The 54,931-nt window shown below is 71.8% G+C and carries 53 protein-coding genes and 1 tRNA gene (1 of these 54 cut by a window edge); 28 read left to right on the top strand and 26 right to left on the bottom strand.

Going from position 1 to position 54,931, the window contains the following annotated elements; translation table 11 throughout:
- The 4 genes from EV684_RS22415 to fghA all read left to right on the top strand — a co-directional run.
- Positions 1 to 213, top strand: the end of a protein-coding gene (locus tag EV684_RS22415) for a methyl-accepting chemotaxis protein (RefSeq protein ID WP_132649573.1). The gene continues 1,083 nt to the left of window position 1, outside the view; the window shows 213 of its 1,296 coding nt (coding positions 1,084-1,296); the start codon falls outside the window, past its left edge; it ends in the stop codon at positions 211 to 213.
- Positions 214 to 310: 97 nt separating this feature from the next.
- Positions 311 to 595, top strand: coding sequence for a metal/formaldehyde-sensitive transcriptional repressor (locus EV684_RS22410; RefSeq protein WP_132649567.1), 285 nt, complete (start codon positions 311 to 313; stop codon positions 593 to 595).
- A gap of 26 nt (positions 596 to 621) precedes the next feature.
- Positions 622 to 1,731, top strand: coding sequence for an S-(hydroxymethyl)glutathione dehydrogenase/class III alcohol dehydrogenase (locus EV684_RS22405; protein WP_132649572.1), 1,110 nt, complete (start codon positions 622 to 624; stop codon positions 1,729 to 1,731).
- A 10-nt stretch (positions 1,732 to 1,741) separates the two neighbouring features.
- The gene (gene fghA / locus EV684_RS22400) at positions 1,742 to 2,587 is read left to right on the top strand and encodes an S-formylglutathione hydrolase (protein ID WP_132649566.1); all 846 of its coding nucleotides are present in this window, start codon (positions 1,742 to 1,744) and stop codon (positions 2,585 to 2,587) included.
- A 1-nt stretch (position 2,588) separates the two neighbouring features.
- On the opposite strand, the gene EV684_RS22395 is transcribed toward fghA, so the two are convergent.
- The 7 genes from EV684_RS22395 to fdnG all read right to left on the bottom strand — a co-directional run bounded on the left by EV684_RS22395 (position 2,589) and on the right by fdnG (position 11,722).
- Positions 2,589 to 2,684: transfer RNA gene (locus tag EV684_RS22395), tRNA-Sec, on the bottom strand.
- Between the two features lie 33 nt (positions 2,685 to 2,717).
- Entirely contained in the window at positions 2,718 to 4,655 is a 1,938-nt protein-coding gene (gene selB, locus EV684_RS22390) for a selenocysteine-specific translation elongation factor (protein WP_132649565.1), read from the bottom strand.
- Positions 4,652 to 6,073, bottom strand: coding sequence for an L-seryl-tRNA(Sec) selenium transferase (gene selA / locus EV684_RS22385; protein WP_132649564.1), 1,422 nt, complete (start codon positions 6,071 to 6,073; stop codon positions 4,652 to 4,654). Before selA ends, selB begins: the two co-directional genes overlap by 4 nt.
- Positions 6,070 to 7,005 carry a formate dehydrogenase accessory protein FdhE gene (gene fdhE / locus EV684_RS22380; protein WP_132649563.1) on the bottom strand — a complete coding sequence of 312 codons (936 nt, stop codon included), beginning with the start codon at positions 7,003 to 7,005 and terminating at the stop codon, positions 6,070 to 6,072. The genes selA and fdhE overlap by 4 nt, the downstream gene beginning before the upstream one ends.
- A gap of 80 nt (positions 7,006 to 7,085) precedes the next feature.
- A complete protein-coding gene (locus EV684_RS22375) occupies positions 7,086 to 7,712 on the bottom strand; it encodes a formate dehydrogenase subunit gamma (protein ID WP_132649562.1) in 627 nt (208 codons plus the stop codon).
- Positions 7,709 to 8,638, bottom strand: coding sequence for a formate dehydrogenase subunit beta (gene fdxH, locus EV684_RS22370; RefSeq protein WP_132649561.1), 930 nt, complete (start codon positions 8,636 to 8,638; stop codon positions 7,709 to 7,711). The genes EV684_RS22375 and fdxH overlap by 4 nt, the downstream gene beginning before the upstream one ends.
- A gap of 15 nt (positions 8,639 to 8,653) precedes the next feature.
- A complete protein-coding gene (gene fdnG, locus EV684_RS22365) occupies positions 8,654 to 11,722 on the bottom strand; it encodes a formate dehydrogenase-N subunit alpha (protein ID WP_165908569.1) in 3,069 nt (1,022 codons plus the stop codon).
- Between the two features lie 252 nt (positions 11,723 to 11,974).
- Here fdnG and fdhD point away from each other — a divergent pair, with 252 nt between their 5' ends.
- The 7 genes from fdhD (at position 11,975) to EV684_RS22325 (ending at position 19,863) form a co-directional block, all read left to right on the top strand.
- Complete coding sequence (gene fdhD / locus EV684_RS22355) at positions 11,975 to 12,787, top strand: formate dehydrogenase accessory sulfurtransferase FdhD (RefSeq protein WP_243651271.1); 813 nt, start codon at positions 11,975 to 11,977, stop codon at positions 12,785 to 12,787.
- 33 nt (positions 12,788 to 12,820) lie between these two features.
- Positions 12,821 to 13,261 carry a thermonuclease family protein gene (locus tag EV684_RS22350; RefSeq protein ID WP_132649557.1) on the top strand — a complete coding sequence of 147 codons (441 nt, stop codon included), beginning with the start codon at positions 12,821 to 12,823 and terminating at the stop codon, positions 13,259 to 13,261.
- Positions 13,262 to 13,363: 102 nt separating this feature from the next.
- Positions 13,364 to 13,735 carry a DUF2946 family protein gene (locus EV684_RS22345; RefSeq protein ID WP_132649556.1) on the top strand — a complete coding sequence of 124 codons (372 nt, stop codon included), beginning with the start codon at positions 13,364 to 13,366 and terminating at the stop codon, positions 13,733 to 13,735.
- A gap of 219 nt (positions 13,736 to 13,954) precedes the next feature.
- Positions 13,955 to 16,120 carry a TonB-dependent siderophore receptor gene (locus EV684_RS22340; RefSeq protein ID WP_132649555.1) on the top strand — a complete coding sequence of 722 codons (2,166 nt, stop codon included), beginning with the start codon at positions 13,955 to 13,957 and terminating at the stop codon, positions 16,118 to 16,120.
- 10 nt (positions 16,121 to 16,130) lie between these two features.
- Positions 16,131 to 16,985 (top strand): MbnP family copper-binding protein, encoded by an 855-nt coding sequence (locus tag EV684_RS22335; protein WP_132649554.1) that lies wholly within the window; start codon positions 16,131 to 16,133, stop codon positions 16,983 to 16,985.
- A complete protein-coding gene (locus EV684_RS22330) occupies positions 16,982 to 18,115 on the top strand; it encodes a methanobactin export MATE transporter MbnM (RefSeq protein ID WP_132649553.1) in 1,134 nt (377 codons plus the stop codon). The genes EV684_RS22335 and EV684_RS22330 overlap by 4 nt, the downstream gene beginning before the upstream one ends.
- Positions 18,116 to 18,318: 203 nt before the next feature.
- Positions 18,319 to 19,863 (top strand): methyl-accepting chemotaxis protein, encoded by a 1,545-nt coding sequence (locus EV684_RS22325; RefSeq protein WP_132649552.1) that lies wholly within the window; start codon positions 18,319 to 18,321, stop codon positions 19,861 to 19,863.
- A 7-nt stretch (positions 19,864 to 19,870) separates the two neighbouring features.
- Here EV684_RS22325 and EV684_RS22320 read toward each other — a convergent pair whose 3' ends face one another.
- On the bottom strand, positions 19,871 to 20,878 hold the full coding sequence (locus EV684_RS22320; protein WP_132649551.1) for a zinc-binding alcohol dehydrogenase family protein: 1,008 nt from the start codon (positions 20,876 to 20,878) through the stop codon (positions 19,871 to 19,873).
- Between the two features lie 69 nt (positions 20,879 to 20,947).
- On the opposite strand from EV684_RS22320, the gene EV684_RS22315 reads away from it, so the two are divergent.
- Both EV684_RS22315 and mmuM read left to right on the top strand, forming a co-directional pair.
- Positions 20,948 to 21,874 carry a LysR family transcriptional regulator gene (locus EV684_RS22315; protein ID WP_243651270.1) on the top strand — a complete coding sequence of 309 codons (927 nt, stop codon included), beginning with the start codon at positions 20,948 to 20,950 and terminating at the stop codon, positions 21,872 to 21,874.
- Positions 21,875 to 21,923: 49 nt separating this feature from the next.
- Complete coding sequence (gene mmuM, locus EV684_RS22310) at positions 21,924 to 22,856, top strand: homocysteine S-methyltransferase (RefSeq protein ID WP_132649550.1); 933 nt, start codon at positions 21,924 to 21,926, stop codon at positions 22,854 to 22,856.
- A gap of 2 nt (positions 22,857 to 22,858) precedes the next feature.
- On the opposite strand, the gene EV684_RS22305 is transcribed toward mmuM, so the two are convergent.
- The gene (locus tag EV684_RS22305) at positions 22,859 to 23,185 is read right to left on the bottom strand and encodes a DMT family transporter (protein WP_132649549.1); all 327 of its coding nucleotides are present in this window, start codon (positions 23,183 to 23,185) and stop codon (positions 22,859 to 22,861) included.
- Between the two features lie 106 nt (positions 23,186 to 23,291).
- On the opposite strand from EV684_RS22305, the gene EV684_RS22300 reads away from it, so the two are divergent.
- Complete coding sequence (locus tag EV684_RS22300) at positions 23,292 to 23,666, top strand: YbaN family protein (protein ID WP_132649548.1); 375 nt, start codon at positions 23,292 to 23,294, stop codon at positions 23,664 to 23,666.
- A gap of 47 nt (positions 23,667 to 23,713) precedes the next feature.
- On the opposite strand, the gene EV684_RS24110 is transcribed toward EV684_RS22300, so the two are convergent.
- The 7 genes from EV684_RS24110 to EV684_RS22270 all read right to left on the bottom strand — a co-directional run bounded on the left by EV684_RS24110 (position 23,714) and on the right by EV684_RS22270 (position 28,504).
- Positions 23,714 to 23,890, bottom strand: coding sequence for a hypothetical protein (locus EV684_RS24110; protein ID WP_165908567.1), 177 nt, complete (start codon positions 23,888 to 23,890; stop codon positions 23,714 to 23,716).
- A gap of 86 nt (positions 23,891 to 23,976) precedes the next feature.
- Positions 23,977 to 24,285, bottom strand: a complete 309-nt coding sequence (locus EV684_RS22295; protein WP_132649547.1) for a hypothetical protein — start codon at positions 24,283 to 24,285, stop codon at positions 23,977 to 23,979.
- Between the two features lie 89 nt (positions 24,286 to 24,374).
- Positions 24,375 to 24,737, bottom strand: coding sequence for an OadG family transporter subunit (locus tag EV684_RS22290; protein ID WP_132649546.1), 363 nt, complete (start codon positions 24,735 to 24,737; stop codon positions 24,375 to 24,377).
- Positions 24,738 to 24,746: 9 nt separating this feature from the next.
- The gene (locus EV684_RS22285; RefSeq protein WP_132649545.1) at positions 24,747 to 25,919 is read right to left on the bottom strand and encodes a sodium ion-translocating decarboxylase subunit beta; all 1,173 of its coding nucleotides are present in this window, start codon (positions 25,917 to 25,919) and stop codon (positions 24,747 to 24,749) included.
- 7 nt (positions 25,920 to 25,926) lie between these two features.
- Positions 25,927 to 26,307, bottom strand: coding sequence for a biotin/lipoyl-containing protein (locus tag EV684_RS22280; protein ID WP_132649544.1), 381 nt, complete (start codon positions 26,305 to 26,307; stop codon positions 25,927 to 25,929).
- A 20-nt stretch (positions 26,308 to 26,327) separates the two neighbouring features.
- Complete coding sequence (locus tag EV684_RS22275; RefSeq protein WP_132649543.1) at positions 26,328 to 27,881, bottom strand: acyl-CoA carboxylase subunit beta; 1,554 nt, start codon at positions 27,879 to 27,881, stop codon at positions 26,328 to 26,330.
- A gap of 212 nt (positions 27,882 to 28,093) precedes the next feature.
- Positions 28,094 to 28,504, bottom strand: coding sequence for a rhodanese-like domain-containing protein (locus tag EV684_RS22270; protein ID WP_132649542.1), 411 nt, complete (start codon positions 28,502 to 28,504; stop codon positions 28,094 to 28,096).
- Between the two features lie 228 nt (positions 28,505 to 28,732).
- Between EV684_RS22270 and EV684_RS24105 the strand changes: the two genes are divergently transcribed.
- On the top strand, positions 28,733 to 29,131 hold the full coding sequence (locus EV684_RS24105) for a NifB/NifX family molybdenum-iron cluster-binding protein (protein ID WP_165908566.1): 399 nt from the start codon (positions 28,733 to 28,735) through the stop codon (positions 29,129 to 29,131).
- A gap of 86 nt (positions 29,132 to 29,217) precedes the next feature.
- The gene (gene ccoG / locus EV684_RS22260) at positions 29,218 to 30,690 is read left to right on the top strand and encodes a cytochrome c oxidase accessory protein CcoG (RefSeq protein WP_132649540.1); all 1,473 of its coding nucleotides are present in this window, start codon (positions 29,218 to 29,220) and stop codon (positions 30,688 to 30,690) included.
- A 154-nt stretch (positions 30,691 to 30,844) separates the two neighbouring features.
- Here ccoG and EV684_RS22255 read toward each other — a convergent pair whose 3' ends face one another.
- The 3 genes from EV684_RS22255 to EV684_RS22245 form a co-directional block, all read right to left on the bottom strand.
- Entirely contained in the window at positions 30,845 to 32,863 is a 2,019-nt protein-coding gene (locus tag EV684_RS22255) for a TonB-dependent receptor (RefSeq protein ID WP_207184569.1), read from the bottom strand.
- Positions 32,864 to 32,978: 115 nt separating this feature from the next.
- Entirely contained in the window at positions 32,979 to 33,341 is a 363-nt protein-coding gene (locus tag EV684_RS22250) for a hypothetical protein (protein ID WP_132649539.1), read from the bottom strand.
- Between the two features lie 38 nt (positions 33,342 to 33,379).
- Positions 33,380 to 34,333 carry a LysR substrate-binding domain-containing protein gene (locus tag EV684_RS22245; RefSeq protein ID WP_132649538.1) on the bottom strand — a complete coding sequence of 318 codons (954 nt, stop codon included), beginning with the start codon at positions 34,331 to 34,333 and terminating at the stop codon, positions 33,380 to 33,382.
- 112 nt (positions 34,334 to 34,445) lie between these two features.
- Between EV684_RS22245 and EV684_RS22240 the strand changes: the two genes are divergently transcribed.
- On the top strand, positions 34,446 to 35,960 hold the full coding sequence (locus tag EV684_RS22240) for an acetyl-CoA hydrolase/transferase family protein (RefSeq protein WP_132649537.1): 1,515 nt from the start codon (positions 34,446 to 34,448) through the stop codon (positions 35,958 to 35,960).
- 21 nt (positions 35,961 to 35,981) lie between these two features.
- Here EV684_RS22240 and EV684_RS22235 read toward each other — a convergent pair whose 3' ends face one another.
- Positions 35,982 to 36,989 (bottom strand): PDR/VanB family oxidoreductase, encoded by a 1,008-nt coding sequence (locus EV684_RS22235; protein ID WP_132649536.1) that lies wholly within the window; start codon positions 36,987 to 36,989, stop codon positions 35,982 to 35,984.
- Between the two features lie 134 nt (positions 36,990 to 37,123).
- Here EV684_RS22235 and EV684_RS22230 point away from each other — a divergent pair, with 134 nt between their 5' ends.
- The 6 genes from EV684_RS22230 to EV684_RS22205 all read left to right on the top strand — a co-directional run bounded on the left by EV684_RS22230 (position 37,124) and on the right by EV684_RS22205 (position 42,355).
- On the top strand, positions 37,124 to 38,893 hold the full coding sequence (locus EV684_RS22230; protein ID WP_132649535.1) for a S8 family serine peptidase: 1,770 nt from the start codon (positions 37,124 to 37,126) through the stop codon (positions 38,891 to 38,893).
- 129 nt (positions 38,894 to 39,022) lie between these two features.
- On the top strand, positions 39,023 to 39,796 hold the full coding sequence (locus tag EV684_RS22225; protein ID WP_132649534.1) for an XDD4 family exosortase-dependent surface protein: 774 nt from the start codon (positions 39,023 to 39,025) through the stop codon (positions 39,794 to 39,796).
- 144 nt (positions 39,797 to 39,940) lie between these two features.
- Positions 39,941 to 40,249 (top strand): H-NS histone family protein, encoded by a 309-nt coding sequence (locus tag EV684_RS22220; RefSeq protein ID WP_132649533.1) that lies wholly within the window; start codon positions 39,941 to 39,943, stop codon positions 40,247 to 40,249.
- Positions 40,250 to 40,331: 82 nt separating this feature from the next.
- Complete coding sequence (locus EV684_RS22215) at positions 40,332 to 41,465, top strand: aminotransferase class V-fold PLP-dependent enzyme (RefSeq protein WP_132649532.1); 1,134 nt, start codon at positions 40,332 to 40,334, stop codon at positions 41,463 to 41,465.
- Positions 41,466 to 41,574: 109 nt separating this feature from the next.
- Positions 41,575 to 42,009: a hypothetical protein gene (locus tag EV684_RS22210; protein ID WP_242478649.1), complete on the top strand. Its 435-nt coding sequence runs from the start codon at positions 41,575 to 41,577 to the stop codon at positions 42,007 to 42,009.
- Positions 42,010 to 42,013: 4 nt separating this feature from the next.
- Positions 42,014 to 42,355, top strand: a complete 342-nt coding sequence (locus EV684_RS22205) for an ArsC family reductase (protein WP_132649531.1) — start codon at positions 42,014 to 42,016, stop codon at positions 42,353 to 42,355.
- On the opposite strand, the gene EV684_RS22200 is transcribed toward EV684_RS22205, so the two are convergent.
- Positions 42,352 to 43,443, bottom strand: a complete 1,092-nt coding sequence (locus tag EV684_RS22200) for a DNA alkylation repair protein (protein ID WP_132649530.1) — start codon at positions 43,441 to 43,443, stop codon at positions 42,352 to 42,354. The two genes, EV684_RS22205 and EV684_RS22200, sit on opposite strands and share 4 nt — an antisense overlap.
- An 80-nt stretch (positions 43,444 to 43,523) precedes the next feature.
- Here EV684_RS22200 and EV684_RS22195 point away from each other — a divergent pair, with 80 nt between their 5' ends.
- Both EV684_RS22195 and argG read left to right on the top strand, forming a co-directional pair.
- Positions 43,524 to 44,231 (top strand): riboflavin synthase subunit alpha, encoded by a 708-nt coding sequence (locus tag EV684_RS22195; RefSeq protein ID WP_132649529.1) that lies wholly within the window; start codon positions 43,524 to 43,526, stop codon positions 44,229 to 44,231.
- Between the two features lie 82 nt (positions 44,232 to 44,313).
- Entirely contained in the window at positions 44,314 to 45,657 is a 1,344-nt protein-coding gene (gene argG / locus EV684_RS22190; protein WP_132649528.1) for an argininosuccinate synthase, read from the top strand.
- Between the two features lie 117 nt (positions 45,658 to 45,774).
- Here argG and EV684_RS22185 read toward each other — a convergent pair whose 3' ends face one another.
- The 3 genes from EV684_RS22185 to EV684_RS22175 form a co-directional block, all read right to left on the bottom strand.
- Positions 45,775 to 46,224, bottom strand: coding sequence for an OmpA family protein (locus EV684_RS22185; RefSeq protein WP_132649527.1), 450 nt, complete (start codon positions 46,222 to 46,224; stop codon positions 45,775 to 45,777).
- A gap of 141 nt (positions 46,225 to 46,365) precedes the next feature.
- Positions 46,366 to 46,689: a c-type cytochrome gene (locus tag EV684_RS22180; RefSeq protein WP_132649526.1), complete on the bottom strand. Its 324-nt coding sequence runs from the start codon at positions 46,687 to 46,689 to the stop codon at positions 46,366 to 46,368.
- Between the two features lie 2 nt (positions 46,690 to 46,691).
- Positions 46,692 to 47,981 carry a PQQ-dependent sugar dehydrogenase gene (locus EV684_RS22175; protein ID WP_200222414.1) on the bottom strand — a complete coding sequence of 430 codons (1,290 nt, stop codon included), beginning with the start codon at positions 47,979 to 47,981 and terminating at the stop codon, positions 46,692 to 46,694.
- A gap of 215 nt (positions 47,982 to 48,196) precedes the next feature.
- Between EV684_RS22175 and EV684_RS22170 the strand changes: the two genes are divergently transcribed.
- Together EV684_RS22170 and EV684_RS22165 are read left to right on the top strand one after the other, a co-directional pair.
- Entirely contained in the window at positions 48,197 to 50,029 is a 1,833-nt protein-coding gene (locus tag EV684_RS22170; RefSeq protein WP_132649525.1) for a sigma-54-dependent Fis family transcriptional regulator, read from the top strand.
- 110 nt (positions 50,030 to 50,139) lie between these two features.
- Entirely contained in the window at positions 50,140 to 50,604 is a 465-nt protein-coding gene (locus tag EV684_RS22165) for a hypothetical protein (protein WP_132649524.1), read from the top strand.
- Between the two features lie 25 nt (positions 50,605 to 50,629).
- Here the strand turns inward: EV684_RS22165 and serC are convergent, their stop codons facing one another.
- A complete protein-coding gene (serC, locus tag EV684_RS22160) occupies positions 50,630 to 51,712 on the bottom strand; it encodes a 3-phosphoserine/phosphohydroxythreonine transaminase (RefSeq protein WP_132649523.1) in 1,083 nt (360 codons plus the stop codon).
- Between the two features lie 199 nt (positions 51,713 to 51,911).
- Between serC and EV684_RS22155 the strand changes: the two genes are divergently transcribed.
- Positions 51,912 to 52,355 carry a universal stress protein gene (locus EV684_RS22155; protein ID WP_132649522.1) on the top strand — a complete coding sequence of 148 codons (444 nt, stop codon included), beginning with the start codon at positions 51,912 to 51,914 and terminating at the stop codon, positions 52,353 to 52,355.
- Positions 52,356 to 52,387: 32 nt separating this feature from the next.
- Here EV684_RS22155 and EV684_RS22150 read toward each other — a convergent pair whose 3' ends face one another.
- Positions 52,388 to 53,449, bottom strand: a complete 1,062-nt coding sequence (locus EV684_RS22150) for an integron integrase (RefSeq protein ID WP_132649521.1) — start codon at positions 53,447 to 53,449, stop codon at positions 52,388 to 52,390.
- Between the last annotated feature and the right edge of the window lie 1,482 nt (positions 53,450 to 54,931).

The raw sequence follows: 54,931 nt of genomic DNA, 5'->3' as shown, positions 1-54,931 counted from the left end.
CAGGCCGTGGCGGTGTTCCGGCTGGCCGAGGACGCCTATGCAGCGCCTGGCGCCGATGTTCCGGCATCCGGGGCGCCGGTGCAGGAACGCGGCGCTGAGCGCACGCCGGCGGTGCTCGCCGCGGTCACGAAACCCCAGGACCCCGCCCCAACCCCGTCGCCCCGCCAGGCCGGCGCGACGGCGGCCAAGGCCGAGGACTGGACCACGTTCTGAAGGCGGCAAGCGGCGGCGAGGCGCCGCTTCACCTTGCCGGTGGTGACGTGCCGGCGTATCTCTTTATACTCCCCCCCAGTACGAAGGAGACCCGCCGATGCCGCACTCGCCGGCCGAACGCAAACGTGTCGTCACCCGGCTGCGCCGCATCAAGGGCCAGGCCGAGGCGCTGGAGCGTGCGGTCGAGGCCGGCACCGACTGCGGCGATCTGCTGCAGCAGATCGCGGCGCTGAGAGGTGCCGCACACGGGCTGATGGCCGACGTGCTCGAAGGCCATCTGCGCGAGACTTTCGGCGCCAGCGCCGAACGTGCCGTGACGGCCGCCGATCCGCAGGCCGAGGTCGACCGCCTCGTGCTGCTCGTGCGCTCCTTCACCCGCTGAACAAGGTCCAACCAGGAGACACCATGATCAAGTCCCGAGCCGCCGTCGCCTTCGCCGCCGGCCAGCCGCTGCAGATCGTCGAGATCGACGTCGCCCCGCCGAAGAAGGGCGAGGTGCTGGTCAGGATCACCCACACCGGCGTCTGCCACACCGACGCCTTCACGCTGAGCGGCGACGACCCCGAGGGCGTGTTCCCCGCGGTGCTGGGCCACGAGGGCGCGGGCATCGTCGTCGAGGTCGGCGAAGGCGTCACCAGCCTGAAGCCGGGCGACCACGTGATCCCGCTGTACACCGCCGAATGCGGCGAGTGCCTGTTCTGCAAGTCGGGCAAGACCAACCTCTGCGTCGCGGTGCGCGCCACGCAGGGCAAGGGCCTGATGCCCGACGGCACGACGCGCTTCTCCTACAACGGCCAGCCGATCTACCACTACATGGGCTGCTCGACCTTCAGCGAGTACACCGTCGTCGCCGAGGTGTCGCTGGCCAAGGTGAACCCCGAGGCCAACCCCGAGCAGGTCTGCCTGCTGGGCTGCGGCGTCACCACCGGCCTGGGCGCGGTGAAGAACACCGCCAAGGTGCAGCCGGGCGACAGCGTCGCGGTCTTCGGCCTCGGCGGCATCGGCCTGGCGGTGGTGCACGGCGCCCAGCTCGCCGGGGCCGGCCGCATCATCGCCGTCGACACCAACCCGTCGAAGTTCGACCTCGCACGCACCTTCGGCGCGACCGACTGCGTCAACCCGAAGGATCACGACAAGCCGATCCAGCAGGTCATCGTCGAGATGACGGGCTGGGGCGTCGACCATTCCTTCGAGTGCATCGGCAATGTCCACGTGATGCGCGCGGCGCTGGAGTGCGCGCACCGCGGCTGGGGCCAGTCGGTGGTCATCGGCGTGGCCGGTGCCGGGCAGGAGATCTCGACGCGGCCCTTCCAGCTCGTCACCGGCCGGCGCTGGCTGGGCACGGCCTTCGGCGGCGTCAAGGGCCGCAGCGAGCTGCCGGGCATGGTCGAAGACGCGATGTCCGGGCGCATCCGCCTGGAGCCCTTCGTCACGCACACGATGCCGCTGCAGGAGATCAACGAAGCCTTCGACCTGATGCACCGCGGCGAGTCGATCCGCAGCGTCGTGCACTACTGAGGCCGCGGCGATGCAACGCGTCGAACACCACGCCAGCTTCGGCGGCCGCCAGGAGGTCTGGCGCCACGATTCGGCCACGCTGGGCTGCGAGATGCGCTTCGGCCTGTACCTGCCGCCGCAGGCGCTGGCCGGCCAGGCCTGCCCGGTCGTCTACTGGCTGTCGGGCCTGACCTGCAGCGAGCAGAACTTCATCACCAAGGCCGGCGCCCAGGCGCACGCGGCGCGGCTGGGGCTGATCCTCGTCGCGCCCGACACCAGCCCGCGCGACCCCGGCGGCACGCTGGGTGTCGCCGACGACCCGGCCTACGACCTGGGCCAGGGCGCCGGCTTCTACCTCGACGCGACGCAGGAGCCCTGGGCGCGCCACTACCGCATGGAGAGCTACGTCGTGCACGAGCTGCCGGCGCTGGTGGAAGCGCAGGTCGCGACGACCGGCCGGCGCGCCATCTTCGGCCACTCGATGGGAGGCCACGGCGCGCTGACGCTGGCGCTGCGCCATCCGGGGCGCTACGCCAGCGTCTCGGCCTTTTCGCCGATCGTCGCGCCGGCGCGCGTGCCCTGGGGCCGCAAGGCCTTCGCCGCCTACCTGGGTGACGACGAGAGCGCCTGGGCGGCGCACGACGCGACGGCGCTGATCGCCGGCGCCAGCGAGCGCCTGCCGCTGCTCGTCGACCAGGGCGAGGCCGACGAGTTCCTGGCCGGGCAGCTGAAGCCTGAACTACTGGAAGAAGCCTGTGCGGCCGCCGGCCACCCGCTGACGCTGCGCCGCCAGCCGGGTTACGGCCACAGCTACTACTTCATCGCCAGCTTCGTGGGCGAGCACCTGGAGCACCACGCGCGCGCACTGGCCGCGTGAGTGGCGGAAGGCAGCAGGAGTCGAACCTACCCGGGAGCGGCTGACGCCCCCGACCGGGTTTGAAGCCCGGGCGCACCACCGGGTGCGTTTGCCTTCCATGTCGCCCCGGTATTCGGGGCGGCGCATCGTATCAAGGCCTCGCGCCGCTTGCCGGCGCAGGGCCGGCCGGGTGTTCACGCAGCACACGCCGGTCGCGCACGCGGCGCGTGTAGCCGACGCGGTCGAAGTGCTCCAGCACCTGGATCGCGCGTTTGCGCCCCAGGCCGCAGGCGTCGCGGAACTCGGCCGCGCCGACCTCGCCACGCGGCGCGGCGGCGCTCAGGTCGTCCAGCAGCGTCAGCAGCTTCGTCACCGTGGCCTCGGGGTAGAACAGGTCCTTGACGACCTGCTGCAGCTCGCCACGGCGTGCCAGCTTGCGCAGCACCGTGCGCACCTGGTCCTCCGGCGCGCCGGTGGCGGCGGCCAGGTCGCGCACCCAGGGCGGGTCGGCGCCGCCGTCGGCCAGGCGCGGCAGCAGGCGTTCGGCGAGCACCTGCTCGGCAGCACTGAGGTTCACCGCATGGCCCGGCAGGTGCAGCCAGGAGCCCTGGCGCGCCAGCGTGCCGTCGGCCAGCATCGATTCCAGCAGCGCCGGCCACAGCGCGTCGTGGCCGGCGTCGGCGGCACCTGGTTGCACGATGCGGCGAAGGCGCGCGGCGTTGAGGCCGGGCTCGTCGGGCGAACGCTGGTGGAAGTCGCCCAGCACCGCGACGACACGTTCACGCCAGCGCTGCCAGACCGGCGGCGCGACGAGCAGTGCGTCGCCAGCGGGCAGCGCGACGGCGACGGCGTCGGCCGGCGCGGTGTCGTGGCCCAGCAGCAGCGCCAGCCGCGAACTCGCCAGCCCGGCGGGCGCCAGTGCCAGCAGGCGGGCCGCGGCCTCGGGCGTGGCCTCGGCCTGCGCCGCTTCCAGCGCGTCCAGCCAGGTCAGGCGCTCGGCGCTGCGGCGCCGGCGTTCGGGCGCCCAGAGGTCGACGACGCGGCCGCCGCCGATGGTGCGGCTGGCCTGGGCGTTGCGCAGGATCAGCCGGTCGCCGGGCAGGGCCCAGACCGGCGTCTCGAAGACGAGCTGCACACGCGCCGAGGCGCCGGCGGCCGGCGGCTGGGCGTCCAGCGGCACGAGATGCGCGACGTGGTGGCTGGTGCCCAGGTGCACGTGCACCGGCGCCCAGTGCGCCAGTGCCGGCGCGTCGGGCAGCAGGCGGATACGCGCGTCCAGGCGCTCGCTGCGCACCAGCGTCGCCGGTGCGGCGATCCAGTCGCCGCGCTGGAGGGTCTCGCGTTCGATGCCGGCCAGCACCAGCGCGCAGCGCTGGCCGGCGCGGCCTTCGTCGGCCGGGCGGTTCTGGGCGTGGATCGAGCGCACACGCACCGCCTGGCCGCTGGCCGAATGCTGCAGCGTGTCGCCGACGCGCACACGCCCGGCGAACACGGTGCCGGTGACCGCCGTGCCCTGGCCGGCGAGCGTGAAGATACGGTCGACCGCGAGGCGGAAACCGCCGTCGGCGCGGCGTTCGGAGCGTTCGTGCGCGACGGCTTCCAGGTGCGCGCGCAGCGCGGCGACGCCGGGGTCGGCGTCGGCGGTGGCCACGGTCTCGAACACCGGCGCGCCGGCCAGCGGCGAGCCGGCCAGCAGCGCGGTGATCTCGGCGCGCACCTCGTCGCGGCGCGCCGGCGGCACGCGGTCGGCCTTGTTCAGCGCCACCGAACCGTGGTGCACGCCCAGCAGGTCCAGGATCGCCAGGTGCTCGCGAGTCTGCGGCATCACGCCGTCGTCGGCGGCGACGACCAGCAGCGCGTGGTCGATGCCGACGGCGCCAGCGACCATCGTGCGCACGAAACGTTCGTGGCCCGGCACGTCGACGATGCCCAGCACCGTGCCGTCGGCCAGCGGCGCGTAGGCGTAGCCGAGCTCGATCGAGATGCCGCGCTCGCGCTCTTCCTTCAGCCGGTCGGTGGCGACGCCGGTCAGCGCACGCACCAGCGCGGTCTTGCCGTGGTCGATGTGGCCGGCGGTGCCGACGATCATCGCGGCGTCCCCAGGGCCTGGGCCAGCGTATCGAACTGGGCCGCGAACGCGGCTTCGTCCGCCGCTTCGACGCAGCGCAGGTCCAGCCACAGCGCGCCGTCGGCGATGCGGCCGATCACCGGCCGCGGCAGGCCGCGCAAGGCTTCTTCCAGCCGCGCCAGCGCACGCCCGCTGCGTTTGCCCGCCGGTCGCAGCACCAGGCCGGCGCTGGGCAGCGTGTCGACCGGCAGCGCGCCGCTGCCGATCTGGCTGTACAGCGCCACGACCTCGACCGCGGCGCCTTCGCCCAGCGCCGCCTGCAGCGGCGCCCGCAGGCGCTCGGCCGCGGCGCGGATTTCGGCCTGCGGGCGTGTGAACAGCCGCAGCGTCGGCAGCCGTGCGGCCAGGTGTTCGGGCTCGCGGTACAGGCGCAGCACCGGCTCCAGCGCCGCCAGCGTCAGCTTGCCGACCCGCAGCGCACGCTTCAGCGGGTTCTTCTTGATCTTGGCGATCAGGTCCTGGCGGCCGACGATCAGCCCGGCTTGCGGGCCGCCCAGCAGCTTGTCGCCGCTGAAGCTGACGACGTCGGCGCCGGCAGCCACCGTCTCGCGCACCGTGGTCTCGCGCGGCAGGCCGTGCGCCGCCAGGTCGGCCAGTGTGCCGCTGCCCAGGTCCACGGCCAGCGGCAGCCCGTGCGCGTGGGCGATGCGCGCGACCTCGGCCTCGGCGACGCTGGCGGTGAAACCTTCGACGGCGTAGTTGCTGCAGTGCACCTTCATCAGCAGCGCGGTGCGTGGGCCGATCGCGCCTTCGTAGTCGCGCGCGTGGGTGCGGTTGGTCGTGCCGACCTCGACCAGCTTGGCGCCGGCACGCGCCATGATGTCCGGGATGCGGAAGGCGCCGCCGATCTCGACCAGCTCGCCGCGCGAGACGATCACTTCCTTGCGCGGCGCCAGCGACGACAGCATCAGCAGCACCGCGGCGGCGTTGTTGTTGACCACCGTCGCCGCCTCGGCGCCGGTCAGCTCGCGCAGCAAGTCGTCGACGACGTCGTCGCGGTCGCCGCGGCCGCCGGTGGCGAGGTCGTATTCCAGGTTGGCCGGCGCGGTGAGCGCCTGCACGACGGCCTGCACCGCGGTGTCGGGCAGCAGCGCGCGGCCGAGGTTGGTGTGCAGCACGGTGCCGGTGCAGTTGAAGACGGCGCGCAGGCGTGGCTGGTCTTCGGCTGCCAGCGCGGCGGCCACCGCCGCGGCGATGGCCGGCAGCGCGAGTTCGGCTGCCGGCAGTTCGCCGGCGAGCAGGCGCTCGCGCAGGCGCTGCAGCCGCGCACGCACCGCGGCCGTCGTGCGCGTCGCGCCGTGCGCGGCCAGCACCGGCGCCAGTTCGGCGCAGGCGAGCACGCGGTCCACCGCCGGCAGGCGGGCTGCCGGGGCGGTCATTCCGAGCCGGGCTCGCCCTCGGGCAGTGCGAGCAGCGGGTTGCCCGAGGCGCGTTCGAACTCGGTCTCGGCCATCAGCAGGTCCAGGCGCAGGCTGGCCAGGTCGTCGGCCAGCGGTTCGGCCAGCGGGTCTTCGTGCTGGTCGACCTGCTTGCGGTAGCTGTGGCAGGCCGTGCAGGTCTCGGCGAGCACGGTCTTGCCGCCGTCCTCGACACCGAGGAAGCGCACGCCGGCGGTCGATTCGCAGTGGCTGCACTTGACGCGCACCATGTGCCACTCGGTGGCGCAAAGGCCGCAATGCAGATAGCGGTGGCCGCCCGCGGCGCCGCCGATGCGCAGCACGCTGGCCACCGGCGGCGTGCCGCAGACCGGGCAGGTGGTCGGCTCGGCCGGCACGCCCAGCGCGTCGGCGTCGAGCCGGCTGGCGCGGTCGGCCCAGACCACCTGCAGCGCCGCCATCACGACCGGCTGCAGCGCCGCGGTGTCGGCGTCGACGTCTTCGTCGAGCAGGTCGACGGCCAGCGCATCGAGCGCCGCGGCGTCCATCGAACGCAGGCGCAGCAGCTGCTCGCGCAGCGGCGCCGGCAGCGTGTCGCCGGCCGCCAGCGCGCGCTCGACGATCTGCGCCAGCACCTCGCGCCAGGCGGGGTCGGGCTTGTCCTGCGTCGGCAGCGGCGGCATGCCGTGCTCGAGTGCACGCTGCAGCACGGCGGCGTCGGGCGGCGTCGTCTTGACCGTCGCCGCCGCGGCGGCCTGGCCGTCGGCGAGCAGGGCGACGAAACGCAGGTAGTCGGCGATCGGGTGGCCGTCGGCGAGCTGGCGCAGGCGCGCGGCGCGTTCGGCATAAAGCTCCGTCGGCCGGGGCAGGCGGATGCGGGGGAAGTCGATGGCGTCCAGGGCCTCGATCTCGCCCGGCTGGAGGATTCGCTGCACGCGGGTTCCTTGTTCGTTGGATGTGACTCCGCCCGCGGCCGCCGGGTGGCGACACGCGGGCGGCGCAGGTCAGGCGGGGTTCAGCTCTCGTCGCCGGTCATCTTGCGATACCAGTTGCGATGGTGCTGTTTGGCCCAGGCGCGCGTGACGGTGCCGTAGAACATCGCGCGTATCGTGCCACGGGTCCAGATCGCCGCGTAGGCGTGCATGACGATCAGCAGGATCATGCCGATGCCGGCGACGGCGTGCAGCAGCGAGGCCACGCGCACGACACCGACCGGGAACTCGAACCAGGCGCGCCACATCGGGATGCCGGAGATCACCATCACCACCATGCAGACGACGAGGGCCCAGAACAGCAGCTTCTGGCCGCCGTTGTACTTGCCCTGCGCCGGCATGTCGTGGTCGTCGCCGTCGACCATCTTGTGCACGTTGCGCAGCCAGTCGACATCCACCGGCTCGATCACGTTCAGGCGCCAGAAGCGCCAGGCCATGAGCGTGAACAGCAGCGCCATGCCGACGCCGATGTACGGGTGCAGGATGCGCGCCCAGGTCGGGCCGCCGAAGAACATCGTCAGCGGGAACAGCGCCGGGTGGAAGAAGGCCAGGCCCGAGAGCATGACGCCCAGGAACAGCCAGCCGACCGCCCAGTGGTTGGCGCGTTCGGAGGCGTTGTAGCGCTGAAGGTCGCGCGGGTTGCGTCTCATCGCGGCGTCTCCTCTTCGTTGGCCAGGGCCTCACGGTCCTTGCGTTCCATCTCGTCCTCCAGCGCCTTGGACACGTCGTTCGGGCCCTTGGTGATGTAGTGGAACAGCGAGGCGAAGCCGGCGATCGCCAGACCGGCCACCGCCATCGGCTTGAGCGCCCCCTTCCAGAAACCGACCACCGGGCTGACCGACGGGTCGGCCGGCAGGCCTTCGTAGCGCTTCGGGTCGTCGGCGTGGTGCAGCACGTACATGACGTGCGTGCCGCCGACGCCGGCCGGGTCGTACAGGCCGGCGTTGGCGTAGCCGCGTTCCTTCAGGTCCTCGATGCGCTCGGCGGCCTGGTCCTTCATCGCCTGCTTGGTGCCGAACATGATCGCCCCGGTGGGGCAGGTCTTCACGCAGGCCGGCTCCTGGCCGACCGCGACGCGGTCGGAGCACAGCGTGCACTTGTAGGCCTTGTGATCGGTCTTGGAAATGCGCGGGACGTTGAACGGACAGCCGGTGATGCAGTAGCCGCAGCCGATGCAGTTTTCCTGGTGGAAGTCGACGATGCCGTTGGTGTACTGGACGATCGCGCCGGGCGACGGGCAGGCTTTCAGGCAGCCCGGGTCGGCGCAGTGCATGCAGCCGTCCTTGCGGATCAGCCACTCCAGGTTGCCGGTCTTCTCGTCCTCGTGCTCGGTGAAACGCATCACCGTCCACGCGGCCGAGGTCAGGTCCGCCGGGTTGTCGTAGACGCCCACGTTGGAGCCGGGCTCCTGGCGCAGGTCGTTCCACTCCATGCAGGCGGTCTGGCAGGCCTTGCAGCCGATGCACTTGGAGACGTCGATCAGCTTGGCGACTTCACCCGAGGCCGGCACCCGCGCCTGCGGCGAGGGCGTCGTCGTGGCGGAGCGCGCCTTGATGTCGAGAGATTGCAGTGACATGGGGCTCGCTCCTGGTCAGACCTTCTCGACCTTCACGAGGAAGGTCTTGAATTCCGGCGTGTTGGTGTTGCCGTCGCCGACGAACGGCGTCAGCGTGTTGGCCAGGAAACCCGGCTTGGTCACGCCCTTGAAGCCCCAGTGGATCGGGATGCCGACGTGGTGCACCGGCTTGCCCTCGATGGTCATCGGCTTGATGCGCTTGGTGACCACCGCACGCGCCTTGATGTAGCCGCGTTTGGACGACACCTTCACCAGGTCCCCGGCGGCGATGCCCAGGCTCTGCGCCAGCACCTCGCCGATCTCGACGATCTGCTCGGGCTGGGTGATCGCGTTGAGCAGCGCGTGTTTGGTCCAGTAGTGGAAGTGCTCGGTCAGGCGGTAGGTGGTGCCGACGTGCGGGTAGTCCGCCGCCTTGCCGAAGGTCTCCCAGATCGGCTTGAACACCCGCGCCGCCGGCGAGTTGGTCGCCAGCGGGTTCTTCGGGTGCAGCGGGTTGTAGCCCAGCGGCGTGTCGAAAGGCTCGTAGTGCTCGGGGAACGGCCCTTCGGCCAGGCCCTTGCGCGAGAAGAAACGCGCCACGCCCTCGGGGTTCATGATGAACGGCCCGGCGCCGGTCTCCGGCGCCAGCGTCGGCGCCATGTCCGGCACGTCAGCGCCGCCCCAGGCGCTGCCGCTCCAGCCGATCAGCTTGCGCCGCGGGTTGAAGGGTTTGCCCTCGACGTCGCAGGAGGCGCGGTTGTAGAGCACGCGGCGGTTGGCCGGCCAGGCCCAGGCCCAGTTCAGCGTGTTGCCGATGCCGGTCGGGTCGGCGTTGTCGCGGCGCGCCATCTGGTTGCCGGCCTGGGTCCAGCAGCCGGCGAAGATCCAGCAGCCGCCCATCGTCGAGCCGTCGTCGCGCATCTCGCCGAAGCCGGCGAGCTGCTCACCGGCCTTGCGGACGAGCTTGGTCGGGTCCTTGGGGTCGAAGACGTCGGCCAGCGCGCGGCCGTTGTACTCCTTGGCCACTTCCTCGGGCGTCGGCTCCTCGGCGTGCGCGTAGGGCCACCAGAGCTTGAGGATCGGGTCGGGGAAGGCCCCGCCGTCCTTCCTGTACATCTCGCGCAGGCGCAGGAACAGCGCCGACATGATCTGGATGTCGGTGCGCGCCTCGCCCGGCGGCTCGGCGGCCTTCCAGTGCCACTGCAGCACGCGGCTGGAGCTGACGACCGCGCCGTCCTCCTCGGCGAAGCAGGTCGTCGGCAGGCGGAAGACGGTGGTCTGGATCTTGGCCGGGTCGACGTCGTTGTACTCGCCGTGGTTCTTCCAGAACTCGCTGGTCTCGGTGGCCAGCGGGTCCATCACGACGAGGAACTTCAGCTTGGCCAGGCCGTCACGCACGCGGTCCTTGTTGGACAGCGCCGCCAGCGGGTTGAAGCCCTGGGCGATGTAGCCGTTGACCTTGCCCTGGTTCATCAGCTCGAAGACCTGCAGCATGTCGTACTGCTTGTCGAGCTTGGGCAGGTAGTCGAAGGCCCAGTGGTTCTCGGCCGTCGCGTTCGGGCCGTACCAGGCCTTCATCAGGCTGACGTGGAACTTCGGGTAGTTCTGCCAGTAGCTCATCTGGCCCGGGCGCAGCGGTTTCTGCGTGCGGGTGTCGACGTACTTCTGGTAGTCCTGCTCGGCCTGGTTGGGCAGCGACAGGTAACCCGGCAGGCTGGCCGACAGCAGGCCCAGGTCGGTCAGGCCCTGGATGTTGGAGTGCCCGCGCAGCGCGTTCATGCCGCCGCCGGCGACGCCGATGTTGCCCAGCAGCAGCTGCACCATCGCGCCGGTGCGCAGGATCTGCGCGCCGATCGAGTGCTGCGTCCAGCCCAGCGCGTACAGGATCGTCGCCGCGCGGCCGGCCACCGCCGTCGACGCGAGCTTCTCGCAGACGTGCAGGAACTTCGCCTTGGGCGTGCCGCAGATGCTCTCGACCTTGTCGGCGGTGTAGCGGCTGTAGTGCTTCTTCAGCAGCTGGTAGACGCAGCGCGGGTGCTCGAGCGACGGGTCGGTCTTGACGAAACCGTCCTCGCCGAGCTCGTAGTCCCAGCTCGTCTTGTCATAACTGCGCTTGTCGGCGTTGTAGCCCGAGTAGATGCCGTCCTCGAACGCGAAGTCCTCGCGCACGATGAAGCTGAAGTCCGTGTAGTTGCGGACGTACTCGTGGTGGATCTTGTCGTTCTCGAGCAGGTAGTTGATGACCCCGCCGAGGAAGACGATGTCGCTGCCGGAACGGATCGGGGCGTAGAAGTCCGCCACCGCCGCAGAGCGGTTGAAACGCGGATCGACCACCATGAAGTGCGCCTTGTTGTGCGCCTTCGCCTCGGTGACCCACTTGAACCCGCAGGGGTGAGCTTCGGCGGCATTGCCGCCCATGATCAGGATGACGTCCGCATTCTTGATGTCGACCCAATGGTTCGTCATCGCTCCACGGCCAAACGTCGGGGCAAGACCTGCCACCGTCGGGCCGTGTCAGACACGGGCTTGGTTGTCGAATGCGAGCAGGCCCCAGGAGCGGGCGACCTTGTGGGTGATGTAGCCGGCTTCGTTGCTGGACGCCGAGGCGGCCAGCATGCCGGTGGTGAGCCAGCGGTTGACCGTCAGGCCGTCTTCGGTCTTCTCGACGAAGTTGGCGTCGCGGTCTTCCTTCAGCAGCCGGGCGATGCGGGTGTTGGCCTCGTCCCAGGAGATGCGCTTCCACTCGCTGGAGCCGGGCTCGCGGACCTCGGGGACCAGCAGCCGGTTCGGGCTGTTGATGATGTCCAGCAGGCTCGCGCCCTTGGGGCACAGCGTGCCGCGGTTGACCGGGTGGTCGGGGTCGCCCTCGACGTGGATCACCGAGCGCTTGGCGTTCTTGGCGCCGTCGCCGAGCGAGTACATCAGGATGCCGCAGCCGACCGAGCAGTAGGTGCAGGTCTGGCGTGTGACCGTGGTGGCGGCGAGCTTGTACTGGCGAACTTCGGCCAGCGCGGTGGCTGGCGAGAAGCCCATCAGCGCCAAGCTCGATCCCGCCAGCGTGGAGCCAGTCACTTTCATGAACTGGCGCCTGGAGAGCTGCTTCATGAGCGCGTTCCCGTGGCTGTGAAGGAAGATCGACGGCGCCTGGCGGGTGCGGCCATGAGTTCTGGGAGGCGGCGCGGCGGTCGGCCACTGACACGTCGCACGCTGCCCCCGCGAACGTGAGGGGCACGAACCAGGAGCTGTCGAGATGCTAACAGTGCGTTGCAAATCGCGTCATGGCGCTTGCCCTAGGCCCTGCGCCGTCGTCGGACGGCCGCGGCGGCGACAATCCGCGCGCCGATGAAGCCCGCCGAGATGTCCGTTCCCGAAGGCCTGCGCCGATGGCGTGTCGTCACGCGCCGCGGCGGCGTGGCGCGCGCCGCCGATGACTGGGTGGCCGAGGAAGTGCCGGTGGCGCTGGTCTTCAACGGCATCTCGCACGCGGTGATGATGGCCACGCCGGCCGACCTGGAGGACTTCGCGCGCGGCTTCTGCGCCACCGAAGGCCTGGCCGACGCGCAGGAGCTGCGTTCGGTCGAGGTGCTGCCCGGCTGCGACGGCATCGAACTCCACCTGGAGGTGTCGGCGGCCTGCGAATGGCGGCTGCGCGAGCGCCGGCGCACGCTGGCCGGGCGCACCGGCTGCGGCCTGTGCGGCACCGACAGCCTGGGCCAGGTGCGCCAGGCGCTGCCGGCGCTGGCGCCGCGCGCCTTCAGCCCGGCGGCGCTGGCGCGCGCCCAGCACGAGCTGCGCGAGGCCCAGGGCCTGCAGCGCCTGGCCGGCGCGACGCACGCCGCCGCCTGGTGCGACGCCGACGGCCATGCGCGCCTGGTGCGCGAGGACGTCGGCCGCCACAACGCGCTGGACAAGCTGGTCGGCGCGATGCAGCGCGCCGGGCTGGCGGCCGGCGACGGCTTCGTTGCGATCACCAGCCGCGCCAGCTTCGAGATGGTGCAGAAGACCGCGCGCCTGGGCGCCCCGGCGCTGGCCGCGGTCTCGGCGCCGACGGCGATGGCCGTCGAGCTGGCGCAGTCCTGCGGCCTGCTGCTCGCCGGCTTCGTGCGCGGCGAGGACCTCGTCGCCTACACCTTCCCCGAGCGCCTGGGGCTGCCGCCGGCCGACGCCTGATGCCGCGCCGGCCGCGGCCGGCGTGCCCCTGCGATGCTGAGTGCGCTCGTCTTCTCCTGTGTCGTCATCGCCGTCGCCGACGGCGACACGCTGACCGCACGCTGCCCGGCGCCGCAAGGCACGCTGCGTGTGCGCCTGGCCGACGTCGACGCGCCCGAGAAGGCGCAGGCCTTCGGCCCGGCGTCGCGCCGCCAGCTCGCTGCGCTGTGCCTGCGCCGACGCGCCGAGGTCCGCCCGCTGCCTGGCGCCGCCGGCCGCGACCGTTACGGCCGTGCCGTTGCCCACGTGTCATGCGCAGGCCAGGACGCCGGCACGGCGCAGCTGCGCGCCGGCCTGGCCTGGGTCATGGAGGGTTACGCCGCCGACCTGAACCTGCCGGCGCTGCAATGGCAGGCGCGGCACGACCGTGTCGGGCTGTGGGCCGACGCCCGGCCGGTGCCGCCCTGGGTCTGGCGGCGGCAGCACCGCCGCTGATTGGCCGCCCCGAGCGTTTCCCTCCGTCTTTGTGTCCGGCGGAAGGGGCGCTCGTTACGATCCGGTCACGCTTGACCGCACTCAAGCCCGGCCGCTTTCCCGATGAACTCCTGGCGTCTTCGCCCCCGCAGCCTGCGCTGGCTCAGCCTGGTGCTGATCTGCGCCTGGCTGCTGCCGATGGCGCGCAGCGTCTGGGCCGCGGACTCGGCGCAGCTCGTCTGCAGCGCCTCGGGCCATGTGCGCCTGCTGTGGGGCGACGAGGCCGGTGGCGACGAAGCCGCCGCCGCGCGGGGCGGCGACGCCTCCTGCGTGCTGTGCGTGCTGCCGTCGCTGCCGCCCGCCGAGAACCCGGTCATCGCCGCCCCCGAGGCCGCGCCCGAGCGTTTGTTCACGCCGCCGGTGCTGGCCGTGCGTGCCGAATGGCACGACGGCGCGGTGCCGGCGCGCGGGCCGCCGGCCCGGCGCCCGGGCTGACGACGCCGCCGCGGCTTCGGCCGCGCGCGCCCGCGACGCCCATCGTCGGGGCGCCGATCTCAAGCGTGGTGGTAGCTTCGGCCGCGCGCGCCCGCGACGCCCCCTTCCTGATCCGCGCCTCCCCGGGCCTTGTCGCTCCGGGAACCTCTGTCCGCACGCGGCGCCGGCCGATTGCCGTGCGCCGGCGTGCCCACGGGCTCGCCGTCGAGCCCTTCGCCCATGCACCGTTCCACCGTTTCTTCCCGCCCGGCGCGCCGCGCCGTGGCGCCCGTTCCGTTCGCCGTCGCGCTGCTGACGCTGGCCGCCCGCGCCGCGCTGGCGCAGAGCGCCCCGGTCGCCGTGCTGCCCGAGATCCTGGTCAGCGCCCCGGCCGAAGAGGGCTACAAGGCCGCCACCGTCGAACTCGGCAAGCAGGTCCTGACCCCGCGCGAGATCGCGCAGTCCGTCTCGGTGCTGACGCGCCGCCAGATGGACGACCAGGACATGGCGACGATGACCGAGGCCATGCAGCAGCTGACCGGCGTCACCGTGATCGCCAACGACACGATGAACAACCAGTACTACGTGCGCGGCTACACGCCGGGCGTGATGTACGACGGCGTGTCCTCGTACAACGGCTTCACGCCCTCACACCAGTTCGACCTCGCGGTCTACGAGCGCATCGAGCTGCTGCGCGGCCCGGCCGGGCTGCTGCGCGGCTCGGGCGAACCCGGCGGCGTCGTCAACCTGGTGAAGAAACGCGCGCTGGCCGAACCGGCTTTCGGCGCCGACTTCAGCGTCGGCTCGTGGAACACGCTGCGTGCGACGGCCGACGCCACCGGCGCGCTGAACGCCGCGAAGACGCTGCGCGGCCGCGCCGTCGTCTCGCGCGAGAACCGCGACTACTTCTACGACCACACCCACGGCGACAAATGGCTGGCGATGGGCGTGCTGGAGTGGGACCTGGCGCCCGGCACGACGCTGTCGATCTCGCAGACCGGCCAGGACCACGACGTGCGTGCACCCTGGTCCGGGCTGCCGGCTTCGTCCGAGGCCGACGCCCAGGGCCACTACCCGCTGCTGGACGTGCCGCGCAGCAGCTTCAACGCGCCCGACTGGGGGCGCATGAGCTACCACACCGACGAGACCGCGGGCTGGATCGAGCAGCGCCTGGCCGGCGGCTGGAAGCTCAAGCTCGCGCTCAACCAGCGCAAGCAGCGCCAGTACTACAAGTACGCCTACACCGCTTCGGGCGTCGACCCGTTGGCCGGCACGCTGGACTACGCCAGCTTCCGCGGCGACTACCACTACACGCGTGAAGGCCTGGACTTCAGCGCCAGCGGCCCGTTCGAGCTCTTCGGCCGCCGCCACGAGGCGCTGTTCGGCGCCAGCGCCGAGCGCTACCTGAGCTCCGGCGTCTCGGGCCGCGGCCCGAGCTGGACCGGCGTCGTCTTCGGCGAACTCGACGCCCTGGCCGAGCCCGACATCGCCTACACCTCCGGCAGCGAGAGCCTGACGCACCAGCGCGGACTGCTGGCGCAGGCGCGCTGGAGCCTCGCCGAGCCGCTGACGCTGGTCACCGGCCTGCGCGTCACCGACTTCGCCCAGCGCAGCCGCAAGATCGCGCCGTCGCCCGCGACGGACTGGGTCGACGGCGCCGAGGCCGACGGCGAACCGTCCAGCAACCTGGGCCTGGTCTGGGCGCTCGACGAGCGCTGGACGCTGTACGCCAGCCGCGGCGACATCTTCGTGCCGCAGACGCAGCAGAAGCTGGACGGCGGCACGCTCGACCCGCGTGTCGGCCGTCAGGCCGAGGCCGGCGCCAAGGCCGAGCTGTACGGCGGCCGGCTGGGCCTGTCCTTCGCGTACTTCGACATCCGCGATACCGGCCGCGCCTACGCCGACCCGGACTCGCCGGCCGACACCCCCTACTACCTCAACGCCGGCAAGGTGCAGAGCAAGGGCTGGGAGGCCGAAGCCAGCGGCAGCCCACTGGCCGGGCTGGAACTGAGCGCCGGCTACACGCGGGTGACGACGCGCTATCTGAAGGACAGTGCCAACACCGGCCTGGTCTACGCGATCGCGACGCCCAAACACCAGCTCAAGCTCTGGGGCCACTACCGCTTCGCCGCCGACACCTCGCTGCGCGGCTGGCAGGCGGGCCTGGGCCTGCAGGCGCAGAGCGCGGTGCAGAGTTCACGCGGCTGGCGCGACGAAGTCGTCACCGGCGGCTGGGCGGTGCTCAACGCGCGCCTGGGCTACGAGATTTCGCCGCACTGGCAGGCTAGCCTGCTGGTCGGCAACGTCTTCGACCGGAAGTACTACGCCTCGGTCGGCACGCCCAACATCTACAACTTCTACGGCGAGCCGCGCAGCCTGCAGCTCAGCCTGAAGGCCCGCTACTGAGGAGACAGCGATGCACAAGCTCATCCTCCTCGCGGCGCTCGCCGCTGCGGCCACCGCCGCCAGCGCCGATCCGGTGGCCATCGACTTTCGCCTCGCGGCCGGCGGCCGGCCTTTCGACTGCGCCTCGCCAGCGCGCCCGCTGGGCCGCGCGGCGACGCCGGTGCGGCTGCGCGACGCGCGGCTGTACCTGCACGGCTTCGCCTTGCTGCGGCGCGACGGCAGCACCGTGCCGCTGCAGCTGCAGCCCAGCGACTGGCAGGTGCACGGCGTGGCGCTGATCGACTTCGAGGACGGCAGCGGCGGCTGCAGCGGCGGTTCGGCCGGCGTGCACACGCGCGTGCTCGGCGACGTGCCGGCCGGCGACTACACCGGCCTGGCCTTCGTCGTCGGCGTGCCGGTCCAGGCGCTGGACGATGACGGCCGGCGCGTGCTGCTGAACCACTCCAATCCCGAGCTGGCGCCGCCGCCGCTGGACAGCCAGGCCATGGCCTGGAACTGGCAGGCCGGGCGCAAGTTCGTGAAGATCGAAGTGCTGCCCGAAGGCGGCGTGCGCCGCGCCGGCGACACGGTGCGCGTCTGGACGCTGCACCTGGGCTCCACCGGCTGCCAGGGCGACGTGCTCGCCGGCAGCGTCGCCTGCCGCCAGCCCAACCGCGTCGAGGTGCGGCTCGACGGCTTCGACCCGTCGCGGCAGCAGGTCGAGCTGGACCTGGACGCGCTGTTCGCCGCCTCCGACCTGGGCCGCGACGCCGGCGGCTCGGCCGGCTGCATGAGCGCGCCCGACGACCCCGAGTGCCCGCCGCTGTTCGCCGCCTTCGGGCTGACGCCGGCGCCGCAGCGCGTGTTCCGCGGGGTGGCGAAATGAAGGCCCGCCGTCTGCTGCCGGCGCTGCTGCTGGCCGGCGCGGTGCACGCGCAGACCGAGGCGCCCTGGGTCTGGCGGCTGCCGCCGGACGTGCCGCCGCCGCGTGTGCCGGCCGACAACCCGATGTCGGCGGCCAAGGTCGAACTCGGCCGCCACCTGTTCTACGACCGGCGGCTGTCGGTCAACGGCAGGCTGGCCTGCGCCGGCTGCCACGAGCAGCGCCGCGCCTTCACCGACGGCCGCGCGCTGGCGGTCGGCGCCACCGGCGAGAAGACCGGGCGCAACGCGCAGCAGCTTTCCAACGTCGGATGGCACAGCACCTACACCTGGGCGAACCCGGCGCTGACGACGCTGGAACGCCAGGTGCTGGTGCCGATCTTCGGCACCGACCCGGTGGAGATGGGCGTCGACGACGGCAACCGCGAGGCCATCCTCGGCCGGCTGCGCGCCGACCCGGCGGCGGTGGCGCGTTTTGCCGCCGCCTTCCCCGGCGATGCGGCACCGCTGAACTTCGCCAACGTCGGCCGTGCGCTGGCGGCCTTCCAGCGCACGCTGATCAGCTTCGACTCGCGCTACGACCGCGCCCAGCGCGGCGAGCTGCGGCTGACGGCGGCCGAGCGCCGCGGCCGCGACCTGTTCTTCGGCGAGAAGGCCGAGTGTTTCCACTGCCACTCGGGCTTCAACTTCAACGACCAGGCGGTGCACCAGCGCAGCCGCGAAGCGCCGACGCCGTTCCACAACACCGGCCAGTACGACCTGGACGGCCGCGGCGCCTACCCGCTGGGCAACCGCGGCGTCTACGAGATCAGCGGCCGGCCCGAGGACATGGGCGCCTTCCGCGCGCCCAGCCTGCGCAACGTCGCCGTCACCGCCCCGTACCTGCACGACGGCAGCCTGAAGACGCTGGCCGAGGTGGTGCGCACCTACGCCGCCGGCGGGCGGCTGACACGCCACGGGCCGCTGGCCGGCGACGGCCGGCGCAATCCGTACAAGAGCGAGCTGATCGGCAGCATCCGGCTGTCGCCGCGCGAGCAGGCCGATCTGGTCGCCTTCCTGAAGACGCTGACCGACGAGCGTTTCCTGCACGACCCGCGTTTCGCCGACCCGGCGGCCGAAGCGCCGCGCCGGTGACGAAGGCACGGGGCGGCCGGTGTTCGCGCTGGCGGCGCCGGCGCTGCAGAGCCTGCGTTTCAGGCCGAGGCGGCACGCTCGAAGCGTGCGTATCTCGCATAAATGACACAAACGCTCATTCTGCGAATTCCTAGAATCCGTTTGCACCACCTTCGTGGCGCCGGGGCGCGCTCGTGTCCTGTTCGGCCTGGAGCGCACATCCGATGCCTTCTCTGCACGACTTGTCGATCCGCGGACGCCTGACGCTGCTGGCCGGTGTCGCTCTCGGTGCCGTCGTGATGCTCGGGGCGCTGCTGCTGTGGGGCAACCGCCACCTGGCCGACGACAGCCATGCGGTGTTCGAGTCCAAGGACATCGTCGCCGACATCCTGCCGCCGCCGCTGTACCTGGTCGACGCCCGGCTGACGATGTCGCGTGCGCTGGAAGGCAGCCTGCCGGTGGCGCAGGCGCGCACGCAGTTCGAGGCCCAGCGCCGCGACTACGAGGCGCGTGCCAAGGTCTGGCAGGCGCTGTCGCCTTCGCCGCTGAAGGACAGCCTGCTCGGCGCCCAGCACGCCGAGGGCCAGAAGCTGATCGCGCTCGTCGACGAGGCGCTGCGGGTGATGGAGAGCGACGGCCTGGCCGCCGCGCGCATGCGGCTGGAGGCCATCGACGCGCAGTTCCTGCGCCACCAGGCCGGCGTGCTGGCCACCGTGAAGGTGGGCACCGAACGCGCCGAGACCGACATCGCGCGTTTCGACCGCACCGCGCGGCAGGTCGGCTGGGCTGCCTGGGCGATCGGGCTGTCGGCGCTGGTGCTGGTCTCGGCGCTGGCGCTGGCGATCGGTCGCTCCATCGTCGGCCCGCTGGACCGTGCGGTGCGCCTGGCGCAGCGTGTCGCCGACGGCGACCTCGCCGCGCGTGAACGTTTCCCGGGCCGCAACGAGCTGAGCCAGCTCGGCCAGCACCTGCACGAAATGGTGGAGAGCCTGGCGCACCGCGTGCTGGCGGTGCGCGCCGGCGCCGAACACGTGGCCGCAGCCAGCGCCCAGATCGCCGGCGGCAACGGCGACCTCGCTCGCCGCACCGAGGCCCAGGCCGGCGCGATCGTGCAGACCAGCACGACGATGGGCCGGCTGGACGAGCGTGTGCGCGACAACCAGACGCAGGCGCAGTCGGCGCGCGAACTGGCCGCCGAGGCCTCGGCGCTGGTCGGCCGCGGCGGCGACGCGATGCAGGGCGTGGTGTCGACGATGGACCAGATCGGCGACGCCTCGCGGCGCGTCAACGACATCATCGGCGTCATCGACGGCATCGCCTTCCAGACCAACATCCTGGCGCTGAACGCCGCCGTCGAGGCGGCGCGTGCCGGCGAGTCGGGGCGTGGTTTCGCCGTCGTCGCCGCCGAGGTGCGCGCGCTGGCCGGGCGCAGCGGTGCCGCGGCGCAGGAGATCAAGCGCCTGATCGTCACCAGCCACGAGCGCATCGACCGCGGCCAGGCGCAGGTCGGCGAGGCCGGCGCGACTATCGCCCAGGTCGTCGAGGCCATGTCACGCCTGAGCGAGCTGGTCTGCGGCATCAGCGACGCCAGCGTCGAGCAGAGCCGCGGCGTCACCGAGGTCGCGACCGCGGTCTCGGCGATGGACCGCGACGTGCAGCAGAACGCCGCGCTGGTGGAGCAGGCGTCGCGCGCCGCCGCCAGCCTGCGCGACCAGTCGCAGCGCCTGCTGGAGCTGATGCAGGACCTGCGCGTGCCGGCGCAGGCCTGAACCGGCATCAGAACCCGGCCAGCACCGCCTTGCCGCGCGCGCGGCCGCTCTCGACGAGCGCGTGCGCCCGGCGCAGGTTGTCGGCGCCGATCGCGCCGTAGTGCTCGCCCTGGGTCGACACCAGCGTGCCGGCGTCGACCAGCGCCGCGGCGCGTTCGAGGATCTCGTGCTGGCGCACGAGGTCGGGCGTGCCGAACAGCGGCCGCGTGAACATCAGCTCCCAGTGCAGCGACACCGCCTTGCGCTTCAGGCGGCGCACGTCGATCGGTTCCGGGTCGTCGATCAGCGCGATGCGGCCCTGCGGTGCGACGGCCTCGACGTAGGCGTCGTAGTGCAGATGCGTCTGGGTCAGGCTGGCGATGGATTCGACGGCCGGATGGCCGGCGGCGGCCAGCTCGGCAGCCAGCGGCTTCGAATGGTCGACGACGACGTGCGCGCCCAGCGTGCGCACCCAGTCGGCGGTCTCGGGCCGCGACGCGGTGGCGATGACCGTCAGCTTCGTCAGCTTGCGCGCCAGCTGCACCAGGATCGAGCCGACGCCGCCGGCCGCGCCGACGACCAGCAGGCGTTGGCCTTCGCCGCCGCCTTCGGCCACACCCAGGCGGTCGAACAGCAGCTCCCAGGCGGTGATCGTCGTCAGCGGCAGCGCCGCCGCGGCGGCGTCGTCCAGCGTCGCCGGGGCGTGGCCGGCGATGCGCTCGTCGACGCACTGCAGCTCGGCGTAGGAGCCGGGGCGGTCGATGCTGCCGGCGTACCAGACGCGCTCGCCCGTCTTGAAGCGTGTCACCGCGGCGCCGACGGCCTCGACGGTGCCGACGGCGTCCCAGCCCAGGATGCGCGGCGTCTCGGTCGGCTGGTTGCGGCGCACCTTGGTGTCCACCGGGTTGACGGCGACGGCGGCCACACGCACCAGCAGGTCGTGCTCGCGCGGCACCGGCGCCGGCAGTTCGGTCTCGAACAGCGAGGCCGGATCCTCGATCGGCAGACCGGCTTCGGTATAGACGACGGCTTTCATGCTTTCTCCTGGCAAAGCGGAAAATGACGGGATGGTGGACGAGGCCGGACGCCGGATCGAGAGGGTGGCGTGAGCAGCAGCTACAAACAGCCGTTGAAAGCGGTGTCGCCCGGCGACCTGCAGTTCTTCGTTCGCGCGGCGCGTTCGGCCAGCCTGTCGGCGGCGGCGCGTGAGCTGGCCGTCAGCCCGCAGGCGGCCAGCGCGGCGCTCAAGCGGCTGGAATCGGCGCTGGGCTTCCGCCTCTTCGTGCGCTCCACGCGCAGCCTTCGGCCGACGCCGGAAGGCCTGGCCTTTCTCGACGCCTGCGAACGCGGCCTGGCGCTGATCGACCAGGCGCGCGAACGCCTGGCCGCCGGGCGCGAGGCGCTGGCCGGGCGCATCCGGATGTCGATGCCCTCGGACCTGGGGCGCAACCTCGTGCTGCCCTGGCTGCAGGCGTTTCGTGAGCAGCACCCGGGCATCGAGTTCGAGCTGCAGCTGACCGACCGCGTCGCCGAGCTGGCGCGCGAAGCGGTCGACGTCGCGCTGCGTTACGGCGAGCCGGCCGACACCCAGCTCGTCGCGCTGGCGCTGGCGCCGCACAACCGGCGTGTGCTCTGCGCATCGCCCGCGTACCTGGCGCGCCACGGCCGGCCGGCGCAGCCGCAGGACCTGGTGCAGCACCGCTGCCTGAGCTACCGGCTGTCGGACCGGCCGCACGAACGCTGGCGCTTCGAGCGCGACGGCCACGAGCTGGCGGTCGAGGTGCATGCCGCGCTGCGCTGCGACGACGGCGACGCGGTGCGCCGCGTGGCGCTGTTCGGCGAAGGCGTGGCCTACAAGTCGCGCCTGGACGTCGCCGACGACCTGCGCCGTGGAGCGCTGGTCGCGCTGTGCGAGGACTGGCGGGGCGAACCGGCGCCGCTGTTCCTGGCCTGCGCCGACCGCAGCGCGCTGCGCCCGGCGGTGCAGCGGCTGCGCGACTTCCTCGTCGAGCGCCTGGCGGCGCTGGGCTAAGCTCGCCGCTCCCGCTTCGACCGCCGCCCCGCCGATGATTCCCGACCCCGTGATCGCCACCACCCTCGCCGCGCAGGACATCGTCGTGCTCGACGGCGCGCTCGCCACCGAGCTGGAGCGCCGCGGCGCCGACCTGAAGGATCCGCTGTGGTCGGCCAAGCTGCTGATCGAGCGCCCGGAGCTGATCCGGGAGGTGCACCTGGACTACTTCCGCGCCGGCGCCGACGTCGCGACGACGGCCAGCTACCAGGCGACTTTCGAAGGCTTCGCGCGCCGCGGCTTCTCGCACGACGAGGCGGCGGCGCTGATGCGGCGCTCGGTGGCGCTGGCGATCGAGGCCCGCGACGCCTTCTGGGCCGAGCCGGCCAACCGCGCCGGCCGCCGCCGGCCGCTGGTCGCGGCCTCGGTCGGGCCTTACGGCGCGATGCTGGCCGACGGCAGCGAGTACCGCGGCTACCCCGGCGTCACGCGCGAGCAGCTCGCCGCCTTCCACCGCCCGCGGCTGGAGGTGCTGGCCGCCGCCGGCGCCGACCTGCTGGCCTGCGAGACGATTCCCTGCCTGGACGAGGCGCTGGCCATCGCCTCGCTGCTGCCCGCGCTGCAGCCGGCGCTGCCGGCCTGGATCAGCTTCTCCTGCCGCGACGGCGAGCACGTCAGCCAGGGCGAACGTTTTGCCGACTGCGCCGCGGCGCTCGACGGCCTGCCGGGTGTCGCCGCGGTCGGCCTGAACTGCACCGCGCCGGAGCACGTGCCGGCGCTGGTCGCCGCGGCGCAGGCGCGCACGCGGCTGCCGATCGTCGTCTACCCGAACTCGGGCGAGCAGTGGGACGCGGTGGCCAAATGCTGGCACGGCGAACGCGACGCCGCCGATTTCGCCGCCCAGGCCGAGCGCTGGCGCCGCGGCGGCGCGCGCCTGATCGGCGGCTGCTGCCGCACCGGCCCGGACGAGATCCGTGCGCTGCGCGCGGCGCTGCTGGGCTGAACTCAGGCGCTGCGGTCGGCCAGGTTCAGCAGGACCACGCCGACCAGCACCGCCACCAGCCCGGCGAGCTTGACGGCGCTGACCGACTCACCGAGGAAGGCGATGCCGATCAGCGCGATGATCGCCAGCCCGGCGCCGCTCCAGATCGCGTAGACGATGCCGACTTCCATCGTCTTCAGCACCTGGCCGAGCAGCCAGAACGACAGCCCGTAGCCGACGACGACGACCGCCGACGGCACCAGCCTGGTGAAGCCGGCGGAGAGTTTCAGCGCGGTGGTGGCCACGAGTTCGGCGCCGATCGCGCCGGCGAGCATCAGCCAGGCGTTCATCGGGCGGGGCTCCAGGCGTGACGGCGGGGCAGGGCGGTGAGGCGCATCGCGGGTGTCGGCGGTGGGGGCGGCCGATTGTCGCGGCGGCGCACGCGAGAATCACCCCATGCTGCCGCGTCCCGTCATCCTGCTGCTGTGGCGCCTGCTGGCGCTGGCCAGCCTGCTGCTGGCCGCCATCGGCGTCGTGCTGCCCGGCCTGCCGACGGTGCCCTTCCTGCTGGTGGCGGCCTGGGCCGGCGGCCACGGCTGGCCGGCGCTGGAACGCTGGCTGCTGGCGCACCCGCGCTACGGCCCGGGCATCCGGCGCTGGCGCGAGGGCGGGATCATCCCGCGCAACGCCAAATGGGCGGCGACCCTGATGATGGGCGCCAGCGCGCTGGTCATCGTCTTCCTGACGCCGATGCCGCCGTGGTCCAAGATCCTCGTGCCCGGCACGATGGTGCTGGTGGCGCTGTGGATGTGGAACCGGCCCGAGCGCTGAGCGTCCCGGGCCGGTGAAACGGGGGGGCGGCGCCGCCCCCCGCGCGATCAGCGCTGCTGGTTGCCGGCGGGCTTCTGGCCGCCGCTCTGGCCGGGGGTCTTCTGGCCCTGGTCCTGCTGCGAGCCGCCCTTCTGTTCCTGGTCCTGCTGACGGTCGCGTTGCGGGGCCTGGTTGCCCTGTCCGCCTTGTTGACCGCCTTGCTGGCCACCTTGTTGCTGGTTCATCGTCTGCTCCTACAGCTGTCGCCGGCGGGATGCCGGCGTGCCGGAGTACCGGCAAATGCCGTTCCCCCGCGAACCGGGGGCCGGGCTCAGGCGCCCCGCGCGAAGTCGGGCAGGCCCGGACGCGGCGTGTCGCCGTCCTCGGCGCCGGTCTCGGGGAAGGGCTGCGGCGTCGCCGGGCCGCCGGCGACACCGGCGAAGGCGCCGCCGGCCTGGCTCTGCTGCAGGCGTTCGGCGGCGTTGGGCGAGCTGGCACCGGCCTCGGGCGCGCCGATGTCGGATCTGGGCGAGTGGTTCGTGCCGTCGGCGAGCGCGGTGGCGTTGCGGCGCCGCTGGCTGGACTTGTAGAGATGGTTGGCGGCGAATGCGCCGAGCATCAGGGCGATCAGGGTCTTCATCGTGCGGTCCTCGGGTGGTGGCCGGACGTGCCGGCGGTGCCCGGACGCGGCAAGCCCCGTGCCCCGTCGATGAAGCCGCTGGCGCTGCTTCAGCCCCGGCCGCGGCCCGGCTGGTGCGAGCCGTGGTGCGCCAGCCGGCCCTCGGCGGCCCAGGCGTCGCCGACGTTCGTGGGCTCGATGCGCACGATGCGCACCGGGCGGCCCAGCGTCGCGTGTGCCGCCGCGGCGAGCACCGCGACGAGTTCGCCGTCGTCCTGCGGCGCGTCCTCCGTTGCCGCCGGCGCGGCGGGGGCGGCCGGCGCACGCTTCTCGAAACGCGCGGCGATGCGCCCGATCAGCGGAAAGCCGGCGAGCACGACGCCGATCGCGGCGATGATGAAGAAGCTGCCGACGAAATCGATCAGGCTGAGGATCAGCGCGCCTTCGAGGGTGTCGGGAATGATCGGCTGCATGTCCGTTCCTCAGCCCGCGCCCAGCAGCGCCAGCAGGATGCCGCCCGAGATCGCGGTGCCGAAGACGCCGGCGAGGTTGGGCCCCATCGCGTGGTAGATCAGGAAGTTCTTCGGGTTCTCCTGGTTCGCGACGATGTGCGAGACGCGCGCGGCGATCGGCACCGAGGCGATGCCGGCCGAGCCGATCAGCGGGTTGATCTTGTCCTTCAGGAACAGGTTCATCACCTTCGCGGTGATGACGCCCGAGGCGGTGCCGAAGACGAAGGCCACCAGGCCCAGCAGCACGATCAGCAGGGTGTTCCAGTTGAGGAACTTGTCGGCCGCCATCGTCGAGCCGATGGCCACCGTCAGCACCAGCACGATGACGTTCATCAGCCCGCCGGCGGCGGTCTTGGCCAGGCGTTCGGTGACGCCGCATTCCTTGAGCAGGTTGCCCAGCATCAGCATCGTGATCAGCGGCGCGACCGGCGGGAAGAACAGGTTGACGATGACCGCGATGACGATCGGGAAGGCGATCTTCTCGGCCTTGCTGACGGTGCGCAGCTGCTTCATCGTGATCTGGCGCTCGGCCTTGGTGGTCAGCAAGCGCATCACCGGCGGCTGGATCAGCGGCATCAGCGCCATGTACGAGTACGCCGCCACCGAGATCGGCCCCAGCAGGTGCGGCGCCAGCTTCATCGTCACGAAGATCGCCATCGGCCCGTCGGCGCCGCCGATGATGCCGATCGCGCCGGCTTCGGCGAGCGTGAAGCCGCAGAGCTTGGCCAGGATCAGCGCGACGAAGATGCCCAGGTGCGCGCCGGCGCCCAGGATCACGAGGCGCGGGTTGGCGATCATCGGCCCGAAGTCGGTCATCGCGCCGACGCCCAGGAAGATCAGCGGCGGGATGATCAGCTTGGCCACGCCTTCGTAGGCGTAGTGGAACAGCCCGCCTTCCTTGACGACGTAGAGCAGGGCGCTGATCGCCTGGCCGCCAGGCACGTCGTCGGGCGGGCCGGGCACGTTGGCGACGATGCACGAGAAGCCGATGCCCACCAGCAGCAGCGGCTCGTAGTGTTTGGCGATCGCCAGCCAGACCATCGTCGCGCCGACGAGGATCATCACCACGTTGCCCCAGCTCAGGTGCACGGCGCCGGTCTGCGCCAGCAGCGCCTGGAAGAACAGGCCGAACTGCTCGATCACGGCCGTCTCAGGCGATGGCCAGCAGCAGCTGGCCGGTTTCGACCACCTGGCCGGCGCGCACCTCGACGCGCGCGATCTGGCCGGCGCGCGGCGCGCTGATCTGGGTGTTCATCTTCATCGCCTCGATGACCGCGAGCTTCTCGCCTTCGGCGACCCGCTGGCCGACCGTGACCAGCACCGACTGCACCGTGCCGCCCAGCGGCGCGACGACGTCGCCGGCCCCGTGTGCGGCGGCGGGCGCGGCGGCCACCGGCGCGGCGGCGACGGCCTGCGGCACCGTCGCGCCCAGCACCACGGCCGGCGGCGGCGCCAGCGGGCCGGCGTCGAGTTCCTCGACCGTCACGACGTAGGCCTTGCCGTCGACGGTGATGCGCAGTCTTCGTTCCATGGGTGTTCTCCGGCTGCGTCTTACAGCGGCACGTTGCCGTGTTTCTTCGCGGGCCGCAGCTCGCGTTTGTTGAGGATCTTGCGCAGCGACAGCGCCAGCTGCGCCCGCGTCTCCGACGGCGCGATGACGTCGGTGATGTAGCCGCGCCCGGCCGACAGGTAGGGCGAGGCGAACTCGGCGCGGTAGCCGGCGATCAGCTCGGCGGCCAGCGCGGCGCGGTCGGGGGCCTCGGAGAGCTCCTTGCGGTACAGCAGGTTCACCGCGCCTTGCGCGCCCATCACCGCGATCTCGGCGTTGGGCCAGGCGTAGACCACGTCGGCGCCCATTTCCTGGCTGCACATCGCCAGGTACGAGCCGCCGTAGGCCTTGCGCAGGATGACCGTCAGCTTGGGCGTGGTGCAGGAGGCGTAGGCGAACAGCAGCTTGGCGCCGTGGCGGATGATGCCGCCGCGCTCCTGCTCGACGCCGGGCAGGAAGCCGGGCACGTCCACGAGCGTCACGACGGGCACGTTGAAGGCGTTGCAGAAGCGGATGAAACGCGCCGCCTTGTCCGAGGCGTTGATGTCCAGCGCGCCGGCCATCTCGGCGGGCTGGTTGGCCACCAGTCCGATGACCATGCCCTGCAGCCGCGCGAAGCCGACGATGATGTTGCGCGCGAAGGAGGCGTGCACCTCCAGCAGCTCGCCGCCGTCGACGAGGCGGGCGATGACCTGGCGCACGTCCATCGGCTCGGCCGGGTCCTCGGGCACCAGCGCGTTCATGCTCTCGTCGCTGGCCAGCACGAGGTCGGCCGACAGCCGGTGCGGCGGGTCCATCGTGTTGTTCGGCGGCAGGTAGGACAGCAGCCTGGCGGCCAGCGCCACGGCCTGGCTGTCGTCCTCGGCGATGAAGTGCACGTTGCCGCTGACCGAGGCGTGCATCTCGGCACCGCCGACCTCGTCCATCGTCGTCGCCCGGCCGGTGACGGCCTTGATGACCTCCGGCCCGGTGATGAACATGTGCGCGTTGCGGCGCGTCATGATGATGAAGTCGTTCAACGCCGGCGAATACGCCGCGCCGCCGGCGCAGGGCCCGAGCACCAGCGCGATCTGCGGCACCAGGCCCGAGGCGAGAACGTTGTGATAGAAAACTTCGCCGTAGCCCGACAGCGCGTCCACCGCCTCCTGGATGCGCGCGCCGCCCGAGTCCTGCATCGAGACGATGGGCACGCCGTTCTTCAGCGCGAACTGCATCAGCGCGACGATCTTGCCGGCGTGGGCCTTGCCCAGCGTGCCGGCGTTGACCGTGAAGTCCTGGCTGTAGGCGGCGACGAGGTTGCCGCCGACGTAGCCGGTGCCGGTGACGACGCCGTCGGCCGGGAACTCCTTGTCCTGCAGGCCGAAGTGGTGCGCGCCGTGGCGCACGTGCATCCCGGTCTCCTGGAAGGTGCCGGGCTGGAACAGCCGATCCAGGCGCTCGCGTGCACCGAGCAGGCCTTTGGCGTGGCGTGCCTCGAGCTTGTCCGCGCCGCCGCCGGCGGTCACGGTGCGCCGGCGACGCTCGAGCTCCTCGAGCATCCGGGGTGGCAGGGTCATGGGGCTGTCCTCCGATCGTCGCCGCAACCGGCCGCGGTCGGGCCGGGGTTGCTACATCCCGCATGCCGGCATCGTGGCCCGGTTAGTGGAAGCGCGGGCCAATGCTAGCGCCTGCCGAGGCGGGTGAGGACCACCTTCGGCGGGGTTTGAGTACGATCAAGTTACGGGCGAGACCGTCGTCCGAGGGATGGCGCCCCGCCGGGCGGCCGCCCTCAGCGCGGCGCCACCATCGGCCAGCCGCGCCGGGCCCATTCGCTCATGCCGCCGGCAACGTAGCGCACGTTGGTCCAGCCGCGTTCGCGCAGCGCGCGTGCGGTGGCGCGGGAGCGGTTTTGCGTATTGCAGACCAGCAACACCGGCCGGTCCTTCGGAATCTCGGCCAGGCGCTGGCCGATGCGGCTCATCGGCAGCAGCCGCATGCCCGCGGCCACACCCCCGGCGTGTTCCTCCGGCTCGCGGATGTCGTAGACGATCGTGCGGCTGCCCAGCGCGTCGCGAGCCGCTTCCAGGGGCAGCGGCTCGTCGTCGGCGGAGGCGAGCACCGGGGCCGCGAGCCCGGCGAGGAGCGCCGAGGCGGCCATGGCCAGCAGGTGGCGGCGGGCGGGGGCGTGCGGCTGATGCATGGCGGCGGCGGCTGGACGTTGAACGGCCAGTGTACCGCCGGGGGTACCCGTCGGGCTGGCAGTCGCTCTGCCAGCGGGGTGACGGCGGTGGCAGGCCCGGCCTCGGCGAGCTGGCCCACCAGCGCGCCAAGTGCTTGTCAGATGGGGATATTTGCCCCGCGCGGCAAGCTGGCACGGGGCTTGAGATCCGTCGGGTGTCGCGGCCCGTCCGCTCACGCCCTGAACACCATGCCCACCGCCCAAGCCCTTGTGGCCGTCGCCGCCCAGAACCGGCGCGAAGTTTCCGACCACGCCGGCCGCTGCCGCCGCTTCCTGCTCTACCGCGTCGACGGCGCCGAGATCGGCGCGCCCGAACTCGTCGAGCTCGAGGCCGGCCAGGCCTTTCACGACGCCCCGGCCGACCGCCCGCATCCTCTGGACGGTGTCGACGTGCTGATCGGCGCCAGCATGGGGGACGGCCTGGTCGCCAAGCTTGCGGCACGGGGTATCCGGGCCACGACGACGACCGACCGCGACCCGCAGATCGCCGTCGCGCGTTACGTGGCCGGCGAACTGCCGCATCGTTCGCTCCCGCCGCCGATGCCGCGCGCCGGCCACGGCTGCGCCTGCGGGTGCCAGCACGACTGAGACGCTTCGTGAAGAGCGACCGACTGGTTCGCTCACGAATTCGTGAAAACCCCCATCGGAACCGGTCCGTGGGGCAGAATCAGTCCATGGCTGATACCCCTGCCCCTATCCAAGCGGGCGGCGACGCCCCCGCGGCGTCACCCAGGCCGGCTGCCGGTGCGGCCACCGTCTCGCTGTACCAGAAGTCGCGCAAGATCTACGCGCGGGCCGTCAGCGGGCGTTTCGCCACCTGGCGATGGGCGCTGGTCTGGCTGACGCAGGTCGTCTTCTACGGCCTGCCCTGGCTGCAGTGGAACGAGCGCCAGGCGGTGCTCTTCGACCTGGCAGCACGGCGCTTCTACGTCTTCGGGCTGGTGCTGTATCCGCAGGACCTGATCTACCTGTCGGCGCTGCTGATGATCTCGGCCTACGCGCTGTTCCTGTTCACCGCGGTGGCCGGCCGGCTGTGGTGCGGCTACGCCTGCCCGCAGACGGTCTACACCGAGATCTTCATGTGGTTCGAGAAGATCACCGAAGGTGACCGCACGCAGCGCATGAAGCTCGACGCCGGGCCCTGGAGCGCGGCCAGGCTCGGGCGCAAGGCCGCCAAGCAGGTGCTGTGGGTGGGCTTCGCGCTGTGGACCGGCGTCACCTTCGCCGGCTACTTCACGCCGATGGGCGAGCTGCTGGGCGCCATCGCCAGCACCTCGCTGGGCCCGTGGCAGACCTTCTGGGTGCTGTTCTACGGCTTCGCGACCTGGGGCAACGCGGGCTACATGCGCGAGCAGGTCTGCAAGTACATGTGCCCCTACGCACGTTTCCAGAGCGCGATGTTCGACAAGGACACGCTGATCATCAGCTACGACCCCGAACGCGGCGAGCCGCGTGGCCGGCGCTCCAAGAAGGCCGACCCGAAGCAGGCCGGCCTGGGCTCCTGCGTGGACTGCGGCGTCTGCGTGCAGGTCTGCCCGACCGGCATCGACATCCGCAACGGCCTGCAGTACGAGTGCATCGGCTGCGCCGCCTGCATCGACGCCTGCGACGACATCATGGACAAGATGCGCTACCCGCGCGGGCTGATCCGCTACGCCACGCAGAACGGCATGGCGCAGCACCACGACAGCGCGCAGATGTGGCGCCGCGTCTTGCGCCCGCGCGTGCTGGTCTACACGGCGATCCTGTTCATCATCCTCGGCGCCTTCGCGACCAGCATCGCGCTGCGCCATCCGTTCCGCGTCGACGTCGTGCGCGACCGCGCCTCGCTGGCGCGCATCGTCGACGAAGGCGCGATCGAGAACGTCTACCGCCTGCAGATCATGAACAACGCCGAGCAGACCGAACGCTACCGCGTCGCGGTCGAGGGCCTGCCCGGCATCACGATCGAACGTGCCGAGACGGTGGATCTGGGCCCCGCCGAGGCGCGCTGGGTGACCCTGAACGTTCAGCTGCCGTTCGAGGCCGCCCAGCAGGCCGGCGCGGGCGTGCACCCGATCCGTTTCCGCATCGAGCGCCTGCCGGCGGCGGCTGCCGAGTCGGCGATCGAGATCGACGAGAAGTCGACCTTCGTCGTGCCGCGCTGAGCGGTCTCAGCCGTCACGCGTGAAATCGCGCTCCGGCCTTCGACAGGCGTGCAAGGCCTTCCGGCCTTGCGCGTCCGGTCTCAGCCCTCGCGCGTGAAATCGCGCTCTGGCCTTCGACAGGCGTGCAAGGCCTTCCGGCCTTGCACGTCCGGTCTCAGAAGTCCAGCCGCAGCCCGGTTGCCAGCGCGCGGCCGGGCAGCGGCGACAGCCCCCGGATCGTCTCGATCGCGGCGGCGTTGTAGGCCAGCCGGTCGGTCGCGTTTTCCAGCTTCAGGTACCACAGCGCGTCCTGGCTGCCGATCGTGAAGCGGTACGAGGCCGCCAGGTTCAGCAGCGTGTAGGCGCCGGTGGCGCTGTCGCCCGCGGGCACACGGTTCTGGCGCCCGGCGTGGCGCACTTCGGCGCGCAGCGTCCAGTCGGCACGCGTGGCGGCCAGCGCCAGCGTCGTGCGCCAGGGCGCGACACGCGGCAGCGCCTGGTCGGTCGTGGTGTTGGTCGCGCGCGTGAAGTCGGCGCTGGCGCTCGGGGCCCAGCGCCAGCCGGCGGCGTCGAAGGCGGTCTGGGCCTCGAACTCGGCGCCGTACAGGCGTGCGCGCACCGCGTCGAAGCGGTACAGCGGCACGCCGTCATCGTCGTCGCCGACGGCGTTGCCGTCCTCGTCGACCGAGACATTGGCGCTGTCCAGCGAGATGAAGCGTGAGAAGCGCGTGGCGAAGACACCGGCGCGCAGCCTGGACTCGCCCGACTTCCATTGCAGCGCCAGGTCGGCGCTGACGCCGCGTTCGGCGTCCAGCGTCGGGTCGCCCTGCTCGTAGGCGCCGGTGGCGGCGTGCACGCCGTCGGCGTAGAGCTCGAAGTAGGTCGGCGCGCGTTCGGTCGAGGCCAGGTTGGCGTTGACGCTCCAGCCCGGGGCCAGCGGCATCGTCGTGCCCAGCGAGGCGCTCAGCAGCGTGAAGCCGCGCGAGCGTGCGCCGCCGAAACGGTCGCCGCCGTCGGAGTCGACGTCGGCGCGTTCGACACGCGCGCCGGCCGAGACCACGCCCGGGCCGAGGTCCATCTCCTCCAGCGCGAACAGGCCCAGGCGGCGTGTCGTCGTGTCGGGCACGAAGGCTTCCTCGCCCAGTGCCGAGAAGTCGAAGTCCTCGGCCTGCACGCCGATCACGCCGCGCAGCGGGCCCAGCGCACGGTGGCGGGCCTCGGCGCGCACTTCGCCGCCGCGGCTGGAGAACACGGTGCCGACTTCCGCGCCTTCCATCTCGCGGTGTTCGTAGTCGGCACCGCGCGCCTGCAGCTTCAGGTTGGAGAACGGGCCGCCGTCCAGGCGCCATTCGCCTTCGGCACGGACCTGGTTGCGGCGCATCAGGATGGTGACGTCGGGTTCGGCGACGACGCCGTACTCGCTGTCGTAGTGGTCCACCGCCAGGCCCACGCGGCCGCCGGCGAAGAACCACGAGCCGCCGAGCGCGGCGCTGCGGGTCTTGGCGGCCGAGTTGCGCACCTCGTCGGTCCGCGGCAGGGCTTCGCCGTCGGCCACCGGCGTGTGCTCGGGCACGTCCAGGTCGTCGGTGTTGCGCGCCGCGGCGTCCAGGTGCAGGGCCCAGCCGCTGCCGCCGGTCTCCAGCACCGCGGCGCCGCCGCGTTCGGCCGCCGCGCCGCCCAGGCGCAGTTCGGCCGACCCGCCGGTGCGCGGCACCGGGGCGCCGGGGATGCGGTTGTCGAGCACGTTGACGACGCCGCCGACGGCGTTGCCGCCGTACAGCAGCGCCGCCGGGCCGCGCAGCACCTCGATGCCAGTGGCCACCAGCGGGTCCAGCGGCACCGCGTGGTCGTAGCTCAGCGCCGAGGCGTCCAGCGTCGAGCCCGAGTTGTCGAGCACCCGCAGGCGGTCGCCGTCCAGGCCGCGGATCACCGGCCGGCTGGCGTTGGGGCCGAAGCCGGTCTGCGAGACGCCGGGCAGCGCATCCAGCGTGTCGCCCAGCGTGCTGCCGCGGCGCAGCACCAGCTCGTCGCCGGCGAGCACCGACACCGGCTGCGTCGTGCGCTCGCTGCCCAGCGGGTTGCCGGTGATGACGATGCGTTCGACCGGGGTCGGCGCGGACTGCGCCGCGGCCGGTTGCGAAAGGGCGGCGCAGGCCAGCGCCACCGGGCTCAGGGTGAGGACGAGGGATTTCATCGGATGAAGGCAAGAGGGCGCGCGGCAGGGCCGTGCGCCGGAATGGACGTGAGTGGCCGCTTCGGCGCCGTGCGCCGTGCGGCAATGCAGGAGACCAGCGCCTGACGGCGCGCGCTCAGGCCCGCGGCGGGGCGCGTGCGGCGTAGGGCGTGCCGCTGGCGGCGCCGTCGTGCGAGTTGCCGGCGGCCACGCGCGGCGGTGCCGCCGGCAGCGTGTCCAGCACCGGCAGCGCCGGAGGCAGCGGCTCGGCGTGCGCGAGCTGGTCGTAGAGCCGGCAGTCGCTGCCGCCCTCGTCGTGGCCGGCGAACAGCGCAGCCAGGCCGTGGTCGTGCGGCTCGGCGTGCTGCTGTGCCGGGGCCGGTGCGTGCAGCACCGTGTGCGCCAGGCCCAGCCATTGCGCCGCCAGCAGCGCGAGCACGAACACGAACGCCAGCCCCAGCGGGGCGGGGCGTCGGGCGGCGTGGCGGGTGCGGCGCATCCGCCGAGCATAACCAGCCGGCGATGCAGGTCCCGGCTTCAGGTCTCCCGGCGCGAGGCCTCGACCAGCCACTGGCGGAACGCCGCCATCGCCGGCCGCTCGGCGGCGTGGCGCCGGCCCACGAGACAGTAGGTGTAGGGCGAGGGGATGGCCAGCGGGAAGGGCGCGACGAGCGCGCCGCAGGCCAGGTGGCCGGCGACGATGGGCCGCGCGGCCAGCGCGACACCCTGGCCGGCGAGCGCCGCCTCGATCGCCAGCACCGCATTGGAGAAATGGCGTCCGCCGGCAGCCGCCCGGCGGTCCAGGCCCGCGGCCTGCAGCCAGCGGTGCCAGCCCCAGGACCCGTCGCCGGCGTGGTTCAGCGTGTCGTCGTGGATCAGCACGTGGCGGGCGACGTCGGCCGGCACCGCCAGCGGGGCCCCGGCGCGCGCCAGCGTCGGCGCGCAGACCGGCAGGTACTCGGGCGTGAGCAGCGCGTCGACGCGCCAGCCGGCGTAACGCCCGCTGCCGAAGACGACGGCGAGTTCGCCGCGGCCGTCACCCGGCGCGCGCGCCAGCGCCGCGAGCACCTGGGCTGCCCCGGTGTGGTCGACCGCCTCGGAACTGCTGGCCAGCCGGACCTCGACCTCCGGATGGCGGGCGTAGAAGTCGGGCAGGCGCGGCAGCAGCCAGTGGCTGGCCCAGGAGGGCGGTGCGATGACGCTCAACACCTCGGCCGCGGCCGGCGTGCAGGCCAGCTCCACCGCATCGGCCAGCAGCGCCAGGCCCTCGCGCACCTTGGGCAGCAGGGCCTCGCCGCGCGGGCTCAGGCGCACCGCGCGTGTCAGGCGCTCGAAGAGCACGACACCGAGCTCGGCTTCCAGGCTGCGGATCTGCTGGCTGACGGCGGCCGGCGTGACGTGCAGCTCGGCGGCCGCCTGCTTGAAGCTGAGGTGCCGCGCCGCGACCTCGAAGGTGCGCAACAGCGCCAGCGCGGGCATGCGGCGGGTCATCGACAGTTAAGCGCAGCTTGTGCGTCGAATCATAAATGCTTGTTTGCCGGCGTTCTGAGCGGGCTCTACATTGCCGCGCTCGCGTAACCGCCTTGTAACCCGTTCCCGACGTATGACCCAAGCCGAAAGCCGCGTCCTCTGTCCCGCCTTGCGCAAGCGCATCATGTCCGCCGACGAAGCGGCCGCCCTGATCCGAAAAGGCGACAACATCGGCATGAGCGGTTTCACCGGGGCGGGCTACCCGAAGGCGATCCCGGGCGCGCTGGCGCGGCGCATCCACCAGGCCAACTCCGAGGGCGACCGCTTCAAGGTCGGCATCTGGACCGGCGCCTCGACCGCGCCCGAACTCGACGGCGCGCTGGCCAGCGTGGCCGGCGTCGAGATGCGCCTGCCCTACCAGAGCGACCCGGTGTGCCGCCAGCGCATCAACGCCGGCGAGATGGAGTACATCGACATCCACCTCTCGCATGTCGCGCAGTTCGTCTGGTTCGGCTTCCTCGGCCATCTGGACGTGGCCGTCGTCGAGGTCACCGGCATCACCGAGGACGGCCGGCTGATCCCGTCGACCTCGATCGGCAACAACAAGACCTGGCTGGACACCGCCGACAAGATCATCCTCGAGGTGAACTCGGCGCAGGACCTGAACCTGCTGGGCATGCACGACATCTATTACGGCACCCAGCGCCCGCCGCACCGCAAGCCGATCCCGCTGGTGGCGCCGGGCGACCGCATCGGCGAGCCGACCTTCCGCGTCAACCCGGACAAGATCGTCGCCATCGTCGAGACCCACGCCGGCGACCGCAACACGCAGTTCAGCGCCCCCGACGAGAACTCGCGCCGCATCGCCGGCCACATCCTCGAGTTCCTGCAGCACGAGGTGAAGAAGGGCCGGCTGCCGCCGGAGCTGCTGCCGCTGCAGTCGGGTGTCGGCAACATCGCCAACGCGGTGCTCGCCGGGCTGGAGGACGGCCCGTTCGAGAACCTCAGCGCTTACACCGAGGTGCTGCAGGACGGCATGCTGCAGCTGCTCAGGAGCGGCAAGCTGGCCTTCGCCTCGGCCACCGCGGTGTCGCTGTCGACCGACGCGTTGAAGGAGTTCCGCGAGAACCTGGCCTTCTACCGCGAGCGCATCCTGCTGCGCCCGCAGGAGATCAGCAACCACCCCGAGGTCATCCGCCGCCTGGGCATCATCGCGATGAACGGCATGATCGAGGCCGACATCTACGGCAACGTCAACTCGACGCACGTGATGGGCTCGCAGATCATGAACGGCATCGGCGGCTCGGGCGACTTCGCGCGCAACGCCTATCTGTCGATGTTCATGACGCCGTCCACCGCCAAGGGCGGCACGATCTCGTGCATCGTGCCGATGGTGCCGCACGTCGACCACACCGAGCACGACGTGCAGGTGCTGGTCACCGAGCAGGGCCTGGCCGACCTGCGCGGCCTGTCGCCCAAGCAGCGTGCCGAGACGATCATCGAACGCTGCGCCCACCCCGACTTCAAGCCCGCGCTGCGCGACTACTACCGCCGCGCGCTGAAGGGCTCGCCGGGCCAGCACACGCCGCACCTGCTGGACGAAGCCTTCTCCTGGCATCTGCGCGCCCTGGCCGGGCGCGGCATGTGAGCCCCGGCGTAAGCCCCGGCGCTAGAGGTCCAGCACCAGCCGCGCGCCGCGGGCGCGCGACACGCAGGGCGTGAAGTCGCCGGCCGCACGTTCGGCCGGCGTCAGGAAGGCGTCGCGGTGCTCGGGCTCGCCCGAGAGCACGCGTGTCACGCAGCGGCCGCAGACGCCCTGGCCGCAGGAGGTCGGCACGACGACGCCGGCTTCGGCCAGCGCCTGCACCACGCTGCGCCCGCGGGCCACCCGCAGCCTGCGGCCGCTGCCGGCCAGCATCAGCTCGAAGTCGGCATCGTGCGGCGCGACCCCCACCGTGGCGCTGAAGTACTGGCGATGCAGCCGCGCCTCGTCCCAACCGGCGGCGCGCGCTGCGCCCAGCACCCAGGCCATGAAGCCTTCCGGGCCGCAGACGTAGAGATGGGTGCCGGCCGGGTGCGCGTCGAGCACCGGGTCCAGCGCCGTCGGCGCGGCGTGCGGGCCGTCGAGAAAGTGCCAGAAGGCGCGCGGCGCCCAGGTCGCGCCGAGGATGCGGCGGCGGAACGCGGCGCGCTCGGGCGATCGGGCGCAGTAGTGCAGCTCGAACGAGGCGTCGGCCACCGCCAGCCGGTCGGCCATCGCGACGATCGGCGCGATGCCGATGCCGCCGGCCACCAGCACGTGGTGCGTGGCCTCGTGCGCCAGCGCGAAGCGGTTGCGCGGTGGCACCAGGCGCAGGCGCTGGCCGACCTGCGCCTCGTCGTGCAGCCATGACGAGCCGCCTCGCGAGGCCGGCGCGCGCAGCACCGCGATGACGTAGCGGCCGCTGTCGTGGGGGCCGTTGCACAGCGCGTACTGGCGTGTCAGGCTGTTGGGAAGGTGCAGCTCGACGTGGGCGCCGGCGGCAAAGGCCGGCAAGGCCGCGCCGTCGGCGGCAACGAGGTGGAAGACGGCGACGTCGGCGGTCTCGGCTTCGCGGTGCGCGATGCGCACGTCGATCTCGGCCCCGCGGGCTGCGGCGCCGGCCGCAGGCGACGCCAGTTCGGGTGTGGACAGCATCGTCTTCAGCGGGCAAACGCCGGGCCCGGCTTACGGCTTGAAACCAGCCCGGGCTCAACCCGGTGCGATCGCCGGTCGAAGCAGGGCTGAGCGGCCGCCCGGCCTCACCGCCAAGAAACGAGAACACGATCACCATGAGACGACTCCCGCCCTGCCTGCCCCGTGCCGTCGCTGCTGCGGTGGCGCTTGCCGCCTTCGGCCTCGCCGTCGCTCCGGCGGCCGCAGCCGACGACACCTGGGCGGCGCGCCGCGTGCTGTTGTCGCCCCGCGCCGGCCTGCCGGCCGCCGACTTCCGCGCGCTGCTGGCGGTGCACGGCGGCCAGGCACGCAAGATGGGGCAGAGCGAGCTCTACGTCGTCGACCTGCCGGCCGGCGTGTCCGAGCGTGCGGTGCAGCAGCGTCTGGCGCGCCACCGGCTGCTGAAGTTCGCCGAACTCGACCGCCGCATCGCGCCGGCCTATGCCGTCAACGACCCGTACCTCGGCAGCCAATGGCATCTGGGCACGATCGGCGCAGCCTCCGCCTGGGACCTGTCGCAAGGTGCCGGCGTGACGATCGCGATCCTGGACAGCGGCATCGACGGCAAGCACCCCGACCTGGCGGCGCGCATGGTCGCGGGCTGGAACTTCTACGACGGCAACGCCGACACCAGCGATGCCAACGGACACGGCACCGCGGTGGCCGGTGCCGCCGCGGCCACCAGCGACAACGCCACCGGCGTCGCCGCCGTCGCCGGCAAGGCCAACCTGATGCCGGTGCGCATCGCCGACGCCAACGCCTACGCCTACTGGAGCACCGTCGCCCAGGGCCTGACCTGGGCCGCCGACCACGGCGCGCGAGTCGCCAACATCAGCTACAACGGCGTGGCGGGCAGCTCCACCGTCGCCAGCGCGGCCAACTACCTGCGTGGCAAGGGCGGCCTGGTCGTCGTCGCCGCCGGCAACGACGGCAAGGACCCCGGCTTCGCGGCGACGACGGCGATGATCCCGGTCTCGGCGACCGACAGCGCCGACAAGCGCACCAGCTGGTCCAACTATGGCGCGTTCGTCGCACTGGCCGCGCCCGGATCCGGCATCTGGACGACCAACCGGGGCGGCGGCTACTCCGCCTGGAGCGGCACCTCGTTCGCCAGCCCGATCACCGCCGGCGTCGTCGCGCTGATGATGGCCAGCCGGCCGGACCTGCCGAACACGACGATCGAGAGCCTGCTGTACGCCAGCGCCCAGGATCTGGGCACGGCCGGGCGCGACACGAACTTCGGCCATGGCCGGGTCGATGCCGCGGCCGCCGTCGCGGCGGCCGTCGCCGCGGCGCCTGCGGCCGACACGAGCGCTCCGGCGGTCGCCATCGGCTCGCCGGGCGCCGGCAGCACGGTCTCCGGCACGGTCACCGTCGACGTCGCCGCCAGCGACAACGTCGGTGTCGCGCGGGTGGAACTCAGTGCCGGCGGCAGCACCGTCGGCATCGACGGCTCGGCGCCGTTCGCTTTCGCCTGGGACACGACCGGCGTCGCCAACGGCAGCCGCTCGCTCGTCGCCACCGCCTACGACGCGGCCGGCAACCGCGCCACGTCGGCGACGGTGACGGTCAATGTCGCGAACGCCGTGTCCACCCCGGCGGCCGACACCACCGCGCCCAAGGTCGCGCTGGTCAACCCGGTGGCCGGCAGCGTCAGCGGCACGGTGGGCGTCAGCGTCAGCGCCAGCGACGACAGCGGGGCGGCGGGCATCCGCCACCAGCTCTATGTCGACGGCAAGCTCGCCGCCAGCGGCAGCGGCTCGACGCTGTCCTATGCCTGGAACACGAAACGCCTGCGCGCCGGCAGCCACACCCTGAAAGCCGTGGCCACCGATGCCGCCGGCAACAGCGCCTCGGCGTCCGTCACCGTGAACGTCGTGCGCTGACTGTCGATCTGTTTTACATAGGGGCGCCGCCGCTGTTCCGGTGGCGTCACTCCCCTATTCAGCGACAAGGACTTAGGACTGTTGGCATCGTCCTTGCGGTTGCGTGACCAGTTGTCACAACTGCCTGGAATGCCGGTGAAAAAGAAACTGATCTCTCTCGCCCTGGCCGCATGTGCCTGCACCGGCGCATGGGCTGCCCCGGTGAGTTTCAGTGGCTCGCAGAACAATCTGTCGGCCTCGGTCTCGTTCGATCTCGTGGGCAGCCAGCTGAAGGTGGTGCTCGCCAACACCGGAACTTCCGACGTGCGGGTGGCTGACCAGGTGCTGACGGCGGTCTTCTTCGACCTCGGCGGCGGTGTCACGCTGAGCCCCGTGTCGGCGATCAGCGGCGGCACGACCTACAAGGGCACGCAGTGGGTCAGCGACGCCGGCACCAACGTCGGCGGCGAATGGGCCTTCGACGACGCGATCTCGGCCTACGGCGCCCACATGGGCATCTCGAGTTCCGGCCTGGGCAACATCTTCGGCCCCAAGGACCGCTTCGACGTCGACTCCAATCTGTACGGTCCGGAGTCGCCTGACGGCCTGCAATACGGCATCACCTCGCCGGGCGACGATCGCAGCACCGGCACCGGCCAGAACAACAACGGCGGCGGTGTCTTCAACAGCCCGCTGACGACCGGCTCGGTGATCTTCCTGTTCGACGTGGCGGGCCCGCTGGACCTGGATGCGATCTCCAAGGTGACCTTCCAGTACGGCACCGCGCTGGACGAGCCCAACTTCGCCGGCACGCTGGACGACAACGGTGGCGGCGGCACGGACGTGCCCGAGCCGGCGACGCTGGCGCTGGCCGGCAGCGCGCTGCTGGGCCTGGCGGCGGCGCGCCGCCGTCGCCGCGGCTGATCTGCGGGCCTTCGCGGAGCCCGCGCCGCGGGCTTCGTGTTGCGGCCGGGCCGCGTCCGGCATCGGAGGGACGCACCGCCCGGCCCTGCCGGGAGCGGTCCCTAGAATCTTTCTCGTTCGCGTGTACGCGACGAGAGGAGATCGATGCCGACCTATGCGCAGTTGCAGGAGCGCATCGCGCAGCTGCAGTCCCAGGCCGAAGCCTTGAAAAGCGCCGAGCGCGCCGAGGTCGTTGCCCAGACGCGCCGGGCCATCGCCGAGTGGGCGCTGACGCCGCAGGAACTGTTCGGCCGCGCGGCCCCCAGCGGCGAGCCCAAGTACCGCGACGGCGCCGGCCGTGTCTGGGGCGGCCGCGGCCCGCGTCCGCACTGGCTGCGTGACGCCATCGCCGCGGGCGCGCGGCTGGAGGACTTCCGCATCGACGCCGCCGTGCCGCGCCGCAAGCGCGGCTGACGTCCCTCATCCGGGTGCGGCAGGGGCCGGTGCTAAGCTGCCCGGCTCGTTCACGCGCCCCGCGGGCGCCCAAGGAAGTTCCATGCCCGGATTGCTGCCCGACCTCGATCCCGACGGCCTGCTCGAGTACTCGGTGGTGTTCACCGACCGCGCCGTCAACCACATGTCGCAGAAGTTCCAGCGCGTGATGCGCGACCTGTCGGCGACGCTGAAAGAGGTCTACGGCGCGCACGCCGTCGCCATCGTGCCCGGCAGCGGCACTTTCGGCATGGAAGCGGTGGCGCGCCAGTTCGCCACCGGGCGCAAGGCGCTGGTCATCCGCAACGGCTGGTTCAGCTACCGCTGGACGCAGATCTTCGAGATGGGCGCGATCCCGGCCGAACACACGGTGCTGAAGGCGCGCCCGGTCGCCGAAGGCGCGAAGCAGCCGTTCGAGCCGGCGCCGATCGCCGACGTCGTGGCCACGATCCGCGCGCAGCGCCCGGACGTGGTCTTCGCGCCGCACGTCGAGACCGCTGCCGGCATCCTGCTGCCCGACGACTACCTGAAGGCCGTGGCCGACGCGGTGCACGAGGTCGGTGGCCTGTTCGTGCTCGACTGCATCGCCTCGGGTGCGGCCTGGGTGGACATGCGCGCCACCGGCGTCGACATCCTGATCAGCGCGCCGCAGAAGGGCTGGAGCGGCTCGCCCTGCTGCGCCTTCGTGATGTTCAGCGAACGTGCACGCGAGGCGATCGGCGCCACCACCAGCACCAGCTTCGCCGCCGACCTGAAGAAGTGGCTGCAGATCGTCGACGCCTACGAGGCCGGCGGCCACGCCTACCACGCGACGATGCCGACCGACGCGCTGACGCGCACGCGCGACGTGATGCTCGAGACGCGCGAGATCGGCTTCACGAAGCTGCGCGACGCCCAGTTCGAACTGGGCCGCCGCGTGCGTGCGCTGCTCGCCGAACGCGGCCTGCCCAGCGTCGCCGCGCCGGGTTTCGAGGCCCCGGGTGTCGTCGTCGCCTACACCGACGACGACGCCATCCAGACCGGCAAGGCCTTCGTCGCCCAGGGCCTGCAGACCGCCTCGGGCGTGCCGCTGATGTGCGACGAGCCGGCCGGCTTCAAGACCTTCCGCATCGGCCTGTTCGGCCTGGACAAGCTGGCCGACGTCGACGCCGCGGTGGCGCGGCTGGTGAAGGCGCTGGACACGGTCAAGCCGGCCTGAGCCTGGGCACGGCGGGCCGAGTCCCGGCCCGCCGGTTGCCGGCATGCCCGCCATGCGCTGCCTGCTCGTTCCCCTGCTCGTTGCCGCCGCCCTTGCGGGCTGCGCGGCGATGAAGCCGCCCCAGCCCGGCTGGACCGAGCCGCAGACGCTGGCCCACTGGGGCCCGCCGACCTCGCGCTACACGCTGGCCGACGGCCTGACCCGGCTGGAGTACGCCACCGGCCCCTTCGGCCGCACGACCTGGATGATCGACGTCGCGGCCGACGGCCGTGTCGTCGCCACCCAGCAGGTGCTGACCGAAGAGAACCTGATGGCGGTGCAGGGCCGTCTGCCCGGCATGTCGCGCGCCGAGTTGCTGCGCACGCTGGGCCGCCCGGGTGAACGCCGCGGTGGCGGCTGGCAGGGCGGCGAGGTCTGGTCCTGGCGCTACCTGACCAACGACTGCTGGTGGTTCCAGATCTCGATCGGCGACGACGGTATCGTGCGCGACGGCGCTTTCGGCCCCGACCCGCGCTGCGACCACCCGTTCGACCCACGAGACTGAGCCCATGATCGTCTACGGCATTCCCAACTGCGACACCGTCAAACGCGCCCGCGCCTGGCTCGCCGAGCAGGGCCGCGACTACGGCTTCCACGACTTCAAGAAGGCCGGCGTGCCCGAGGCGCGGCTCGATGCCTGGATTGCCGCGCTCGGCTGGGAGCCGCTGGTCAACCGCCAGGGCACGACCTGGCGCAAGCTCGACGAGACCGTGCGCGCCGGCGTCGTGGACGCCGCCTCGGCGCGCGCGCTGATGCTGGCCCAGGCCAGCGTCATCAAGCGTCCGGTCGTCGAATGGGACGACGGCCGCATCAGCGTCGGCTTCGACGCCGCGCGCTGGGCCGGCTTCTAGAGCGCCAGATCGAACTCCGCGCCGGCGACGACGCGGCCATTGACCTGGATGTCGACGCGGTGCGCGCCGGCGAAGTAGCGCCGCGTCGTCACGAGCTTCATCGAGTGGCGCTTGGCCAGCGCGAGCGTCGCGCCCGGCGCCAGATCGATCTGCCAGCCCTTGAAGACCTTGGGCGTGCGCCGGCCGTCGGCCTTGACGTGGTGCACGAGGTAGTCGACGACCAGGCGCTGCGCCACCGCCGCGCGGCTGGCGAGCGTCAGCGACAGCCCCAGCGTCTCGCCGACGGCCAGCCGCGGCGGCGCCAGTTCCAGCACCGCGTCGCCGACGAAGTCTTCGCCGTGGCCCCACAGCGCCAGCATCGCGGCGTCGCCCTTCTTCACCAGCGTGCGGCTGGCGTGGCGCAGCAGCGCGCGGCGTTCGCGCGTGGCACCGGGCAGGTGTTCGCGCACCCAGTCGACGACGATCTCCGGGTGGTCCTTGGCGATGTCGTTGAGGTGGTTGGCGACGCTGCGGCGCACGAACTCGCTGGGGTCGTCCTGCAGCCGGCGCAGCAGCGGCAGGCTGGGCGACGGGTCGGCCACCAGCGCCGCCAGCCGCAGCCCCCAGGGCAGGCGCGGGCGTGTGCCTTCGCTGACCAGGCGGCGCACGTGTTCGTCGGGGTCCTCGGCCCAGCGCGCGAGCGTCGTGCAGACCAGCGCCGGGTGCTCGACGATGAAGGGCCGGATCGCGAACTCGGCGGTGAAACGCCGCGTCAGCCGGTGCAGCGTCGCCAGCGCACGTTCGGGCTGGCCCAGGCCGCGGCGTGCGACGTACTCGCCGACCGGCCACAGCGCCCAGCCCTCCAGGCCGTCGTCGCCGCTCATCGCCGCGTCCAGCCGGTCGGCGGCGGCGCCGAAGTCCGCGGGTAGCGTCGCCTCCAGTGCGGCGCAGAGCTGCAGCGTGCGCGCCTTCAGCTCCAGCGCCTCCAGGCCGTCGGCAGCCCGGTGCTCGAAGGCGGCGGCGTCGAAACCCGGGCCGGCGGCTGCCAGCCGCGCGGCCATGCGCGCCACGAGCGCCGGGGAGATGAGGTTCTTGAACGGCTCGGCCATGCGCCGACGATAAGCGCCCGCACGCCGTGCGCTAAGCTCGGCGGCTTCGCCGCGCTTGCGGCCCCTGCCTCGCACCACCCATGTTCACCGGCATCGTCCAAGGCATCGCCACCGTCGCCGCGCTCGCCGACCGGCCCGGCCTGCGCAGCTTCACGCTGCGGTTTCCGCCCGGCTTCGCCGACGGCCTGGCGATCGGCGCCAGCGTCGCCGTCGACGGCGTCTGCCTGACCGTCACCGAGCTCGAAGGCGCCGACGCCGCGCGCTTCGACGTCATGCAGCAGAGCCTGTCGCTGACGACGCTGGGCACGCTGGCCGAAGGCAGCCGCGTCAACGTCGAACGCGCCGCCAGGGACGGCGCCGAGATCGGCGGCCACCCGCTGTCGGGCCACGTCGACTTCACCGCCACGGTGGCCGAATTGCGCCAGCCCGAGAACAACCACGTGCTGCGCATCGCCGTGCCGGCGCCGTGGATGCGCTACGTCTTCCCCAAGGGCTACATCGCGATCAACGGCGCCAGCCTGACGGTGGCCGAGGCCGACCGCGAGGCCGGCTGGTTCGAGGTCTGGCTGATCCCCGAGACGCTGCGCCAGACGACCTTCGGCGAGAAGGCGCCGGGCGCCGCGCTGAACGTCGAGATCGAGCGCGCGACCCAGGTCTTCGTCGACACCGTGCGCGCGACGCTGGAAGAGCGCCTGGGGCCGCTGCTGCCGGCGCTGGAGTCGCTGCTGCGCGAGCGCGGCCTGAACCCCGAGGCGCTGGCCGGCGGCGCGCCCAAGCTGCCTCGCTGACACCCGCGCGAACCTTGCGACAATCGCGGGTCGCCCGGCCGCGCCGCGCCCCGATTTTTCTCCGTCCCTTCGAGCCCGCACCATGTCTGCCACGATCCTCCAAAACCTGCCCGTCGGCGAGCGCGTCGGCATCGCCTTCTCCGGTGGCCTGGACACCAGCGCCGCGGTGCACTGGATGCGCGCCAAGGGCGCCATCCCCTGCGCCTACACCGCCAACCTCGGCCAGCCCGACGAGAGCGACTACGACGCGATCCCGAAGAAGGCGCTGGAGTACGGCGCCGAAACCGCGCGCCTCGTCGACTGCCGCGCGCTGCTGGTGGCCGAAGGCATCGCCGCGATCCAGTGCTCGGCCTTCCACATCAGCACCGGCGGCGCGACCTACTTCAACACCACGCCGCTGGGCCGTGCCGTCACCGGCACCGCGCTGGTCGTGGCGATGAAGGAGGACGACGTCAACATCTGGGGCGACGGCAGCACCTACAAGGGCAACGACATCGAGCGCTTCTACCGCTACGGCCTGCTCGCCAACCCGGCGCTGCGCATCTACAAGCCGTGGCTGGACCAGACCTTCATCGACGAACTCGGCGGCCGCAAGGAGATGAGCGAGTACCTCGTCGCCAACGGCTTCGACTACAAGATGAGCGTTGAGAAGGCCTACAGCACCGACAGCAACATGCTGGGCGCGACGCACGAGGCCAAGGACCTGGAGTTCCTGAACAAGGGCCTCACGATCGTCAACCCGATCATGGGCGTGGCCTTCTGGCGCGAGGACGTCGAGGTCAAGGCCGAGACCGTCAGCGTGCGCTTCGAGGAAGGCGTGCCGGTGGCGATCAACGGCCGCAGCTTCGCCAGCGCGGTCGAGCTGTTCGAGGAAGCCAACCGCATCGGCGGCCGCCACGGCCTGGGCATGTGCGACCAGATCGAGAACCGCATCATCGAGGCCAAGAGCCGCGGCATCTACGAAGCCCCGGGCATGGCGCTGATGCACATCGCCTACGAGCGCCTCGTCACCGGCATCCACAACGAGGACACGATCGAGCAGTACCGCCTGAACGGCCGCAAGCTCGGCCGCCTGCTCTACCAGGGCCGCTGGTTCGACCCGCAGTGCCTGATGCTGCGCGAGACCGCGCAGCGCTGGGTGGCACGCGCCGTCACCGGCGAGGTCTGGATCGAGCTGCGCCGCGGCAACGACTGGTCGCTGCTGGACACGCAGAGCGTCAACCTGACCTACAAGCCCGAGCGCCTGTCGATGGAGAAGGTCGAGGACGCCGCCTTCACGCCGGCCGACCGCATCGGCCAGCTGACGATGCGCAACCTGGACATCGTCGACACGCGCGACAAGCTGGGCGTCTACAGCCGCACCGGGCTGCTGGGCAGCAGCAGCGGCGGCGCGATCCCGCTGCTGTCTTCGCCCGAAGGCGAGTGATCACGGTCTGCGCACGATGACAAAAGCCGCCCTCGGGCGGCTTTTTTGTTGTGGCTGCCGGCGCGTCAGTCGTTCACGGAGTGAACGGACGATGCCGTCCGCTGCGCGGCCGGCGCGTCAGTCCTGCTGCGGCCGACCGACGATCTGCACGTCCAGGCGGGGTTCGGCGAGTTTCTGGTCGATGCGGCTCTCGACGAAGATGTGCTTCGGGTCGATGCCGCGGTCGGCGAGGAAACGTTTGACGGCGTCCAGCCGGGCCGGCGTCAGCGCGCGTTCGTCGCGGTGGCTGCCGTCGATCTTCCACGGGCCGGTGGGCACCAGCAGCGCCACCTCGACCTGCAGGCCCAGCGCGTCGAGCACCAGTTCGGCCAGGCGCTGACGGCCGTCGGCCGAGAGCTTGTCGCCGTCGAACAGGCCGCGTGCGGGCAGCGACGCGGTCTGGGTCTTGACCTCGCTCTTCTGCGTGCTGGGCACGAGCGGCGGGACGGCTTCGTCGCCCGGCGCCGGCATCGCGGCGCCTGCGGCCAGCAGGCACAGCAGGGCGAGGGACAGGCGGGGGGCTTGCATCGGGCTTCTCTCGAATGGAACGTCTTCCGTCCCATTCTGCACGTGCGGCGCGTGCGAGGCACGCGCCGCAGCCGCCTTCGGTTGCGCACCGTTGCACGCGAAACGATGGCACGCGGCCCGCACGAGGGCGGGCCGCGCGCCTCAACGCCCTTGCGCGTCGACCCGGATCGACGCGAACCAGGCGGCCAGGTTCTCGATGTCGCTGTCCGACAGCGGCCTGGCGATGACGTTCATCACCGGGTGCTGGCGCTGGCCGTTGCGGTAGTGGCGCAGCTGCGTCTCGAGATACGCCGCGGGCTGGCCGGCGAGGTGGGGCGCCTCCGGGTGCACGGCCACGCCCATGGTCCCGTGGCAGACGCTGCAGGCCTGCGCCTTGGCGCGCCCGGCCGCCGCGTCCTGCGCCGCGGCCGGCCCGGTGGCCCCCAGCCCGGCCGCCACCGCGGCGGCCAGCCACCAGGGCGCCATCGTCACGGCGCCTGGTAGCTGACGCGGTAGATCGCGCCGGCGAAGTCGTCGCTGATCAGCAGCGAGCCGTCCTTGGCCATCGCCACGTCGACCGGCCGCCCGCGGTAGATGCCGCTGGCGTCCAGCCAGCCTTCGGCGAAGACCTCGGTCTTGTCGGCCGTGCCGTCGGCCTTCAGCGAGGTGAAGAGCACGCGTGCGCCGATCGGCCTGGTGCGGTTCCACGAGCCGTGCTGGGCGGTGAAGAAGCCGCCGCGGTACTTCTCCGGGAAGGCCTGGCCCGTGTAGAAGGCCATGCCCAGGTCGGCCGCGTGGGCGTCGGTGTAGACCTGCGGGTCGGTGATGTTGGGCGGCAGCGGATCCTTGTCGTAGCCGAACTCGGTGATGCGCGTGCGGCCCTGCTTCCACGGGTAGCCGAAGAACTGGCCGGGTTTGGTCGCGCGGTTGATCTCGCCGGTGGGGATGTCGTCGCCCATGCCGTCGGTCTGGTTGTCGGTGAACCAGAGGCTGCCGTCCTTGGGGTTGAAGTCCATGCCCACCGAGTTGCGCACGCCGGTGGCGAAGACCTCGCGGCCGCTGCCGTCGAAGGCGTTCATGCGCACGATGCCGCCGATGCCCCACTGGCGGTACAGGTCCAGCTTGTCGCGCGCCGGCACGTTGAAGGGCTGGCCCAGCGTGACGTAGAGCTTGCCGTCGGGGCCCACGCGGCAGGTGCGTGCGCCGTGGTTGAAGCTCTCCTCCTCGGGCGGGATCAGCTTGCCCTGGCCGACGACCTCGATGACGGCGACGTCCGGGCCTTCGTAGAAGAACTCGGCGGCCGGGAAGTTGAGCACCCGGTTGTGTTCGGCGACGATCAGGAAGCCGTCCTTCGTCCAGCAGACGCCGTTCGGGTTGTGGAACTTCAGGCTCGGCGCGAAGGACTTCACCTCGTCGGCGACACCGTCGCTGTTGCGGTCGGTGACGGCCCAGACGCTGGTCTTGCGCGTGCCGACGAAGAGCATGTTGGTGCTCGGCGCCACCGCCATGTGGCGTGCGTCGGGCACGACGGCGAAGAGTTCGATCGAGAAGCCCGGCGGCAGCTTGACGCGCTGCAGGTTCTGCCGGATCGCGTCGGCGTTGCGCCCGGTCTGCGGCACCTGCGGGATGTTCAGGTCGGTCGTCGCCACCTTGAACTGCTTGAGCTTGTCGATCGCGGTCTGCGCGCCGGCGTGCGGCGCGGCCAGCGCGAGCGCGGCGGCGGCGACGGGAACGCAGGCCAGGCGCAGCGGCATCCGGCGCGGGTGGCTGATGGGCATGACGGTCTCCTCTCGTGTTCTCCAATGGACGAAGGCGCCGGTTTCGGCGCAAGGTCCGCCGTCTGCAACGGTCGTTCCACCCGGGGTTCACCCGCAGTCCGCCGGCCTCGTGCGAGGCAGGTGAGCACGCCCCGGGTGTCGCGCCGCGCGACACCGGTCGTTCACGGTGTCCAGAAACGAAACAGCCGTGCGTCAGCCGGCACGAGGAGCTTTCGATGCAACAGGACCTCTGCACGGCCGACCCGGCGCTGGCCCGCCGCGCCGCGGCGCTGGGCGCGGACGGCGACCCCGATGCGCTGATCCTGCAGAGCTGGGCACGCTGCGCCGCCGCCGGGCTGCAGGCCGGCGCCGCGGTGCAGGTGCCGGTGGTCGACGGCGCCGAATTGGCGCGGCGGCGCGAACGCGCCGGCGGCGTGCGCCGGCTGGCGCTGGCGCAGATGGAGGCGCTGGTGCCGCAGATCGCCGGCTCCAACTTCCTGCTCGCCTTCGCCGACGCCGACGGCGTGATCCTCGACCTGCGCACCGACTCGCGCTTTCGCATGGACGACGGCGACGGCATCGTCGCCGGCAGCCGCTGGCAGGAAGCCGACGCCGGCACCAACGGCCTGGGCACCGCGCTGGCCAGCGGCCAGGCGGTGGCGGTGACCGGCGGCGAGCACTTCTTCGAGCGCCTGGGCCGCATCTCCTGCACCGCCGCGCCGGTGCACGACGTCGACGGCTCGCTGGCCGGCGTGCTGGACGCCTCGTCCTACGTCGCCGCGCGCCAGCGCCACACGCTGGCGCTGGTGCGCATCGCCGCCGTGCAGATGGAGAACGCGCTGCTGCGCCAGCGAATGCGCGGCCGCTGGGTGGTGGCGCTGGCCACGCGCCCCGAGTTCCTGGGCACCGCCAACGAAGGCCTGCTGGCCTTCGACGAGGCCGGCCGGCTGCTGGCAGCCAACGCCCGCGCCGCCCAGCTGCTGCACGGCGCGACCGCGCCGGGCGCGGCCGGCGAGGCGCTGCTGGGCGAACGCTGGGAGGCGCTGGCCGCGCGCTGGCGCCAGGACGGCGCCGCGCCGCTGCGCGCGCACGGGGGGACGACACTGCATGCCGCCGCGGTGGCGCGCCCGCCGCAGCCGCGCCTGGCGCCGCGCAGCGTGGCTCCGGCCGTCGCCGCCGCGCCGGGCGTCGTGGCCGACGACCCGGCGGTGGCCGACGCCTTCCGCCTCGTCGAGGCCGCCGTGCGCATGAAGGCGCCGATCCTGATCCAGGGCGAGACCGGCTGCGGCAAGGAGCTGCTGGCGCGCCACGCCCACGTGGCGAGCGGGCGGCGCGGGCACTTCGTCGCGGTCAACTGCGGCGCGCTGCCCGAAGGCCTGCTGGAGGCCGAGCTCTTCGGCCATGTCGGCGGCGCCTACACCGGCGCGCGGCGCGACGGCAGCGTCGGCCTGGTGGCCAGTGCCGACGGCGGCACGCTGCTGCTCGACGAGATCGGCGAGCTGCCGCTGTCGCAGCAGGCGGCGCTGCTGCGCTTCCTCGACGACGGCCTGGTGCGCCCGGTGGGCGGCACGGCCAGCCGGCGGGTGGACGTGCAACTGCTGGCGGCCACCCACGTGCCGCTGGCCGAGGCGGTGGCCGCGCGGCGTTTCCGCGCCGACCTGCTGTACCGGCTGGACACGGTGCGCGTGGAGCTGCCGCCGCTGCGCCGGCGCGAAGACTTCGCCGCCGCGGTGCGCAGCGTGCTGGCGACGCTGGACGGCGCTTCGCGTATCGACGACGAGGCCGTCGCGCGGCTGGCGCGGCACGACTGGCCGGGCAACTTCCGCGAGCTGCGCTCGCTGCTGACGCGCGCGCTGCTGCGCCGCGGCGGCGGGCGCCTGGCGCTGGCCGATGTCGAGCCGCTGCTGCCGCCGCTGGCGCCGGCCGCCGGCTCGGCCTTGCAGCAGGAAGCCAGCGAACGTGTGCGCCGCGTCTTCGAGCGCAGCGGCAACGTCAGCCGCACGGCGCGCGAGCTGGGCATCTCGCGCACCACCGTCTACCGCCATCTCAGGGCACCGCAGGCGCGCTGAGCTGGCCTACGCCTTGTTTCAAGCGGACCGAGCTTCTTGACGTGTCGCGAATCGGGTGTAATGCGCCGCCGCTGCAATGACGGTCATCGAGAACACCCGGAGAACCCGCGATGAAGCAACTGTCCCTCGTGAGTCTGGCCGTCGTGCTGGCGCTGGCCGCCGGCAGCGCCGCGGCGCGTGAACGCAGCGTGCAGCGCGACGTGGTGCGCGAACGCGGGCACGTGCAGAGCACCGTCACCGGCTCGGAAGGCCGCACCTTCAAGCGCGAGACCACGCGTGCCGACGGCGACAAGTCGACCACCGTCACCGGCGCCGACGGCAAGACCGTCAGCCGCGAGGTCGACCGCAGTGGCAACGACAAGACCGTCACCGTGACCGGCGCCGACGGCAAGACGGCGACGCGCGACGTGACGCGCGACAACGGCGACAAGAGCAGCACCGTCACCGGCCCGGACGGCAAGACCGCCACGCGCGCCGTGGACCGCAGCGCCGACGGCCGCACGATCACCGTGACCGGCGCCGACGGCCAGAGCCAGACGCGCACCGTGCCGCGCCGCCGCCTGCGCGAGCAGTAGGCCGCGGCACCCGGGCCGCGCGCGCTCAGCCGTGCGCGGCCTCGAACTCCTTCATGTAGGCCACCAGCGCCTGCACGCCTTCGATCGGCATCGCGTTGTAGATCGACGCGCGCATGCCGCCGACGATGCGGTGGCCCTTGAGCTGCACCAGCCCGCGTTCGTCGGCGCCCTTCAGGAAGGCGGCGTCGAGCGCGCTGTCGTGCAGGCGGAACGGCACGTTCATCCACGAACGGCAGTCGCGTGCGATCGGGCTCGAGTAGAACGAGGTCGAGTCCAGGAAGTCGTAGAGCAGCGCCGCCTTGACGCGGTTGTGCTCGGCCATCGCGGCCAGGCCGCCGCGCGCCTTGAGCCAGTTGAACACCAGCCCGGCGATGTAGATCGCATAGGTGGGCGGGGTGTTGTACATCGAGCCGTGCTCGGCGACGACCTGGTAGTCGAAGGCCGTCGGCGTGCAGGGCAGGGCGCCGCCGAGCAGGTCTTCGCGCACGATGACGATGGTCAGCCCCGAGGGGCCGATGTTCTTCTGCGCGCCGGCGTAGATCAGGCCGTAGCGCGAGACGTCGATCGGCCGCGACAGGATGTCGCTGGACATGTCGGCCACCAGCGGCACGTCGCCGACGTCGGGCGTCCAGTGGTACTGCACGCCGCCGATGGTCTCGTTGGTGCAGATGTGCACGTAGGCGGCGTTCGGGTCGAGCTTCCAGCTCTCGCGCGCCGGGATCGACACCGAGCCGCTGTCGGCGTTGCTGGCGACGACGTTGACCTGGCCGTAGCGGCGGGCCTCGGCGATCGAGCGCCGGCTCCATTCGCCGGTGTCGACGTAGTCGGCGCCGGCGTGGCCGCGCAGCAGGTTCATCGGCACGATCGCGTTCTCGGCGATCGCACCGCCCTGCATGAACAGGATCTTGTAGTGGGCCGGCAGCGCCAGCAGCTCACGCAGCAGCGTCTCGGCTTCCTCGGCGATGGCCGTGAAGTGCTTGCCGCGGTGGCTCATCTCCATCACCGACATGCCGGAGCCGTGCCAGTCCAGCATTTCCTCGGCGGCCTGGCGCAGCACCGGTTCGGGCAGGGCGGCGGGGCCGGCGCTGAAATTGTGGACGCGGCGCATCGGAAGCATCTCCTGGGGCAGTGGCTCGAAACGGCGATTATCCCGGGCGCGCCGGCGGCCAGTTCTGATCCGGTCGCAGCCGGCCCGTTCCGGCGTCGCGGGCGGTCGGTCTGCGTCTTGAGATTGGTCAATATGCCGGGGGCGTACGGACCTAGACTGGTTTCGAAGCCCCGGCCCCGGGGCACCAAGAGGAAGCGAGATGTTCAAGCACCTGCTCGTACCGGTCGACGGCACCGAACTCTCCGAGAAGGCCGCGCAGACCGCGATCGACCTGGCGGCCAGGCTGGGCGCGGCGCTGACGGCCTTCGTCGCCGAGCCGATGCCGCCCTTGCCCAACATGGGCAGCAGCCCGTCGGTGTACAAGCGCGACGCCGACGCCCACATGGCGCGCACCGAGCAGCACGCGCGCCAGGTGCTGGCGCGCATCGGCGAGCGGGCCAAGGAGCAGGGCGTGGCCTACCACGGCAAGTTCCTGCGCACCGACGCCATCGACGAGGCCATCGTCGACGCGGCCAAGGAGTTCGAGTGCGACCTGATCGTGATGGCCACGCACGGGCGCGGCGTCTTCGGCGAACTGCTGTTCGGCTCGCACACGAAGAACGTGATGACGCGCTGCAAGCTGCCGGTGCTGGTGCTGCACTGAGCGCCTGACGCCGCACGGCGCCGGGCGGGCGTTCAGCGCGCCGGCGCCAGCCTGTCGAGCGGGCTCTGCACCGCGAAGCCGCCCAGGCGCAGCACGTGGGTGTAGATCATCGTCGTGGCGACGTCGGCGTGGCCCAGCAGCTCCTGCACGGTGCGGATGTCGCTGCCCGACTGCAGCAGGTGCGTGGCGAAGCTGTGGCGCAAGGTGTGCGGCGTGGCCGGCTTGGCGATGCCGGCGGCCTGCAGCGCGCGGGCGAACGCACGCTGGAAGGTGCCCGGCACCAGGTGATGGCGGCGCACGACGCCGCTGCGCGGGTCCACCGAATGGCGGGCCTGCGGGAAGACCCAGAACCAGGCCCAGCTGGCGCCGGCGCGCGGGTACTTGCGTTCCAGCGCGTCGGGCAGCTGCACGCCGGCCTGGCCGGCCGCGGCGTCCTCGGCCCAGACCGCGTGCACGGCACGCAACTGGTCGCGCAGCGGCGCCTCCAGCGTGGCCGGCAGCATCACGACACGGTCCTTGCCGCCCTTGCCGGCGCGCACGACGATGGCGCGCTGGGTGAAGTCGATGTCCTTGACGCGCAGCTGCAGGGCCTCGGTGATGCGCAGGCCGGTGCCGTACAGCAGTTCGCCCAGCAGCCGGTGGGTGCCGTCCAGCCGGGCCAGCACGGTGCCCACCTCGGCGGCCGACAGCACCACCGGCAGGCGGCGCTTGGGCACCGGGCGGCCGATCTCGTCCATCCAGGGCAGCGACTGGCCGAGCACCTTGCCGTAGAGGAACAGCAGCGCCGACAGCGCCTGGCGGTGGCTGGAGACCGACAGCCCGCGTTCGGCGGCCAGGTGGCAGAGAAAGGCCGCGACCTCGGGCCCGGCCATCGTCGCCGGGTGGCGCAGGCCGTGGAAGCGGATGAAGGCCTTGGTCCAGTGCACGTAGGCCTGCTCGGTGCGCAGGCTGTAGTGGCAGCTGCGCAGGGCGTCGCGGAATTGGTCAAGAAGGCGGCGGGGGGCGGCCGCTGCGGGGGCGGCGCCGACGGCTGCCGGGGATTCAGCGACCTGGGGCGCTGCGGCTGAAGCAGTACAAGCGGTGGACGACGCCATGGCGGCCTCCCTTGGCAAGCCGGCGGCCGCCGGCCAGAATGACCTGTAACCGACGCCGCTTTCGTCATCACTTTTACGCCGCTGCCGTGCTCGGTCAACAGGGAGAAAAGTGTGATCCGGCAAGCACTTGATTCGCCCCGCCTGGGGGCTGTTACGCGAGCGTCGGGTGTGATAAACGGCGTTGGGACGCCGCATACAACACGTTCAACCAGCAATTTCGCTATTTCGCAGAACCGAGCACTGTATCGCGTAATGGCCAGGTTCATGAAGCTCGAAAAATCTGCTAGCTTGCGCTGCGATGTGGGTGCGGCCACACAAGTGAACTTGAGCGGACGCACCCACATTGCAGCGTGGACGTAACGCCGATGATCCGAGCTCGTCGAATGGCGCCTCGAGAACTGTTGCCGCATGTGCGGCCCGCGAAATTACAGGTCGAACTAGTCGTTGGATCGAAAATCGCGCTTCGCGCAATTTCGATCAACTCCAAACGTTAGGCCGCACAAATGCACCGCCTTGCCCTTCTTACAGTCTTAATACCTGGCCTTGCGTTTGCCGGGAAACCTTCGCCCTGCTCGTTTGCGCTGGGTCACGCCTCCCTCAAGGCAGAGTCGACTGCACAGCCGCAAAAGCTGGTTCCCTATTGGGTCACAGTGTCCGGGAATGCAGAGGTTGAGATCCAGGGAGCATCTGTGACGGCCAAGCTGTTTGACTCAGCTACGAACGGGGACCATACGCACACTCTGATCGCCAAACTACGTAAGCCGCTAACCAAAACCACGCCATTCAAGACTGGACTCGCTGGCAGTTTGAAGAACCTGTTTAGCGACGCAGGCGATGATTCACTCACCGGGACACTTGAAGTTGTGGTCGATTCAAGCGGTCTGGGCAAGCCAGTTCTGCACTCGCTTGTCGCTCACAACGCGACTTCCTTCGTTGCTGTAAGCTGCTATGGTAAGAGTGCGGCCTAACCATTCGCTCAACCGGACCCATTGCGGCATGCGGCTAAAGGCCCGCCATTTCATTCTGGGCCTTTAGCCGCATGCCGCAATGGTCCGGTTAGCTCAAACGTTATGCAACGGCTAATTTCAGGGCCAGTTCGATTCAGTTCGGCGGGTCGCCGGCGGCGCCAGGCGGCGGCCAGGCTCTGGCAGGGTACGCAAGCATCGGCGCGCCGTCCCGCGGGGTGCCGCCGAGCAAGGTCCGCCGCCGCAGTGGCCGCGGGCCGGTGGTGGTGCTGGAATCGGGGTATGCATAGGCCGCGCAGTAACGACCATCGCCGCCGCCCTTGCTGCGTGCGGCCATCGCGGGTGTCGCGGTGCCTTCATCCGCGCACAACCACCGCGGCTCCGTCGTTGGGGCTTTGCATAACAGGCCGTTCAACCGGACTGGGACCTTGTTTCACTCTGGTGGACACTCCGACCTAACCGAAGGAGTTGCACATGGGTATGCCGGGGCCGCAGATGGTCAAGCGGTATGGATTGG

The organism is Rubrivivax gelatinosus (assembly GCF_004340905.1).
Taxonomy (GTDB): domain Bacteria; phylum Pseudomonadota; class Gammaproteobacteria; order Burkholderiales; family Burkholderiaceae_C; genus Rubrivivax; species Rubrivivax gelatinosus.
The sequence above is the reverse complement of the archived record's forward strand: the minus strand, read 5'-3'. Positions and strand labels throughout refer to the sequence as shown.

Bases quoted from the DNA above. Each gene is read 5' to 3' on its own strand.
- EV684_RS22410 (WP_132649567.1), top strand. From the start codon at position 311: ATGCCGCACTCGCCGGCCGAACGCAAACGTGTCGTCACCCGGCTGCGC.
- fghA (WP_132649566.1), top strand. From the start codon at position 1,742: ATGCAACGCGTCGAACACCACGCCAGCTTCGGCGGCCGCCAGGAGGTC.
- selB (WP_132649565.1), bottom strand. From the start codon at position 4,655: ATGATCGTCGGCACCGCCGGCCACATCGACCACGGCAAGACCGCGCTG.
- selA (WP_132649564.1), bottom strand. From the start codon at position 6,073: ATGACCGCCCCGGCAGCCCGCCTGCCGGCGGTGGACCGCGTGCTCGCC.
- EV684_RS22375 (WP_132649562.1), bottom strand. From the start codon at position 7,712: ATGAGACGCAACCCGCGCGACCTTCAGCGCTACAACGCCTCCGAACGC.
- fdxH (WP_132649561.1), bottom strand. From the start codon at position 8,638: ATGTCACTGCAATCTCTCGACATCAAGGCGCGCTCCGCCACGACGACG.
- fdhD (WP_243651271.1), top strand. From the start codon at position 11,975: ATGTCCGTTCCCGAAGGCCTGCGCCGATGGCGTGTCGTCACGCGCCGC.
- EV684_RS22350 (WP_132649557.1), top strand. From the start codon at position 12,821: ATGCTGAGTGCGCTCGTCTTCTCCTGTGTCGTCATCGCCGTCGCCGAC.
- EV684_RS22345 (WP_132649556.1), top strand. From the start codon at position 13,364: ATGAACTCCTGGCGTCTTCGCCCCCGCAGCCTGCGCTGGCTCAGCCTG.
- EV684_RS22340 (WP_132649555.1), top strand. From the start codon at position 13,955: ATGCACCGTTCCACCGTTTCTTCCCGCCCGGCGCGCCGCGCCGTGGCG.
- EV684_RS22335 (WP_132649554.1), top strand. From the start codon at position 16,131: ATGCACAAGCTCATCCTCCTCGCGGCGCTCGCCGCTGCGGCCACCGCC.
- EV684_RS22330 (WP_132649553.1), top strand. From the start codon at position 16,982: ATGAAGGCCCGCCGTCTGCTGCCGGCGCTGCTGCTGGCCGGCGCGGTG.
- EV684_RS22325 (WP_132649552.1), top strand. From the start codon at position 18,319: ATGCCTTCTCTGCACGACTTGTCGATCCGCGGACGCCTGACGCTGCTG.
- EV684_RS22320 (WP_132649551.1), bottom strand. From the start codon at position 20,878: ATGAAAGCCGTCGTCTATACCGAAGCCGGTCTGCCGATCGAGGATCCG.
- EV684_RS22305 (WP_132649549.1), bottom strand. From the start codon at position 23,185: ATGAACGCCTGGCTGATGCTCGCCGGCGCGATCGGCGCCGAACTCGTG.
- EV684_RS22300 (WP_132649548.1), top strand. From the start codon at position 23,292: ATGCTGCCGCGTCCCGTCATCCTGCTGCTGTGGCGCCTGCTGGCGCTG.
- EV684_RS24110 (WP_165908567.1), bottom strand. From the start codon at position 23,890: ATGAACCAGCAACAAGGTGGCCAGCAAGGCGGTCAACAAGGCGGACAG.
- EV684_RS22295 (WP_132649547.1), bottom strand. From the start codon at position 24,285: ATGAAGACCCTGATCGCCCTGATGCTCGGCGCATTCGCCGCCAACCAT.
- EV684_RS22290 (WP_132649546.1), bottom strand. From the start codon at position 24,737: ATGCAGCCGATCATTCCCGACACCCTCGAAGGCGCGCTGATCCTCAGC.
- EV684_RS22280 (WP_132649544.1), bottom strand. From the start codon at position 26,307: ATGGAACGAAGACTGCGCATCACCGTCGACGGCAAGGCCTACGTCGTG.
- EV684_RS22275 (WP_132649543.1), bottom strand. From the start codon at position 27,881: ATGACCCTGCCACCCCGGATGCTCGAGGAGCTCGAGCGTCGCCGGCGC.
- EV684_RS22270 (WP_132649542.1), bottom strand. From the start codon at position 28,504: ATGCATCAGCCGCACGCCCCCGCCCGCCGCCACCTGCTGGCCATGGCC.
- EV684_RS24105 (WP_165908566.1), top strand. From the start codon at position 28,733: ATGCCCACCGCCCAAGCCCTTGTGGCCGTCGCCGCCCAGAACCGGCGC.
- ccoG (WP_132649540.1), top strand. From the start codon at position 29,218: ATGGCTGATACCCCTGCCCCTATCCAAGCGGGCGGCGACGCCCCCGCG.
- EV684_RS22255 (WP_207184569.1), bottom strand. From the start codon at position 32,863: ATGAAATCCCTCGTCCTCACCCTGAGCCCGGTGGCGCTGGCCTGCGCC.
- EV684_RS22250 (WP_132649539.1), bottom strand. From the start codon at position 33,341: ATGCGCCGCACCCGCCACGCCGCCCGACGCCCCGCCCCGCTGGGGCTG.
- EV684_RS22245 (WP_132649538.1), bottom strand. From the start codon at position 34,333: ATGACCCGCCGCATGCCCGCGCTGGCGCTGTTGCGCACCTTCGAGGTC.
- EV684_RS22240 (WP_132649537.1), top strand. From the start codon at position 34,446: ATGACCCAAGCCGAAAGCCGCGTCCTCTGTCCCGCCTTGCGCAAGCGC.
- EV684_RS22235 (WP_132649536.1), bottom strand. From the start codon at position 36,989: ATGCTGTCCACACCCGAACTGGCGTCGCCTGCGGCCGGCGCCGCAGCC.
- EV684_RS22230 (WP_132649535.1), top strand. From the start codon at position 37,124: ATGAGACGACTCCCGCCCTGCCTGCCCCGTGCCGTCGCTGCTGCGGTG.
- EV684_RS22225 (WP_132649534.1), top strand. From the start codon at position 39,023: ATGCCGGTGAAAAAGAAACTGATCTCTCTCGCCCTGGCCGCATGTGCC.
- EV684_RS22220 (WP_132649533.1), top strand. From the start codon at position 39,941: ATGCCGACCTATGCGCAGTTGCAGGAGCGCATCGCGCAGCTGCAGTCC.
- EV684_RS22215 (WP_132649532.1), top strand. From the start codon at position 40,332: ATGCCCGGATTGCTGCCCGACCTCGATCCCGACGGCCTGCTCGAGTAC.
- EV684_RS22210 (WP_242478649.1), top strand. From the start codon at position 41,575: ATGAAGCCGCCCCAGCCCGGCTGGACCGAGCCGCAGACGCTGGCCCAC.
- EV684_RS22205 (WP_132649531.1), top strand. From the start codon at position 42,014: ATGATCGTCTACGGCATTCCCAACTGCGACACCGTCAAACGCGCCCGC.
- EV684_RS22200 (WP_132649530.1), bottom strand. From the start codon at position 43,443: ATGGCCGAGCCGTTCAAGAACCTCATCTCCCCGGCGCTCGTGGCGCGC.
- EV684_RS22195 (WP_132649529.1), top strand. From the start codon at position 43,524: ATGTTCACCGGCATCGTCCAAGGCATCGCCACCGTCGCCGCGCTCGCC.
- argG (WP_132649528.1), top strand. From the start codon at position 44,314: ATGTCTGCCACGATCCTCCAAAACCTGCCCGTCGGCGAGCGCGTCGGC.
- EV684_RS22185 (WP_132649527.1), bottom strand. From the start codon at position 46,224: ATGCAAGCCCCCCGCCTGTCCCTCGCCCTGCTGTGCCTGCTGGCCGCA.
- EV684_RS22180 (WP_132649526.1), bottom strand. From the start codon at position 46,689: ATGGCGCCCTGGTGGCTGGCCGCCGCGGTGGCGGCCGGGCTGGGGGCC.
- EV684_RS22175 (WP_200222414.1), bottom strand. From the start codon at position 47,981: ATGCCCATCAGCCACCCGCGCCGGATGCCGCTGCGCCTGGCCTGCGTT.
- EV684_RS22170 (WP_132649525.1), top strand. From the start codon at position 48,197: ATGCAACAGGACCTCTGCACGGCCGACCCGGCGCTGGCCCGCCGCGCC.
- EV684_RS22165 (WP_132649524.1), top strand. From the start codon at position 50,140: ATGAAGCAACTGTCCCTCGTGAGTCTGGCCGTCGTGCTGGCGCTGGCC.
- serC (WP_132649523.1), bottom strand. From the start codon at position 51,712: ATGCGCCGCGTCCACAATTTCAGCGCCGGCCCCGCCGCCCTGCCCGAA.
- EV684_RS22155 (WP_132649522.1), top strand. From the start codon at position 51,912: ATGTTCAAGCACCTGCTCGTACCGGTCGACGGCACCGAACTCTCCGAG.
- EV684_RS22150 (WP_132649521.1), bottom strand. From the start codon at position 53,449: ATGGCGTCGTCCACCGCTTGTACTGCTTCAGCCGCAGCGCCCCAGGTC.